This is a genomic window from Enterobacter sp. DVT3837 (genome assembly GCF_056238685.1).
This window is the reverse complement of sequence record NZ_JBWDLA010000005.1, coordinates 52,421-102,140: the sequence shown is the minus strand read 5'-3', so window position 1 is coordinate 102,140 and position 49,720 is coordinate 52,421. Positions and strand designations below refer to the sequence as shown.

Genomic DNA, 49,720 nt, shown 5'->3' with positions numbered 1-49,720 from the left:
TTATGTTGCACGGAAGGAGCAAATGGCACAGAAACAGGTATTGAACTTTTCTGAGCATAAAACTATACTCCCTGCATAGAGCAACAGCTTCTATACAGTTTAGGTAAGCCCCGTTAGTCTTCTCTGAGTCGCCAAACCTTGTGAAGATTATCGGGGTTTTGTCTTTTCTGGTCCCGGGTAGACACCTCATCAGAACCAGTTCCCTGCCACCTTACGGCGTGGCCAGCCAAAATTCTTCAAACGATCAGTAATCTAGCACTCAAAATCTTAAGTATCAAGAAAGTGAGTCCATCACGATGCTTTTCGACTAAAAGCTTCCCTTTCAATCAACTTTTCTAACACTTCAGCTTGAGTAACACCATCTTCTTCACAAAGGTTAGAAAGATACTCTTTGATTTCGGGCTTAATAAATACTTTCAGTTCTTTATGCGTAGCCCTTTTTTTAGCCGAAGCAATTTTCTGTCGCTCAGCTTCACTAAGGGGATTACCCTTTCTGTAAGCGCGTTTCGATGAGGAAGTTACTGCATTTCCGACCTGCGACATATTTGCCTCCTCAAGGATCAAGCAAGGATCGTTTCGCAGAGGATACTACAGATATCTGAAATCAGCGACTTAACTTTACGCGTAAGTGTGAGCCATGTTGGCGCATGACTCACCTGGATGGATGTAGATTGCGGATCAAATGACGATGCGACTTAGTATGAAGAATGCCACTCAGTTCCTCCGTCCCAGCGCGACTGCCAGTGCTGAAGGTAGGTTTGTGCCACTTCCGGCACCTCATTAATAACCAGCACATTCTCGCTATTCCGCGATGCAGCAGAGCGAGTGTAGTTAAAGCTACCAGCCTCAACTGTATGATTATCAACAATAATGACTTTGTCATGCATGATGGCGTAGCGACCGTTGGTGCGCAGCGGAATTCCCGCGTTCACCACGACGTTCATCGCCGCCTGGCTGGCTTTGCTCCGGTTGCCCTTTTCATCAAGCACTATCTTCACATCCACACCACGACGTTTTGCCCTGACAAGCGCACTAACCACCTCCGGAGACGTAAATGAGTAGCCCATCAGCCGAATTTCCTGCTGTGCTGACTCAATCGTCTTAAGGACCAGCTGCAACGCGCTGCCTTCAGGTGAAAAGCCGACCTGAACGGAGGATGCCGCTGCTGCGGGCTGAATACAGCTCAGCGAAAGACATACCAGACCGGACACGGCCAGCTGGCGAAAGGTGAACTTACGCATTAAATAACCTCAGAAATACTGTTCGGATGTGTTAACCAGAAACGCCGGAGACGGGGAAAACTTGCTTTTACCCTTCTCCGGGGTTGGACAACTGAGCACGGCGAAGGCGTCAGTCTCTTTTAGCGGTATCAGTTGGCGGACGCCTGATTATTTTTTGGTATCACCGGCAGCATGACTGATGGCCTGCTGCAGGGCCTCCGCGCTGGTGTATCCCGGAATAACCGTCACGTTATCAGCACTGGCGCCGGCTGACGGGAGAACCACCAGGGCCGGGGTACCGCTGAAGCCCAGCTGCTGCGCAAGTGTGTTTATGCCATCCAGGGTCCCCTGAACATCTGGGGCTGTTTTCGCATCGAACTTCACGGCTTTTGCGGCCGCGCTGATATCAGCATCGGTCAGCTTACCCTCGTTGTGGGCGGTAGCGTAAATCGCGTTGTGATAGTGAAGGTAAGCATCGGCCCCCTTCTGCTTCCAGATCTGAAGCCCGGTTTTCGCCGCACTGAGCGACGCCGGCCAGCGCTGGCCAAATATCGGGAATTCCTTGAACACAAAGCGCACGTTCGGGTTTGCTTTTATTACCTTCTCCAGCTCCGGCGCCAGGCGGGCACAGTAGATGCACTGGTAATCGAAAAACTCGACGACAGTGACTTTTGCGTCGGCCGGCCCATATGACGGCGTGCCTTTATCGTTCAGCAGCGCTGCCTGATTCTGAACCACGGCGGCCGTCATCGCCTGCTGCTGCTTCTCCTGCTGTTGGGCCTGCAGCTTCTGGCTGACCTCAACCAGCACTTCCGGATGGGCCAGCAGGTAGTCTTTCGCGATTTCACCAATGCGGGCTTCCTGCTCCGGGGTAAAGGCAGCGGCAGGTTTCTCTGCTGACCCCGCCACGCCGGAGACCAGAAGGCCTGCGGCAAGCATGACTGAAAGGGTTTTATTCATGTTCATCCTGTGTTTTTCTCTTCTCGGTTGTTATCAGTTCGTTTCGTGCACGGGTGGCGACGCTTCTGATCGCCCTGCGTTGTCGTTTAGCGTGCTCCTGAGCCCTGCGCTCCACAGCATACGCCGCCTCCTCTGGACTCACCGCTGCGACCGGTTCACCGGCAAGGTTTTTACGCCACGCGCCCACCGTCATGGCGCCCAGATACGCATCCGAGCGGGTGACGGCGGCAAGGCAGCGTTTCAGCGTCTTCACGGAAACCTCCAGCCCGCGCCGGCGAATGTCATTCACCATCGCCTCCCGGATGTTGACCGCCAGGAGCTGCGGCTGGCCGTCCGTCACCAGGGCCGGCCAACATTGCTCCAGGAGCGCGAGCGCGTCCGCAAGCGGCATGACCTTCCGGTACACCGGTTCCGGGGCAGGTTTGCGCCTGGCCGCCCGCATGGCCTCCCGCTCCTGCGCCTGACGTTCTTCCCACAGCCGGGCTTTCTCTGCTTTTCTGGCGGCCTTCTCGTCCGCCTGCGCCTTTTTCGCGCTCTCATCCACCGCCTGCTTCCTGACCTTCCAGGCAGGCGTCGTGTTCACCACCACGGTCTTTTTACGCGTGATCCGACCCGGTGCCGCACCGTCCGGTTCACTGTTGTTTACGGCACGCTGACCTTCTGGCTCCGCTTTGCGACGCAGCGTCAGCGTGGGGCGCCCCTGCTCTGTCATCCTGCCTCCGGATAAATCTGTTTCACGTGTATTCCCCTGACTGACCTTATTCTGACACGGCAGATATCACATCACCATCAGTCCGATGACGGCCAGGTGCACCGCGTAGAACAGCGGGAAAAATTCGCGCGGCCAGAAGCGCGGCACGCGGCAGCAGGTCCGGCTCAGCACCGTCAGGGTTATTCCGGGTATTACCAGACCCGCGATGGCAAAGGTGGGGCTGTCCGCAGCATTCAGCGCGAGTATCGCCAGCGCCAGACACAGAGCCAGTCCCGTACGCGTGGTGCGCCGGCCCGTCATACAAACACCGCAGGCCAGCATCAGCATGACTACCCCCGCCAGCCCGTAGCTTCCCTCTGAAAACGGCAGCCAGGCCAGAACCAGCATCAGGGAGAGCGGCCACGCGCACGGCCCGTACCGCTGCATCAGCGCCAGCGCCTGTCCGCTGACCGCAAAGGCAAACAGAATATTGCCCAGGTCCGGGCGCAGCCCGGCCAGTATCCAGCCGCCCTGCGCCACCCCGGCCCATATCCAGAGCCGGTTCAGGGCGCGCTGCTGAATCTGCGGATGGCGGGCGAGGTTCATGGCCCAGACCAGGCCAAAGAGCGGAAACGCTCCCCGACCGGCAAGACGCAGCCAGTCATTATCCAGTCCGCACAGCATGCTGATGTGGTCGGCCACCATCAGGAGGAGCGCCACGGTTTTGATAAGGTCGGTCTGGCCCGGCGTCCACACAAGCAGACGCTGCAGCCAGCAGTCGGCCACCACCACAAGGGGGAAGAGCGGATGGTTTTCAGCGCGCATATCAGTCGCCTCCCAGGGTCTTTTCACGCTCAAGGTCTCGCACCGTTTCGCGCTCCATCTGCTGCAGGCGATCCCGCTGCACGTTCTCACGCACCACCTGAGACACCGCCTCATCCCGGCGGCGTTCTTCCGGCGTATCCGGCAGCGTGAGGGGAGATGCCGGCGTTTCTTTTGTCCGATCCATATCCCGTACCACATCCCGGACGGCGACGTCAGATCCTCCGGCCGGCCTGTCGCCACTGCGGGCCATCTCGCGGACCGCCTCTTCAGCACGCTTATCCAGCTCCCGCTGCACCTCAGCCTCCCGGGCCTGCTGTGCCAGCACCTCCGGCGGCACCGTTTCTGCGGGCTGCGTACCGGTGCCATCGGGCAGGCCGTCGGCCCAGACCCGACCGCCGGTAATGGCGCCGGGGTTCCACGGTCGCACCTCGCCTTCGAGCCGCACCACCACGCCGCTCTGCGGATTCTCCCTCGCGAGCCGCACGCCCTCTTCCATATCCCGCGCCAGCAGCGACTCGCCGTTACGGCTGGCCTGCAGACCCGCAAACGCCGCGTCCCCGCTGCCCATCACCCGGCCTTCACCAGCGAGCCCCTTAAGCTGCCCGTCTCCGGACGTCAGGGCGCTCAGCCAGACGCCCGCCTGCCTGCCGTTGCGGTCGAAGGCCGGGAGCGCCACGTGCGGCTGCGGATATTTACGCCCCGGCGAGATAAATTTCGCCATTGAGCCCTCAGGCTGCAGCCCGGCCTGGCGCAGCGCGGCGCGACCGGCAGGCACCTCACCCAGCGCTTTTGCCGTCGCCGTCAGGCGGACGGCATTCGCGACGGCGCGGTCGCCGCGCGGCTCCAGAATGTCATGCGCCGTACTTTTCGCCTGCGATTTTTCCATCGCGGCCACCCACTTGTCCCGGTTGTCGGTATAGACCTGCGCGTGCTGCTTCATGCGGCTCAGCGCCACGTAGGCAGACTCGAAGCTCACCATCCGCTTACGTCCGCCGTCCGTGCCCTGCAGGGAGATGGAGAAGGGTTCGCTCGCTCCCTGTGAGCCTTCAACGGTGACGGCATAGGCCAGGTCGATGTGCTGCTCTGCCTGCTCGGCTGACGGCGTGAGCGTACGGGTCTGTTTCCCGTCCGACAGCGTGACACTGTCACCTTTTATCTCACTGACCGACCAGACGCTGTTGGCCACGAAGCCCCGCTCGTTGTCGCTTTTCGAAAAGCGCATCCGGTCGCCTTCCGACACGGTAATGGTGTCCTGACGGTAGAGCGTGACGCCCTCTGTCGCCGCCTGCGCGGGCGACAGGCTGCGGGTGTTGCCCTGCGCATCCTTCAGCATCACCAGGTGCGCCTCCCCGTCCAGCGCCTCAATGCTGTAATAGGTGCTGTCCAGCAGAACCAGGCTGTCGCGGGATGCCTCCCACGTTGCCATGCGCCGCAGCTCCCCGTCGCGGATATTGGCAGGCGTGAGAACCGGCAGCGTGACCTCTTTTTCGCCCACCTCGCCGGCACCCTGGCGGGCGTCATGAATCATGGCGTTCACCTGGCGGCGGTCGGCGTTCAGGGCGGTGATAACGATGGTCTGCGCCTGCGCCTCTGACGTGCGCCCCGTGTAGTCCTTCACGATGGCCTCCAGCAGCGTCGCGGGCTGCCCGCCGGGCATCAGGTCGCCGGCCGCCACGGCTTTCGCAATGGCCTCCTCCCGTTCGCGGCTGAACTCCATGACGGAGCTGTCCGGCTGCCAGGCATCCGCCCTGCGCGGCACCTGTGCCGGCGCCACGCTCTCAATGGTCGTCAGGGCGCTGCCTATATCGCGGCTAATCAGGCTGTAGACGGCAGGTTTTAGTTCCGGCGTCTGGCGGACAATCTCCTGCATCACCGCCACGTCAATGGCGCTGCGCTTCTGCAGCAGGCGGAAGGGCTGGCCCGGGGCAATGGACTGCAGCTGGTCGGTATCCCCGCTGGAGACCGCGCGCCCCCCGCCCCCGGCAATCAGGCTGTACGCCTTCGCCATGTCGGCGTTACCGACCATCGAGCTTTCATCCACGAGAAACAGGACGTTGCTGAAGTCCGGTCGTTCGCCGCCGCGCAGCTGCTGCTGCGTGTCGTGAATAAAGGCCGCCAGCGTCTGCGTTTCGGGCACGCCCGCATCGCGCATCTCGCTCACCGCCCGGTGGGTGGGGGCCACGCCGATAACCCGCGGCTGCTCCCGTTCCGGCAGCGTGCCGATGGCCGACATGACCGCCCGGAACTGAGTGGTCTTACCCACGCCCGCGTAGCCCTGCACCAGGGTAAAGCGGTCGGGGGATTCAAGTATCATGCGCGTGGCGTTCCGCTGCCCGTCGGTCAGGCCCGCCAGCTGCGCGTCCGGAACCTTATCCATCAGCGGGGTGACGGCCTCCTTTCCCTCAAGGACGTGACGGATAATGCTTTTTTCAGCGTTGTACGACTGGCGTGAGACCAGCAGCAGCAGGCCGTTTCCCGGCGATACCGGCACCGACAGCAGGGCGCCGCTGCGCACCTGCCGGTCCGCCTCCTTTTCGATAGCCTGCAGGCTGAGGCTGTCCTGCTCAAATTCTTTCGCGGCGGCCATCAGCTGCGGCTTCGTGAACGCCAGGCCGTTCCCCTCCAGCACCGGAATGGCCAGATGGATAGCCTGCTGCTCCGGCGTGTGCAGCCCGGCCTTCTGGTGCGCCAGGGCATCATCGAGCCTGTCATGCCCCGCCGCATCCTTAATCTGTTCAGACACGACGCTCCAGGCAGACTGACGCGACAGCTTCTCCGTCGTTTTCTGCGCCGTCTGCGCGGAATAGAGCTGCACCGCCCTGCCGCTGAGCGCCAGTTTGTTCAGCGTGGTGTTATCCAGCTCGCGCTGCGACAGCGAGGCAAAGACCGTGGCGCTGTCGCTCACCGATCGGCCCGGCGACTCCACCCAGCCCTGACCCACCTTCGCGGCGGTAAACGGGCTGTCGCCGGCGGGCAGGACCACGTCCGCCTTACGCCCCGGCAGGCTGACGACGAGCCCCGCCTCCCCGAGCGCCTTAACGGTCACCGTATCGCCTCCCTTGAGCCGCGTCCCCTGCGCCTGACCCAGCACCGCCAGACGGTCGCCTTCGGCCACCTGCAGCGTGCCGGTGCGGTACAGCGACCAGCTGCTGTTGAGTTCAGACAGGCGGGTCACCCGCGTCTCACCCTGGGCGTTGCGCAGCGTCAGGCTGTTGTTGCGGCCCGTCACGCGGTCAATGACAAAGCGTTCCCGGCTGCGTGCTTCGGCATTCCAGCGCTCCATGACCATCCCCTCCCGGTAGTGGTCGCGCACCTGCTGATGGCGGCTGTCGAGCCAGACCGGCTCCAGCGTGGTGATACTGACCTCCCGCTCGCCCAGCACCTTTTCCGCCTTAAGCGCCTCGCGGACTACGCCTGCGAGCACCGCCTGCTCGCGCGGACCGGTGACCTGCGCCACGCTGTGTTCACCTGCGCGGACGCTTCGGGCAAAGTCAGCGGCCAGGCGGTCATACCGCTGCCGCCGGTCAGGCTCGCTGATAACCGAGACCCGCGTCTTCTCACCGCCCTGCCACGCGAGCGTGCTCACTCCCGCTTCCTTCATGACGGTGAGGGCGCTGCCGGTCCCGGTGCGCTGGCCGCTGTCGGCTATCAGCAGCTGGACGTTATGGCGCAGCGCACCGTCGAGCAGCGTGAGCGTTTCTTTCAGGGTCAGCTTCTCCCCCTGGTCCACAATCAGCGTGCTGCCGGGCGTAAAGGCCATGCCCTCCGTCAGCCCCCGCCTGTCGGTGATATGCTCGCCGCTGAGGCGCTCATCCTGCATAAGGGCGCTGCGCGAACGCCTGTCGGCGGCGATAATCTGCACGTCACGCCCCTGCTCGCGCGCCATCATCGTCAGTTCCGCCACGCGCTCACGCTGACCGGCCGCCCCGCCCTGACCCGAAATGATCGCCACGGGCGGACGGTCCTGGGCCAGAACGCTCACGGCATCGCTGTATGACCGGCTGCGGGGCACGCTTTTATCCGGAAAAATATCAGCCTGCCCCGTCCGCTGTAAATCGCGGGTCATCGCCGACACCGACAGCTCGTCCAGCACGTGGATGTTCGAGGTAAACAGCCCCTTCTCTTTATCCAGCGGGATGAGCTGCTCATTTTTTATCGCCGCATCGATGCCGTCACGCGCCATCTCCACCATGCCCGACCGCGCGGGCAGCTGCCCGAGGGTGGTGGCCAGCAGTTCGGAATACGTGAACCGCGCCCGCCGGTCGCTCAGCATCGCGATGGCCTGCCCGACGCTGCTGTTAATATCAATGGCTTCAGGCGTCGTTGCGGGAATATTCCCCTGCACAACCCGCAGGTCTGCCGCCTCACGGTAGGCTTTAATGTCAAACCCCGTCTCTTTCAGGGTCTGCATCCACTCGGCCATGCGCTGTTCGGGGTCAACCTTCTGCTTCGACTGGCGGGTATCGAGCGCCGCCACGTCGCGGGACTTCAGGGACGCGTCATCCCCGACCGCCTCGCTGATGGTCCTGCTGCGGCTGGAATACGGCTCCGTCGGTACGCCCTTCAGCTCCCACATGCCGTGTTTGCCAACCGTCTCAGTCTCATAGCCCATCGCCGCGACGTCATCCTTCAGCGCGGCACGATACAGGCGGCCAAAGGCAATCTGGTTGGCGTAGATATTCTCAATAAACCCGGTTTTACCCACTTTGTCGCTGCTGAGCGTTCGCCACTCATCGCCATGCTGAGTGGCATTGGCCACCACCGCGTGGGTGTGCAGCTGCGGCTCCTGGTCGCGGCTGGTATCGTGGTTAAACAGCGCCATCACCAGGTTGCCGGTCAGCTGCGTCTCGCTCCTGCCCTCCGTCATAACCCGCGTGGAGGCCATTGCCTCTATCTGCTTAATGGCGGTCTCCACCGCGCGGTTGTGTGCCTCAATAAGACGCTTGTCGCCTCCCAGCATGGCCATCACGGAGACACTTTTGGGCGCAGAGAAGGTGAAGTCGTAGCCCGGACGGTGTTTGTTCGCCCCGTCCTGAGTCCGGCTGAGGTCGCTGCCGTCCGGCAGGCGTCCCTCCAGAACCTTCGTAAAGACCTTCTGGTCCACCCCGCCGCTGAGCCCCAGCGCTTCAGCCCCTTTTCCGGCCCAGCGCTCGCCCATACTGCCGATAACGTAGTAGTTGTCCTTGTCGGTGTAATAATTGCCCGCACTGCCGGCGGATTTTACCGATCCGATGCTCATCATCAGATGTATCCTCCCGGCTCAAGATCTTTTTCAGGCGCCCGGTGAACGTTGATGTTCACTTCTTCACGACGCTGCCTCTCCTGAGGAGACAGTTCGTCCTGCTCCGCCTGCCACGCCTCCCATGCCGCCATATCCACTACTTCACCGCTTTCATCGATGCCGGGCGGCAGCTGCTCTGCCTCTTCCGCCTTTGTCTTCAGCTCAGGCTCCACACCGCCGGCGCCTGCCGCACCTGCTACGGATGCCGCGTCTGCAGCGCGGGGCGCGGGCGTCAGTTGCTGTGGCTGCTGTGGCTGCTGTGGCTGCTGTGGCTGACCAGCATTCTCCGCACCGCCCTCTGGCGCGACAACATCGGCATCCGGTTCAAAGAGCATGGCGATGCTGCGGGATTCATGTTCACGTGCAGCCAGCGCGGCATTCAGGCGTTCCTCCGCTTTCCCGTCGATGGTGCGCGGAATGAATTCCGGTGCCACCTTTGGACGCTGCTGATACTTCAGCGCCATTTTCACGGCAGGATAAGGTCCGGGAAGCGTGACGTAGCAGGAGAGATCCGGCAACGTCTGGACGTCGGAGTAACTCACCAGGGTGACGCGCTCCATGTCCTTGCCGACCGAGGTACCGTCGCGTACCGGGTCCACACCGTAGGAATACTGCTCGGACGCCTTGAGGATTTCTTTTTCACCGATTTCGCCAGCGGCGAACTCGGCGATATTGCGCGACGGAGAGCGGAAGAAGGCACGGGTGTTCAGCACGTCGAACAGCGTTTCCGCCGGCTTCTGCCCGTAAATATCTTCCAGCTGGGCGTAGGACTGAATGCCAATGACGTAGCAGCCGCCAAACTTACGCGCCTCCGGCAGGATCTCAACCAGGTCCGGCAGCTTGTGCAGGGTCGGCAGCTCGTCGGCGAAGATCCACACGCGGCGGTTACGGTTTTCACCCATCGCCAGCAGCCCGCGAATGGCGATGGACAACCACATGGAGATAACCGGCTTGAGGGAAGCGTGGGTGTCAGCATTGGAGGAGATAAAGAGCCAGCCGTTTTTACCATCCTCACGAACGCCGCGCATCCAGTCGCGTATGGTGAATGACTCGCCGTTATTTTCGATGCCCTGCAGGTAGCGGATGGCCTTGACGTAGTTGGTCAGCACGGCGCGGATGGAGATGGCCGTTTTCTCGATTTTCTCTTCCACCAGGTTCGCCGCCGGGGAGTTTTTCAGGTACGAGCGCAGCTTCTCAATCTTGATGGAAAGCAGCGTGTCGACCAGCTTGCTGTAGCTGCGGTCCTTGTCGTTGCGCATCAGATAAGCGGCTTCGGCAAAGATGGTACGTCCCGACCCCTGCCAGAAGGGGTCTTCCTTCGTGCCCATAGGAATAAGCGTGTTGGAAACGTTGTCGAAGTCAGGCTGCGTCAGGCACTCCCGCCACAGGTCCCATGCAGCGCAGCGCGCATCCAGCGGGTTAAGGATTTTATCTGTGGCCGGATCATAGTAGCTTTTGACGAACTCACAGGAGCGGTCATACACGATGACCATATCGCCACGCTGGCGGGCGTAGTTCATCAGACGGCGGATAACTTCTGATTTACCGGCCCCGACGGTACCGTGCAGACAGAAGTTCTGGATCTCCGAGTCCTTAATAAGCGGCAGCTCACCGATTTTGATGTCGGATGCGAGACCGTCGCGCCTGAGCATTTTCGCCACCGCTCTCGGGTCATCAGTCAGCTGGCGCCCTCCCGTTATCTCGTCCTCACTCTGATGCTTACCCTGATGGCCCAGAATCCAGGTGGTGACAAAGAAGGTAATAACGCACACCACGGCCGCGATGATGGCGGCAAGAATAAAGGCCGTCCAGACCTGGTCGGCGCACCACTGGATATATTTGTCCTGCAGTATTTGCTGCGCGTTGTACTTCAGCTCATGGCCGTAATAACGGATGGTATAGACAGGCTGGGATTTGAAAATATCGCGCATGGGGGCCAGCGTCTGACACCAGTAATAAACCATGCCGTTCACGAACGTCTGCCAGGTCAGTTTAACCGACAGCGTAATCGCGACAATTATGCCGAAGAGAATGACGAGACAGTACACGATGATATTGGCGATCTGACTGAACATACGGATGCGCATGCTCGCGATCTGACCGCCCTGGGTCATATCCTTTGCATTAAAACTCATGATGTATGGGTCCGGTATAAATGGGGTTTAGACGGTTATGATAAGGCTACATTCAGGAACGGCTACTTACTGGCCTGGCAAATAAGATGTCACTTACGAAAAAATATCCACAGCAGTATTAACAGAACTGAAAATGGAACAGCAAATAAAGCATTCGGATAATCACTTTCGATACTCACTACTAATGCAAATACTGACATATTAATTTCTTTATTCACCAGCCCTGCCGGCAACCCTTCCCGGCAGCACAAAGGATTTGCGCCACCGCTCAGCGTTTTTCTTATATCAACAGAGAATGAGGAGAACAGATGCTATTCGGACTGAGTGATCCAGAGAAAAGGGCGGAAGAAACCGCCCCTGGTATTAATTAAAGAATGTTCGCGATAGATTTAGCCAGCTGATCTTCAAGCACAGGCTGGGCTTCGGGGAATTTCAGATTAACCTTGTTCGCATTTGATACCACACGGGTCTGATATTTATGCTGGTTCCCCTGCTCGGTGCTGGTCTGAATTTTGGCGCCGGAGGTTCCCTGGCGAAGGGCGGCGATGTTGTCCGTGGTCACGGTCGCTTTGGTACGCTCGGCAATCTGCACATCCGTGATCATGGTGTAGTTGATGTCTTCGACCATCGCATCAGCGGCCATGCCAACAAGGCCGGCAGCAAGTCCTACGCCCAGAGTGGCTCCGGCAGAGCTGGAATTATAGGCGGTAATACCGGCACCCAGCGCGGCCCCTGCCGCTGCACCTTCGTAGCCACGGCTGAGCCAGCTTTGTGACTCACGAAGGTCCATTTTGTCGGCCTTAAGTACGTTCGCCTGAATCCAGTAGTAGGCTTTATCCGGCGAGGTCACGACCTGGTAGCCTTTGGCTTTAACAGCTTCGGTAATTTTAGACTGGAGACCGCTCATGTCTTTATCAGACGTGTTTTTGATCTGCAGGAAAACGGTACGCTCGCTTGATGGTTCAAGCCAGACCGTTTCGCTCATCTGCGTTTTGACCTCGAGGTTACGTTTCTTAATTGCTGTGCTCATCGCACCACACCCTGAAAGGGCCAGCGTGGAACTGACCAGAGCCACCATCATCATCTTTTTCATTAACGTTATTTCCTTTGTTTATTATATCCATTCATAGCTTGGCGATTGCCCATAATCTAAAATAATTAAGGGTATCTAACTGTCCGAGCGTCTGTATGATTCAGATGAACACCCATAAAAATTACCAGAAGTATCAACTAGCCCGCACATTGGCAATCCTGTAGCTGGATTCAATCCAGCTCCCGCAGAATCGTGTAGTCCTGATTCATAAGGAAATGGATCACTTTGAAACGCACGGTCAAAATAAAACTGATCTTTTAGAGATTCATCTCCAACAGTTACACCACTTATTACACAGACCCTGTAGATCGAGAGCCCGAAAAATATAAATAGGGCCAACACAGGGAAGCTGATCGCGGGGACAGAAAGAACCATGTACATTACTGGCGATACATCTTTCTGACTATACAAACACTTCTGCTTGCGAACTCGATAATTAATATATGCAAATATACCCTGCCACATAATCAACAACGCAAGTATCAGGAGCATGACGGATGTTGCCCACCCTGCAAGCGAGCAGGCGATATACTGTATAAGCAGAACCCACATAATTCGCATCAGCTCTTTCATATCCGATAATCTCCCTGATCATTTCTTGTGATTATTCTCCAGTTTCTTTGCTTTTTCCAGAAGTTCTTCAGGACTGTCAGCTCCCGGAATAGCGTTTTGTGATGCTTTCTCGTGATTGTACTTAGCACCCTGATTATTCGCTTCGGACTGGTGATGGCGCTCCAGTGCTGAATACTGATTATCGACGGACGCTGAAGCTCCCTTTATTTCACTTTGTGTTCCTGAGATATTATTTCGCGTCTCAGTCATCATACCGTCTACCGAGCCTTTCACATTCCCTTTAATACCTGCGTCTGACGTTGCACTTTCAATGGAAGCCTTATGCGCCGCATGGTCAGATAACACCTCCTGACGCCCGCCTCCCGCAGACACATTGTCCATACTTTGACCAAGCCCATCTTTCGCATCCGAATACGCATTATCCACCGAAGGCTGAACCTGACTTTGTACAAATGACCAGGCCAGTTCTCTTCGTTTCGCTGCAACCTCTGGTGAACCGGTATCCGTTAGCAAAGAATCGGCATCATGCGGTGCCTGTTTACGAACGTATTGGGCAAACTGCTGGTTGAGATCTTCGTTAACCTGCCCGCTCATGGTTTCGGTTCGGGATGCCATTTCAGCATATTCCTTGCTGCGTGCCTGACTGGTCGAGTACTGTTCAAGGCTTTGTTTTGCAGAACTCAGTGATGCAGACAACTGGTCCGCACGTGATGCGGCGTTGTTATCCGTATGACTGCCTGATTCATTTATCTTGCGGCTGGTAAAGTAATCGCTGGCCTCCTTGAAGTCTTTGGTGGATTTTGCATCAATATCATGACGCGCATCCTGGCTCGCTCGCGTGCTGCTGCTTGCCTGATGAGAGTCTAAATCATCAAAGTCGACGCCGGCTTTAGCACCTGCCCTGAAACTAACACCACCGCCTGTACCGAAAGCTTTAATCCCTATACCACCATGTGCACTTGCATCGCCATAAAGACCAGCGGAAGCACGAGAACTTCGTGAAGCCAGTTCCTGAGTCGCCTGATCATTACTGATATTATGCGCCTTCGCGTAGCTCTCCACCGCAGTGCGCATCTTGCTGGCCATCATGGAGTCCTGCGCACTCATCGTGCTGTCGGCACCTTGCGTCATCGAATCGCTGCTCCCCCGGTTGGTGCCAAACTGGCTGAGGGTCTGCCACGTGCTTGACATACTGCTACTAAAGCTCTGCATCGCGCTCTGGGACTGCGTCTGGGCCTCGCGCGCCATCTCCTGCTGCGCTGAGGCCAGTTGACGGGCAAAATTAATACTCACGGGCAGCTTACTCGCGGCCTGAGTGGAGTCTGTCACCGTACTGCCGTCACGCATCTGTGTGGACGTCGCACCATTGCCCAGTTGCTGACTCATCTGTCCGAACATGGTCGAACTGTTGGTGTTCCAGCTGTTGCCGCTCACGTTCTCGGTCTGCATGTTGGCGTAGGAGTAGTTACCATCAACAGCACCAGAGGCAGCAGTGGCTGCAGGGCTGATAGCGGAAGAGGCCAGATGGCTGTAGAGATTTGAGAACCCCGCCCCCAGTCCCTTCAGCATTCCCCATGCAAGCGGGGGGATTAGCATGGACAGATAGCCAGCCGTGGTAGCGAGGTCTGAGTATTTTATCTGCACCTGCGACAACTCCGAGAGAACCACTGGTGAACCGTTAGCCTTCGCATAGAAGGTCATGCAGCTGTTGAGGATGGCGTAAAGCAGCGGCCAGCTCTGCACCCACATGATAGCCAGCACGTACCCCTTCAGCACATTAAGGGTAACGGCGTTAAACATCCCGCCCAGCACCATCAGGGGAAATATTCCGATGGTCAGACCGACAATCAACGTCTGAGACATAGGTAGTGAGCGTAATGCCACCTGACCGACCGTCGCATGCGCCAGCCGCTGCTTCTCCATCGATGACGTAGTGGCGATATTCAGCAGGCTTGAGGTGTCACCGTTGCGGGCTGCATAGCTCATGATGCCATTTCGCAAAGCGTTCATCGTCACATTCTGACGGACAATCGACGCGGCGCTCTGACCGGCACCATAGAAATAGTTATAGCTGTCCCCGATCATCTGGCTGAACAAGATGTCAGGATTCGGACGTCCGCCAAAAAGCTGACGCACGTAGTAACTCCATGTTTTTCCTCCGGTCTGAGTATCCAGGGCAAGCTTTGGCTTAATTACCGCAGCGGCTTCTTCACAGGTTAAAAACTGATTATTGTTGTTGAATACCCCCCTCAGCGGACTCGGCTTTGAGAAAATCAGCGTATACGGGTCTGCGCTGTTCATTAGATCTTCCATGGTATATTTTCCGTTCAGGAAAATATCGCCCATCACGCAGTTCTGCACATAGTCCGTGAATATCGTCGTTATCTCTGGGTTCTGTGATAAAAAGTCCGTACTGCGTGAAACCAGATTCGCCCCAAATATCATGCCGGTTTTGCTGTAGGTGATGCTGTCGGGCTGTGAAAAGACCATTTCATACCCCTGAACAAGGGCATATCCAATTTTGGTGGTCAGCGATGCAGGCAGTGCCAGCCCGACGGGCACGTTATCGACTTTATAGACCTTTGTCTGATTACTGATATCGATTATTTGTACGGAGGTGCGAACACTGACCAGCAGCGACATCAGCACAATGACGCCTGCCCAGCCCAGCATATCCATGATGTTGTGCCGTCGTATCCACGAAATGGCTACAACCAGCACAGAGAAAGCCGTCGCAATACGCCGAATAACAACCCAGTTCTCCGTCGACATGAACGTGACGATGGCATTCAGCGTCTGCGTCAGCCAGTCGCCGCCCGCGATGACATAGATTTCCTGCATCAGCGCGCCCCCCCGAAGTGATAGTTGTTCTGGTAGCGCTGCAGCATGCGTGCCGAGACCTGCTGGCGCATATAGCTCATCTGGCGGTCAACAACCAAAAGCGCATCCTGCTGTACCTGCACCTGTGCCTGGAAGGAGGCTATCTGCCGCGTGGCTTCGTTGAGGTTATTATTGATGCTGTCGATAACCGCCTGGTCATAGTTTCCCGTTGCCACCATTGCACGGGCCTGCTGGACCAGCTCCTGGATGTACTGGAGAAGAATGTCGTAGCCGATGTAATCGGTTAGCTGATAAACGAGGCTGTTAGAAACCCCCAGCATCTGGGGATCAACCAGGTACTTGAAGACCGGGATGGTAGTACTTGTGATAAATCCCTTCTCTTTCTCGGTTAACTTTAGATCGGCAACGGCTTTATTCTGAATGCTGGAAAGGATGTCTTTTATCTGATTTTTCAGTGCATTTTTCTGGCTGATCGTGACATTAGCATCGGCAACCACCTTCAGACATTTATCGCTGTCATTACAGTGATACACCCGTGCAGTCCCCCCCTCCATCATGGCCCGAATAAGGTCGCGATCGGTCGTTCTTGCCGGAAGCGGGGTTATATTACCCTTCTCATCAAAGACCATTGTTCCGGTCAGGGTCATGATGAACTCCTTAAGCTCTTTATTCCCGTCAAACATGCGGTTCTTTCCGAGCGCATTCCAGATGACATTGATATTCTTCGTTATGCGCTCTTTATCCTTATCACTGGCCTTATCACGGACCTTATCCATGCTTCCCCCCACCGTGCAGCCCTGACGGGATGCCGCCCAGTCGGCAAACATGTTGCTCTCACCGGCAATGTCCTGGCAGACCTTCTGCTGGGAGACCTGAGTGCGCGGAAACAGACCGCCGACAATCCCCTGCGCCGCCTGGCAGGAGCTGAGGTTCATGCTGTTAATGTCGCTGGCCATCTTCTGCAGGAAGTCTTTAGCAGTCTTGATTTCCGGTACCGTAGTCTGCAGCGCCAGATCGAAGAAGTATCCGGCCGCATTGGACATAATCTGCTTGGCGAAACGCTGCAGCTGATCGCTGTTAATAAAGCTGAAGGAGCCCAGATAGGCATCGATACCGCCGCAGCCGGCGTTGATGTCGGGCAGCGTCATGGAGATAAGCTGGACGGTTTTCACCTGCGTACGGGCATATAGTGAGCCACCCGTGGCGTAGCCAGCGGCCTGCCCCTGCCAGACCTGTGGCTGGCTGGTATTGGAGTCAAAGCCCAGCTTATTAAAGAAGGTGTTCATGTCGCTGTTCACGTCCGCACTAACGGTTGTTGAACAGACGAGAAGCATGCAGCCCAGAAGACTGCGGTGTCTGAACAGGTTTATCATCATTTCACTCCGCGCATCTGAAGGACCGTATCCATTCGGGCCATAAAGCCCTGTTCGTCGGTCGCGCCCTGCAGCAGGGGCAGGGCTTCAAGGGTGTTTACGTTGACGAGAAAGGTGGTTGGCGTGGCCACGGGCAGGTTAGGGAAAAAGGTTTTCATTACCTCCGGCGGCGCGGGCAGCGCATCGGGAAAGGACGCATCCCCCTGACCGTCGATGGTGTAGGCCATCACCCCAAACCCCACCCGTGCCGACAGCGACTTCAGGACCGGATCAAACTGGTGGCAGTACGGGCAGTGTCCCTGCATAAACAGCACGACCTTCCAGTCGGCCAGATTGACCTGGCGCCCGTTGCTTAGGCGGTACCAGACCGGCTGCTTCGCCGGAAGTGGCTTAGCTTCAGGGTCTTCCGGGGATGTAGGCAGAGATCCCGACGCTCGCGCCCCCTGTGGATGCCATAACGATTTGATCTCGTCCATCGTGGAAGCCTGTGTGGCCAGACTGAGGGTCATGAGCGCCACGGTAAACACGGTATGTCTAAGGTTCATGTCGGCATCCTCCGGCATCACGGGCCTTTTCGGCCTCACGGGCGGCATCTATCCAGCGGTTGATGATGCGGTATCCCCCCCAGAGCGCCATCGAGACGCCGATTATCTGCGCCAGAAGAATGGCCATCTCCGGCTCGCGCCGGACCAGGCGGGAAACAATGTGAAACCATATCCCGAGGCTCAGCACCCATAATCCGGGCACGTCGAACTCAGGCAGGCGAAAACGGAATTTGCGCATGCGAACTCTCCCTGTATTAAAAGTTGGGGGCAAAATCTGTGGAAACGTTGAGGAACTGCTTCGCCAGGTCATCCTGGCTGATAAAGCCATACGAGACGGGTTTGACCGTCCCGCTTTTAGGATCGGCCAGCATCAGCGCCGGGAAGTAACGAATACCCAGCCGGCTGGCCTGTCCACCGTCCATTCGGGTATCCGGCAGGAGTGGATTCACGATACCGTCCACGGAGACCGGAATGACGCTGAGGTGATACGTCTCGCGGAAGTTTTTAATGACCTGAACCAGCTGGCCGTCGATCGGGTCCTGTCCGCGGTAGAAGAACATCACGCCATAGTGCTGAGCCAGCGTTTCAATGGCGCGGCGCTGGTCGGCAAAGTCCGCCGCCAGCTGGTTGCGCACGGTACCGTTGTAGTGGCTGTGCTGCAGGTTGTAGTCCAGTTCGGGGTGCTCGAGCATGGCTTTTTTGGCGCTCATCGAGAACAGCCCGGCCTGCTGCGTCCAGTAGTTCTGCAGGCGGAAGTAGCGGGTAAAGTTCTCCACGCCCGGATACAGAATGGCCTCGTACATGGCGCGCTTCGTGGCCTGCTGAAGCGTGGCAAGCTTCTCCATGATGTCCGGCGAGGCCTGCTGAGGCTGTGCTGAAGAGGATTTGTCGTCCTCCGGCATTCTGTGCGATTCGTTGTACCACTGCCAGCCGGCATCTTTTCCTGTGGCGGAAAAAACGCTGCCAAGAAGCAGCAGCGCTAACGCTGTCTTTCTCATTTTCACTGGAACCTTCCTTATCCCGAAGCAGGTCGGTTATCGTTTGAAAAGCGGGTTTAACAGCCACGCCAGCAGAACTCCCGCCACGAAAAGCGCAACCATCAGCGCCATAAAAAACACATCGATGCGCGATGTTTCATCAACGATATTCCCGCACCAGTAAAGCACCGGTGAGGCGACAATCAGGCTGATGATAAGGCGTCCAGTAAATCCTTTAATTTTCATGATGGAGAGTCCTGAGTGAGTAATGAGTGGCTTACTGTTTGTTCTTCAGCTGCGCGGCGATTTCCTCGCGGACGCGCTTCGTCAGGGTGTCGTTATCCGGGATTTTCTTGTTCTTTTGCAGATCGTCGAAAAAGTTCGAGAAGTCGAGCGCTTCAAAATTAATTTGCTGCAGCTCGGTCTGGGTGATGCCGCGACAGTCCGGGCTGCTGGCCTTGCCAAAGCCGATGTGAAGCTGACCGTTACGTCCCTGCTGCTGCACTATCTGAGCCAGCTTAGAGTCAAACTGACAGTAGCTGCGCTTTTTCTCGAGACAGACGCCGAGCACTTTTTTTGAACAGAACTCACCGATACTGACCGTGAGCTTATTCTCTTTGGCCTTGCCCAGCGCTTTCTCCTCGCTGCTGCACCTGGCAAGCCCGACGTCCTGGCCCCAGCCGCCGTCTTTACAGCAGTTGCTGAATCCTGCCGCAAACTTCTTGCAGAACTTCGCGCTGCCGGTAAAGGCGCGCACGTTAACGCTGTTAATGGCGGCCACGTCCTTGCCCGCAGCGGCCAGCGCGGCGAGTGCCGAAACGACAGGTGCAAAATCGTTGTTTTTACCGTTCTGCGCCCGCTCACAGTCACCATCAAGACAGAAGGTGTCGCCGCCGCATATCATCACCTGACCGGAAGTACGCGTTTCACAGGAGTACGTCGCGTATTCATGCAGGCAGCCGCTGCCGTCTTCTGCCGTGAAGGCGCAGGTGCGTGAGGCAAGCGTACAGGCCGGATTGTCCATGTAGGTTTTGCAGGTGCCATTGTCAGCAGCCTGGGTCATATACGTGTCTTTGTACTTCCAGCAAGCCTGCGTGACCGGGTATGACACCCCGTCAACCACCACCGTTTTTGTGCTCCCCGGCTCAATACATTCGGTCTTTTTGAGCGTACCTTCGCTCTTGCTGAACGGGCAGGATTCGTTCCAGACCACGTCCGGCACCCATTTTTTGTCCGTCACCTGCATGGTCAGGGTGGCGGTCATCCAGGCCTGCGTACCGCCCTGCATCCAGGACAGCGTCTTCTGAGCATATTCCCGACAGCGGGATTGTTTACCGCTCAGGCAGTTTTTGTTGAGCATTGCCCCCTGTGGAGAGTACTGTCCTGCGGTCAGCGCAGCCCCCGCGGCACCGGGCAGCGCCCATCCGTTATCCCTTTTAGCCACAGAATCCGCATTTACGCCCCACCACGAGAAGCCGTAGTACATATTTTTGTCATTAAAATGGACGGCAACCGACGCGCTCAGCACGGTACCGGTTGCAGGCGCACGGAAGCTGAAGTTCACCGTCTTGTTGCCGTCGTATGTATAGGTAAAGTCGCTGTTGGGCACCGTGTAGGTGCGCGTCACCGTGGTGTTTTCGTAGTGGCCGGTAATGCTGGCCGTGCGCGTACAGGCCTGCTCAACCAGCAGGTCGCGCTCACAGGTATAGTTGGTGAACTCGCTGCGGCTGATGTTCTGCGCTTCGCACTGCGTCTGCCCCGTTTTGCCGATGATGGTATCGGCGCGGGACTGGACATCCTGGCTGGCCTTAATAAACGGCGCGTCGGGTGAAATGGGCTCCTTCGGGTTGTTAACAAACGAGTCGGTGACGGCCTTTGTGGCCTCATTAGTAGTCCAGCCCGTGGTACCGTCCGCTTTCAGCGCACCATCACCGGTCGCCGTCACGCCGCCATAGTACTTCTTCTCACCGGGCGAGGCGGTATAGTTGGGGATAGACGCTGAGGGGTTAAAGTTTTTCAGGCTGCTCTCCCCCTGCCCCTGTACCTGACGGGCAAAATCAGCCCCCGCTCTGTACTGCGCGTCAGCATCGGCAAATGCATTTACGCCCGCCATCGTGGTGGCAATGGCCAGCACCGGCATCAGTATTGCTCTTTTCATCGGGCCTCTCCTTTACTAAGCAGCTGTTGCGCCTCATCCCTGCACTCGCCCTTCTCCACCACCTTTTCCAGCGCCTGCTTCAGATGAAGATTGCCGCGAATCACGTCGTGGCCCGCCTCGCAGTACACCACCAGGGACGGCACGCTGGTGATCCCGTACTCACGAAAGCGGGTGGGATCGATGGCAACACCGCTGGCTGAACCGTCCTGAACAAGCGCCATCACGGCGGTTGCCGTCGTTTTCATGTCGTTGTTGACCATGCCCCGCAGGGTGGCGGGAATGTCGTAGCGGCGCGCCTCGCCCAGCATGCGCTTAAGCCCCGCCTGCGGGATGGCAAAGGAGACGAAATAGAGAGCGCCGTGCGTCGGTTTATCCTGCAGGTTCTCGCGCTGGCGCTGTTTCAGCTCCCCAATAAATCGCGCGTCGTCTGCTGAAAGAGGGTTCTGGCGCACCTGCTGCTCCAGAATCTGGCGCAGCGGCGCGTTGTCCTGCCCCCTCAGCTGCTGGCTGAAAGACTCCTGCTGACGAATAAACTCGCGGTTCGCCTCATCAGCCCCTGACGCCAGCGCAGTGCAACAGTATGCTGACAGCAGCAGCGCCGCCGTCAGACCGGACAGAGTTTTCATGGAAGTTTCCTTTTTCTCAGAGGAAGACGCAGTTGCGCTTGCGCCAGAGCAGATAGCCGTAGTTTTTCTTCGTATTCGGCGGGTTACGCCCCGTTTCCCAGCGCATGACCGTTCGGCCGAAGGGATGGCACTGCGCCACGTCCGGATACATATTCACCATCTGATAGCGCCAGCGCGTTTTGGGAATAATGGGTGACGGATACTCGAAGCAGACCTTTTTATCCTCCCCGATGCTCTCCATTATCTGCCCCTGACGGTGCAGCTTGAACGCCATGCGCTCGCTGACCAGAACGGAAGACTGCAGGGGGCTGGACTCATTGCTCACCCAGCCGTTAAAGGGATACATTGACCCCTGCGATCCGGCGCACCAGAACAGCGCGTCAACCGACGTTTTTGCTGCACTGGCCACCGCGTCGGCCGCACATGCGCCCTGCGCGATGGGGTTGGCAAAAATGACCGCCTCCGGATTCAGAATGGAGGTCAGGGCGCTGTCCCCCCATGTCGGGTCGATTTCAGACAGGTATCCGATATCCAGATCGCCGCCCTGCAGGCACCCGAGGGAGGTGATGATGTTGAGCCAGTACGTCAGCGGATATTTGTACCAGTGGACGTGGTAGAACGCGCCGTTCACCTGTTTTTCATCCTTTTTTGCGGTGCCCATCCCCATTTTCCCCAGGTTAATGGTGAATCCACCGAGGTTCACCATGCAGCCTGGAGAACGCGCCACATCGGTCATGGCCATGGGCTCCCAGTACCCTATTGCCAGGCCGATGCGCTGAAATACCGGGGGCGGCATTGGACAAAACTGTATCGGGCTCCCGGGATTGGACGTGTCCGGTAAATCTCCGCCCGTGACTTTTGTGCTGCCGAGCGACAGAGGAAACATGCAGCGCCAGCAGATATCGGTGATCGGATTGACGAAACGCCCTTCGCAGGCGGCGTCCGCCGAAGCCACGGGGCTGTTGCCCAACAGAAGCAGCCCGAACAGACACGCAGTCAGCATTTTCACCGGGCACCTCCTGCGTCATACTGCTCCATATCGGGCGGAATAATTTCCACCTGAAGGCGCTTCCCGCTGGGTGCCGCCGTTACCCGCGCCGGCACCTGGCTTATGCCGAACCGGGCGGTCAGCACCCCGTTCTGGTCGAAGAAAATGCGGCTGTCGAGCTTCTCCGACGTCTGCGGAATGTTGCCCTGAACCAGAATGATGCGGGTGATCAGGGTGTCAGGCTTCTGTCGCTGTACCCACGCGAGCTGCTCCGCATCGTCGCCGTTGATAAACAGCAGGGTTTCGTTAAACGGCACCACATCAAGCGGATTAAAGACCTGCCCGGCCTGAGCAAACACGTTGCCCCTGTCGTCGGCAAGCGCCTTGTCCACCCGCACGCTCGGGTCAAACCAGCGCCGCTCGTAGCGCACCGCGCGGGTTATTCCCTCAACGGCAGGCGGGCGCTGGCTGTTGCGCACCACGCGTGCCTTAAACTCCGCCATCTTTTTGTCCATCTCGCCGGACTGCGCCAGCGTCTGCAGCCGGCTTTCGATAACGGTCAGCATATCCGGCTCCGCCACCGGCCAGAGGTCGCCCCACGTCCCGAGGTCAGCGGCCGTCACGCTGCCGGTCAGCAGCGTCAGGCCCAGGGCAAGGGCGCGCATCACGCCCCCTCCTTCATCCGGCGGGCCACGTCAGACTGGATTTCACGCGTGATATCCGGCGCCCCCTGCACCACGGCAGGTGCGACAAGGATGAGGGCACGATGGCGGATCTGCCAGTCCCGGAGGCTGGCCTCCAGTGACGCGTTAAAGCGGTCTGAGAGTGCTTTTGTCTGCGCCTCGTCCAGCGAACGGCGACCGGCGCTGTCAAAGAAGGCATCCACCGTGGATTTCATGTTGAAGGCCACAACCACAGGACGGTTAAGCTGGCAGACCAGCCAGCTGACGCCTGCGCTCGCAGCCAGCATGCCGGCAATCAGCGCGGCGTTAATGAGTACGTGTTTTTTCATGAGATGGTCTTCCCTTCATGCTCGTGAAGCCAGCGCTCCAGCGCGGCCATTTCCGGCCCGGATTTTTTCCACGCCAGCTCCCAGACGGCTTCGTGAATACTCAGCCCCTCCCGGCGTCGCTGCTGCAGAAACTCAAAGTCCGGACCGTCCGAGGAGTACATTGCCCGGCTGAGCGGATCGACGAACAGGCGGTGCCAGGACGTCAGGTGCTCAACCGACAGCATAAAGCTGCTGAACCAGTTGTCCTTCGCGCTGCCAAAACCCTTAATCATGTCGCGCTGCAGCTGCGAATACTGGTCCGGGTACAGCTGGTTGTACTTGGCGAACTCTTTAGCCGACTGCTTGAGGATAATTTTGTAGGACGAGTTACCCCATGCCGCGCGGGCGGCGCTGGAGGCCGTTTCCGAGTCAAAATCGACGATGTTCTGCGTAATGGTGATGTACGAACCTGTATGGCGGCGGGCGGTACGGTAGCCCTTCTCGATAAACGCCCCGACCTTGTTGTTCTTGAAGTCCAGCAGGCGCCAGCCTTCGTCTATCACGTTGAGCTTCTTCAGGCTGCGCGGCGTGCGGTACATGCGGTTCTCAATGTAGAGAATGAGCGAGAACATCACCGCCACCAGGAGGGACGGCCTGTCCTCCAGTCCGCCAAGCTCAAGCACCACCATCCGGGCTTCGTCCTTCAGGGACGGTTCGTCGGAGTTGAAGTAGCTGCCGTACACCCCGTCGCGGGTGTACTGGGTCAGCAGCACCACCATCTCATCGAGGCGGCTGCGGATGGTCGGGGAGCCTGCATACTCCTCGCTGTCGCGGGCCATGACCAGGTAGTCGACCACGTCGTCGATGCGCGCCTGGTTTTTCTTCGTAAGCCACGTGGCCTTGACCGCCTTGAGCAGCAGGCCCTCGTGCACCTCATCCAGATTGCCGTTGGGGCTGGCCATCACCGACAGCTGGTCGCGCAGGCGCTCGGCCATCTCGTCGATGTTGTCGTCCGTAATGTTGGCAAACGGGTTGAACTTCAGCGTTTCGCCGTCGAGGTAGACACCGCCCATGTTCTCGCACAGGGACTTGTAGCCGTCGCCCATGTCGAACACCACGGCGAAGCCGCCGGAGTCGATAACGCTGCGTATCAGGGGCTGGATAAGCCCGGTTTTCCCCGCGCCGGAGGTGCCACACACCGCCATATTGAAGTTGGTGTTACCCATGCCGCGGCTGAACAGGTCGATAAACGCCAGCTGGTTGCGGTAGGTCGGTGCCAGCAGGCCGGAAGTGGCCAGCGGGCTGTCCGCCACCACCGGCATCAGATTGGCGACATTAAAGCTTTCGGCGCGCTGCAGCACGCCGGACTCGCGCAGCTGCTTAAAGAGGCCGCCGCCCGCCATAAACGGCAGGTTCACGAGAAAATTGCGCATATGGTTAAAGCGCGGGGAAATCAGCTCGAAGCCATTTTTACGGAAGCTGTTCAGTACGTCCTGCTCGACCTTCAGCGCAGTTTCCTGGTCATCGCGGCAGAAGAGGGTCACGTTCAGAAAATAGCTCACCAGCGAGGACTGCCCGGACGACAGGCGCTGGCGCAGATCGCCCCACTCTTTTGCCTCCTGCGCCACGCCCGGGAAGAACTTGGCGTAGCTGGTCTTGGACTTCTTCTCAAGATCCATGAACTTCAGGTTGGCCTCGTTCTGCGCCTTTACCTGGTCTTCCACGCTAAGGACCAGCGTCAGGATAAACGGGCACGAAACGGACAGTTCCGGGTTGAGAAGGTTGCTGTAGTTGTCGGCCATATTCCAGAGGAAGGCCAGCTCCGGATTTTTGGTCAGCTGGAAGTTCATGATGCGCGCGGTGCTGTTGCGACCGTTACCGCGCAGCCCCAGCGTCATGTAGTCGGCCTTCACCTTCAGGTCAAAGGTATCGTCCACGCACTGGTAGTTCAGATCCTTGAGCGGGTCCAGTTCCCGTTCGGTGGGATACAGCGCATCCGGGTTGTGGTTAATCATTTCGCCCGCAATGCGGATGAAGGCATCCGCGTCCACGCTGCGGGTGGCTATCTGCGCCCCCTGCAGCGAGGCGCGGATGATTTTCACCTGATTCTCCATCTCCATCACGCTGGCCTTACTTCCGCGCTTGCGGGGGACGCAGCAGGAGATGTACACCCGGTAGTTACGCAGGGTCAGCGGCAGGTTGAGGTGATCGGGCAGCGGGAACCCTTCTTCTGCGGCCCTGAGATAGTAGGCGCGGGTGATGGCGTTGAACGTATCGGCCTTTTCCCCCGTCCATGAGAGCTCGCGCAGGCCATACTCGATATCCTGCCCCACCAGATGGCTGGACACCAGGTGAACGGCCACCGGCACCTCGCGGGGCAGCTTGGTGCGCATCAGGTTTTCCAGCGACGACACGATAGTTTCGTTGGCGCCGTTGATGGGCTGCGCCTCGAGCATAAAGCCCATCGTCTTCTCGTTCATGAAGAGGCCGGTTTCCGCATCGTAGTCGCGGTACGGCAGCACACGGCTGAACTGCGGGAAGCGCATCTGCCCGAGGACATCGTTCGCCTCAGAGGACGCATCGGGCATCTTCAGCGCCGTCAGCAGCGAGTTGACCGTGCGGGTGACGGTATCCAGTGGATTACTCACGGTCATCCTCCTTTTTATTGTCGGCCGTTTTTACCGTTTCCGTCGCAGGGGCCGGGCGGCTGGCAGGGATACCGTAGCGAAAACGAGCTGAGCGCATCTGACCGTACAGGCAGAAATACGGACGGCATCCCATAAGCAGCGCCGCCCCTGAAAACACAATGGCCATCACAATCCACAGCAACTTAAGCGGACTCAGCGCCCCGTCAACATGAGCGGCATATCCTTTAGCATCGATGATGTCGCTGCCTCTGTCCTGGCAAACGGCAGAAGGACCACCTGCAAAAATCTGCACAGGCTTGTCCGGCGGGGTAGCCGGTATAACGGGTTGTAAAGGTTCATCGCGGCAGGCTGCAATACGGAACTCACCACTGCTGACGTTATGCGTGACGGACATAATCTCCTGCGCCATCGCCTCTCCGGGTGTGGTGTTCTCCATCCACAAAAGCATGGCAACCAGCAGCATCAGCGTGGCGGCAGGCCAGATAATCAGATAATGAAAAGCCCAGGCAAGCCATCGAAGGCAATACAGCAGGACGGACAGAAGCTTAAGCATCATTCCCGTTACCCCCGGGATTCAGCGGAAACCAGACGCTGCAGTTGTCTCTGATAGCCGCCGCCAGCCTCTCCCCGTCCTCTCCGCTGTACAGCGCCTTAATCCGGCTGACGTCAGATTTCGCCAGGAAAATCCGGGCCATATGCTGTTTTGTTACGCTCATACCTGAGCCGGCTTTACCCAGGAACAGACAGTGCCCACGCTGCCGTTGCATTATGTGTTGAGAAATCCCAGCCTTCCCGTCAAGGACGGGAGCGCTCTGCTGAGACGCTGAAAGCCAGAAGTCGCGCTCTGCAGCATTAACACAGATGACACGCATCCCCATCGCCTCGCAGCAGGCCGCTATATCGTTAAGGTGACGGGTTTTTCCCGGACCACCGTTATCCCTGGTTGTCATGATGTTCGTCTCCTGGTTTTTTGCCATCGTTCTGAATGTCTTTGCGCAATTCACGCCAGTCGCGGAGTTGTCGTTCTGATAAAAAGGTCCGCATAACATCAACGCTGATGGCTGTCTTACCGCTACCGGTTTTCCCCACGACCATCACATTGGTTTTTCTTCCTTCCATCGGTCACCTCAGATACTGTTTTTGTCGTATTTCCAGAACCCGCTGGCATTCCGTACAGGTACGTACGCCCGGGATGGCCTGCTGCCGCCTGAGGGGGATGCGATTGCCACAGCATTCGCACCGGTTGCAGCTTTTGCCCTCCAGGCAGGACCGCTGCCTCGCGGCCTGTATATGAAGCTGGTTCAGCAATTCGTCCTGCTCCTGCAGGAGATCGAGTTCGTCTGCCATCAACGCTCCCTGCTCACACTGTCCGGACACGCTACCGCCCATCCCTTTTCACGTTTCAGGGCACGCGTGATAACGTCGGATTGTTAAAATGGGTGCCACACGCGGTGGCGGTTCAGGATTCAGTTAACGCGCGGGGTTCCCCACGCTGAGGGGTTCACAACAAAAAACACCCGCGTCGGCTGGTGATAAACGTCCTGCGTATCGATATAGGGCGCGATCCACAGCCCGGCCGTCTTTTCACCGACGCGAAGCGGCCTCGGGTCCACGATGGACTCGCGCCCTGGCGGCGGCGCAATAACCGGCGTGACCGTGGAGAGCGGCGCCCGTGAGGCTGAGTGCGGCTGCGGGCGGGGGAGAGTTGGCGCGCCCGTCAGCGGTGTATTTCTGGATGCGATGGCATGCACCGGTTCAGCCGCCAGCGTGAGGGGCTGCACGGACCGGGTCCGGAAATTACCCTCAGCCAGGCGTGGCAGCGATGTCGCACCCGGCTTTACCGTGCTGGCCTCCTCCAGTCGTTTGGCTTTCTCATTGGCCTGCTCGATGGTCATGCAGGTGTCGGATGTCGTCGCGTTACACTCAAAATCGCTCGTTGTACCGGCACATCCCGACAGCGTCAGGAAACTGGCCAGCGTGAGCGCAACAGGCACTGTCTTGTTCATTTGCGGTTCCTTTACGTGGGGTTATTGTGAGTCGGCCTTCGGCATAAACTGGCTCTGGTTAAGCCTGCCCAGCTGGTTGAGCATCTGGTCGGTACTGAACCCGTTCATGCCGCCCTGCGGGACTGACGGCGGCGGAACCGGACTGCGGTCGCTGCCCTCCGCTTTGCTTCTGTCATTCTCGTGCGCCAGCTCTTCAATGGTTTTCAGCTGAAAACCGTCCTGAAAGACAACGGTCACTTCGTTACCCGCCCCAATAGGGATGACGGGGTGATACTGCTCTGCGCGTTTGATGTAGTAGTCGCTGAGGGTCTGGGCGGCTTTGGAGGCGCCTCCGCCAATCCCCATCTTCATCACGTCACCCGCGCCGAGGGATGCAGTGGCGCCAAGTCCGACCGAAGGCTGGGACGCGGTCTGCACGCCCTGACCGATGCCGTCAACAAAACCCGCACCCCATGCCCAGCCGAGGATTTTGCCGTTTCGCATCACCACTTCGCCCTTGATGCCGTTTTTACCCCGGAAGCTCACGTGTCCGGCAATGGGCTGGTCGATGGTGACGCCGTGCTTCAGGCAACTGATGTTGCGGGTGCGTACGATGGCGCGTTCGCTGGACACGTCGCCCCAGGCCTCAAGCCCGATGAAGCAGCCGGTCAGGTCGTAGCTTTTGCTGTTGGGCATTTCCACCCTACCCGTAATGCGCAGCTGCATCGGCACCGTGGACTCGTTACCGGTTACGGAGGCGTTGGCATCAGCCCCCTCAATCAGCATCGATTTGGCGAAGCTGCCCGACGGGATGTACGGCAGGGACGGACCTTTGCTCTCGTCGCTGCGGGCAAAAGACTGACGGCGCAGCTGATTGGGTACGGGGATGGGCTGGTACTGAACCTGCGCCGGCGGCGTGACGCCGTTACCCGGATAGAACGCGGTCGGCGGCGGGACGGCCCCCGTCTGCGGCGGGAAACCGGTTGGCTGCGGCTCACCTTCAGGCCCCGGCGCAGGCGCTGGCGGCTGCGGGGCCGGCTCGCCCGATGCGGTGACGGGTTTCGCCCCCAGCGCGCTGACCTGAGCGGAAAGCGCCGCATTATCCTGGCTGAGTTTGTCAATCTGGTGCTGGTAGCCTGCCTGTCCCTTGCTGAGCAGCTCAAGCTCGCGGCGCATTTCGGCATACTGCTTCTGCATTTCGGAGGCGGTAGCCTGCATCTCGGTCGTGGCATGCTGCTGTACCTTCTGGTCAAAGGTGCTGTCCACCACGCCGGTCATATCGGGCGCAGGCTCACCGGCGGCTGCCGCATCGCTGCTGCCTTCGTAGCGAGCATCCGCCAGATACCAGCCGCCGCCGCCCACCACGCCCACGGTCGCCAGCACGATACCCAGCCAGATAAACTGCTTGCGCTTCACCACTGAATTAATGCTGGCCATCAGCCGCACCTCCGCTGCTGATAATGAAGACCTGCAGGGCGCCGCCCGCCATCAGCTGACGCGAGGCTTCACCAAACAGCACGCCGCGAATGCCGCTCTGCCAGAAGTCGCTTTCCGCGATGTTGCGGGCCATCCCGGTATTGTTGGTGACGCGATAGCGCACCACCTTAAGGTGATTACCCACCCAGACGCGCTCGGGGACTGCAGAAAGTCCGGCGGGAGCGTTGAGGGCTTCATGCGTAACGGGGATAGCCTGCCAGCCGGACGGAAGCTGCCCGCCCAGCAGATGCTGGCTCAGGGAAACCAGCGTGGCCTCGTAGGGGGAAGACTCTTCCCAGGTGCGCGCCGCTTCGCCCGTGCCGGACAGCTCGCTGACCAGCTGGATGCTTCGCCCCGCGCCCGCTCGCGGCACGGCCTGTACCGAGAAGTTGAGGCCGCGTTCGGTTTCCAGAATGAACGTGAAGGGCTTTTTGTTGAGGGTGCTGACAATCACACCGCCGCTTGCCGTCTGCTCCTGTCGCGTCAGCTCACCGTCGAGGCTGGTCAGGGCCGTCACGCGGTCACCTGCGACCGTAAAAAGGTTCGGGTCGGTGTTGCTGACCGCGATACTGGCCTGTCCGCCGTTCGTCAACGGGACAATCGTGGCAGAAAGCGCAGCGGGTGCGGCGACCGTCTGACCGGACGCGAGCATCAGCAACGCCAGCAGCGCACAGCGACTATTTTTGTTCATCGGTGATTTCTCCGAAGTGACTGAGCCAGCTGATGCCGTCCTCACGCTCGAACTTGAGAACGTACTGTTTCAGCTCGGGATACGGTTTCGAGTCGCCTATCCAGGTCTTCAGCTGGCCCCGCACGTCCACGCGGCTGCTTGCCGGATAAACCTTCACGCTGGTCATATAGAAAGACGAGTTAACGTTGTTGTCCTTAATGCGCTTCGCATCCTCAGCAAGCCGGATTTTCAGCTCGTTCTGCGCTGCGGGTTTGACATAGGCCAGCAGCTGCTCATGAGAGGCATCAACGGTCTCCGGGGTGACATTCAGGCGAAGGGCGATAAGCGACAGGGCCATCTGCTGCAGGTAGGAGGCATCTGCCTGGTTCTGCGACACGGCAAACGGCGCGTTGAAAAGCATTGGCGTGACGATAGACTTCTGCTCATTCTGAAGGCGGTAGTTGTTGACGGCCTGAATAACATTGGTGGTGATGCTTCCCAGAATAACCACTCCCATGGCAATAAAGCCGATGGCAATAACCCGCTGTGTACTTAATCGTGCTCCGTGTTCCATCTGATTATTCCTGTCTATTTAATCCACTGGCGGTAGCATGAGTCGGGAACATCGTGAAATATTCCCCTGAGAAGAACGGTCGGCATATACCAGTAGACCAGGTCCCGCAGCCATGAACTGCCCCGCCCTTTCTTGAGCTTTTTGATTCCGAGATAGGCCAGTACGGCAGCGATAATTCCGGGAATATAATGCTGGGTCCAGAATCCCCACCCCAGGCAGATAATGGCCGGAATAAGTTCATCCACAGGAAGGCCAAACCAGCGGCTCTGATTCGTCAGGGTTTCGGGAAAGCGATATTTTTTGAGAGATTCATCTGCCATATATGTTCCGTCTCCGGTACAGCTGGCAGTATGGAAATACCTGCCAGCCGGATTACAGGCAAAGCCCTCCCGTGAATGCTCGTGAAGGGCATTCAGAATTAAACCGGAATTTAATAGTCGGAAGTGGCTCTGAACGGCTGTCGCTGGATATCAGTATCCTGCGACAGACATACCTACGGCGATGAATACGGACAGGATCGCAAAGCCCGCCAGGAACTTGAGGTTCTTGGTCGTCATATACATCACCGCCCCCACCAGAACTTCGGCAAGAATAACCCACTTAACCACACTGGAATCTTTACCAAATGTTCCTTTAACGGTTGCATCGCCGCTGGACATCAGATCTTTACCCGCAGTCGAGGCAAGAACCGTATCAGGGAAAAACGCAGCAAGGGCTGCGACAGGCAGGGCAAACTTCAGCGCTTTGAGTAACGCGACTTTGCTGAATTTTTTCTTTGCAGGGGTCGCGGGTACAGCGTTAATAACAGACACATCAGTCATATTCATTAATCCTTTAATTACACCGGATAGATTTGTTGAAATAAAAATCCTAAGAAACTAATTTTGTGACTTGGGTTCAAGATTGTTTGGGATCACCTCCGCCATTTCAGAGTTATAGAAATCAGGGAATTTTTCCAGGTGGTCACGTAACCGAATCAGCGCTTCAGCTGATTTAGAACGACCACTTCTGTCCTTCGCCTTCAAAATAAGAAGATCGGTTTGTGGGTCAAGGTAGATCGACATAGTTACCGTTGGGCCACGAAGCCTGTGACGTCTAATCATGTTTTCCCTCTCAACATATTCCTGCGTCAGGATAGTGACACATTGAATACAATTTATTCAATACGCGAAAAATTCCACTATATTTTTTACATAAATTTAACATTCAAAACCTTAAGAACAACCATTCTCACCTTTCTGTATACGTCCATTCTCATGCAGTAGAATCTGAAGTCATCGTAATCAATAAAATATTTCGCAAGCTCACTCTTCACACTAGAAAGTCTGCTTGAAATTGCTTTTTCAGAGACACCTAAATATTGCGCCATCGTATGAAGTTGAAAACCAAGAATTGAAAAACATAACGTAATCATCTTTTTATTCGTCAACCCTGATATAAAAATATCAAAATCAAACTCATCATTTTTTATCCTATTCGAGGTATTGAATAAAGCTTGATAATCCGGGAAGTAATTAATAAACCATAAAGCATATAATTCTTTATTTACCATACGAATTTCAACACGTAACTGATAAAACTCACCATTCAAATTAAAAGTTCTACAAATAGCTGTATCAGGCCCCATAACAAAGGCCTCCAACTCAATTGTCGACAAATCAAGCTCAACTTCATCAGGATCAAAACTGACACCTGAAAAACACTTTGATAATGGGTGAAAGAAATCTAAATATGCATCATTTTTATATATGGGGTTTCTGGATTGATTCCGAATGCAAAAAGGCAAAGGTGAGTACTTATAGAGCGCATCAAAACGCTTCACAATATCATCTAATGATTGACTTGATTGGGAGAGATCTCTAGGATCGCGCGGGTGCATTGAAGCCTCCTCTGAAGGTTTCTGTGTATAGTCGGTACACCCGGGGGTCTAGCCCGGTGTACCGGCGACCCGCCAAACTGAATGGCGAGCATCAAATTTTACTTATGTCTGCATAAAATATATCAATTACTGACGCCAAAGTCACTCAAAAACAGCAGATCTAAATCCTATTTATCAAACATTTTCAGCTAATTATCTTGAGACTCTTCCTCCTGGGGGAAGAATTTTTCAACAATCTGTTGCACATCTTCACGTATACACGTAACCATATCCCTGAAATCAAATTTTTCATTTCCTGCGAGATGCGGACTCAGCGACTCCATCGCCAGGAGCTTGCTGACTATAAATTGAGTTTTCATTACATTTTCAAGAATAGTTTTATTATAGAGCGCCTGATTAAAGGAAGACTCTTTTCTTTCCATTTGCGCTTCATAGACCCGAAGACCAAGTTCGACCAGCATTGATGCAATGCTCGAAAAACTTACATCTTTATCTCTCGCTCCTTCAGCGCGACGTTTTTCAGCGATTACTCTTATTTTCTCTGACACTTCATCGCTTACATAGACCTGAACTCTGGCCATAATTTTCTCCTTATTTATAGTTCCAAAACTTCTGTACCTCAGAATATTTTGAAAAGCTAAAAATGCACGACTCGGCACAAACTCCCTGCCAGAAAACAGACGACTTGCATGCCGACACACACTGTAAAAATTCACGACTCGAATATAGACTCGCCGTAGTCATAACTCAATGGATTTATTAAAAATAGTCACAAATGACTCTGAGTAGAGTTTTTAACGAGTCGAATAAAACTCACTACCGAGTTGTTTACACACATTAAAATAAATTATTTCACATTACTTTTTCTCTAACTGCATGATTTAAAGAGCCAATCAGCAAAATTTTAATTTTGCGTGGGGTGTGGTGCTTTTGGTGGTGAGGAGTGCATATTAGTTGAGTCTGGGCATGGGATGGGTTAACGTATTTCCGGCATGGTGCCCGGAGGGAAGAAATGAAACGGATTGCTCTTACGTTTTTAATGTTGGCTTTTTCTGGAATGTTGAACGCTGCTGATTGTTTTGATCTGGCAGGAAGGGATTATCATATAGATCCGGATCTGCTTCGGGCAATCTCCTGGAATGAATCGAACTTCCGCACATACGTAAAAGGCTACAATCCTGTTTCGGGTTTTGGCTCCGGACTTATGCAGGTGGACTCCCAGCACTTTAACGAACTGGCTCGTTATGGAATAAAACCGGAGCACCTTCTTTCCGATCCGTGTATGAATATCTACACCGGGGCTTACTATCTTGCAATTGCATTCAAAAAGTGGGGAGTCAGCTGGCAGGCCGTGGGCGCTTATAATGCAGGTTTCAGGAAAACAGAAGAACAGGCGCAGAGAAGATATGTCTATGCCAGAAAAATTGAGGCAACATATCGGGCTATAAAGAATAATAAAAATGCAGCGCAGACTCTTGCAAAACAGTAAAAAGACCTCAACAGGAGGTCTTTTTATTCATCCAGTATTTATGTCGTCAATCAATAGCCCGATAAATTAAATCTGCTTCAGGGTGTTTTATGATACTGATGTAGTCTTTCAGTGCATCCTGACGAGCGACGAGGTGTTTACAGACTTTCGAATATTCAGGCCCCATATCTGCAACCTGCCAGGACAACCAGTTCATGATCATCAGGGTCGCAATAATTCCGGCAGCATCGGCACTGACCTCTGCTTCAAAGTAATTACCGGGAATAACCATGTTATAGCGCTGTTCACCTTCCGGTGCGATATATCCGGTTTGCGTCGTGGTGAATCTGACACAGTTCGGAGCAATGTTTCCTCCGGTGCCCTGCGGAATAATCCAGTAATTCCAGAAACCGCCATCATAATCTGAATGCTGACGTAACCAGCTGGCAATCATGTTATCAGCAGAAGGCGTAAAAAAGAGCGCAGGAATAAAATCCAGACGTTCATCACCATCTGTAACAGAGTAGCGCTGGCGTTCATCGATCTTAAATTGTTCGGCTGATTCACGAGTGGCGGTTTTGACGTTTAATGTGTGCATTCTGGTTTTCTCCTCATTGGGTTATTACATCGTTCGACTTCATCACTGAGCGGCGAAGGGCAATGAGCAGCTGACAGTAAGGAAATAAAGGGGCGCGCAGCGTTTATATACCCCTTTATTTCCTTACTGGCTGATGCTAAAAGCAGCCCTCCGCGAACTGATGAAATCGGGCGATAGTCACACCAGGAGAATGCACACATCCCGTAACGGAAAATCGGCGTAAGACGAATTACCGTTACGGGCTTCAGAGTGGGGGTAATTTATTACCGCCACGGTGAAAGCGGCGCATCCATTCGGGATGCAGCAAGCGTGAATTTGAATTTACGTCAGGATGGACGCCCGAAGGGCGGAGACGGTTTACCGGCTCCGTTCACGACAGCCGTGTCCCTTCAGGGACGACGCCCGGAAAAGAAAGGATAATATCCATATCCGCGGCAGAATAATAAAGACCATCGCCAGCAGGAGAATGAGGAATATTAACCACCTGACCAAAAGACAGGAACTTCAGACTACCACGCGCCGGAATAATGCAGGCAGCGCGTCAGCGCAGCCTGCTTATTCTGCGCCGCAGGCGCGCGGCCTTTGATGCCACGAAAGGCAGGACACTCCCCTGCCCTTCTGGATAGCTATGCAGCGTCATTTATACAGCGCAAAAATTCGCGCATGGCACTGATACGGCGCTGATCGTCCAGCCGCTTACCAAAGTTGTTGATGTAGTACACAGGCGTATACCGCACCCTGTTTAACTTCATCGTCAGCGTATTGCCCGTGACCACCTCGGCAGGAATACCCAGCAGGGAAAGCTGAATAAACGCCATATCGGCCGCAACAGAATCAATATCGATGCAGCTTCCGAACATATGTTCAGACGGGTTATAGCCCGCCTCCAGCAGATATTCCGCATACGCCACAATCATTCCCGCCGCACCCATCCACCCGTAACATTCATCACTGGTGACAATGGCTTTAGGCCTGAATTTCTCTGCATTGTAGGCGATTTCCACTTTGTCCATAGATTACCAATATAAGTGGTGACATTTCTGTAATTTTGTCACCACCTTGTTATCCAGCACGTCATCACTATTGTTGACTCCAGAATGAGACGTTGCCATTAGTTTCCAAGCTGCTTCACCTCATTGTACAAGGTATAAAGACGATGAGCAGACATATCAAGGATTGGCTCATACATAAATGAGTTCAAATGTATGTTTTCTGGTGTCATCAGATTTACTTGGTCCAGTAAGCGTATGATGTCTGTGTGACCTGGAAGCATTTCAACGTACTTATCAAACAGCTCTCTGGTTTGATTTGACTCAATACCATCGACAAATGCCTGATCATTAATTTGTGCAATCATGAACTGCTCCGCTTTTAAACGGATGGCCATTGCAATGATAACTTTGGACTCAAGCTCTGGCGACTCATGTGCAGCGGTTGATAATTCGTCAGCTTTGATAAAAAGCCTATCAATCACACGTGATGCGCTGTGAGGTAAATTCAGGGCTGGCTTATCTACAAATACGGTACGGTATATCCCCTGTAAATCAAGCACAGTGATATTTTGGCTATCTTGTTTTAGATGAAGCAATGATGTCAAAGTGGAATAATGTGCTTCATGTCCGCAATATTCAGCAAGATTTCTCACGAATGGAATGCAGGCAAGCATGTAAGACTCAGTCTGATGCATTCCGGCTTTCCATGCAGTGAAAACATCATTCTGGTACTTTTCAGGGTTAAGTTTGATATCCGTCGATGTTTTAGTAGCCAGCATTCGCCTATTGCGCGCAACGCGATTTCTGCTTCCAATTATTCGACCACCTACAATTCTATGAAAATCGAAGTTATGCGTAAGAATCAAAAGGTAGAAATGTGTAACCTGAGCAATATCACGAAGGTACTCAACGATTGCATACTTATTTTTGTAATCAAAGGAGTCGGCAATATCGTCTATGACGATCAATATCGGTGCGCCTGCGTTCTTTTTAGCTTCAATTTCAAAAAGAACATTCAGGATGTAAAGTGCACGTTTCTCGCCTTGGCTTAGAGTATCAAGCAAGGTTTCATGTTTAACCTGCTGCTGACCACCGCGACCATCATCAAAGTCAAACTCGATAGATGGGGCAGCGTTATTAAGAATGACATCATCCTGATTGTCCACCCTAAGCTTGAACGGAACGGAAAATCGCTTGTTGAATATATCGACAACGCCCTTCCAAATCGTTTCCTGCCGCTTCGCTTGATCAATAATGTATTTAACTTTTTCCTGATTCGACTTGTAGGTTGAGACAAGGTCATCCCAAACTGATTGGTGTGATTGAAGATAACCTACAATCAGCTTCTTCTTGAAGCCCTTTACGTCCTTATATTCCGGCAATAGCTCTTGGTGTTCTGAAATAAAATCTCGAAAGGCATGAGTCTCTTTTGTGGTTAGCTTTTTATCGACCTTGCTAAATTTTTCTTTCAGTTCGGGATTCTGAAAAACCTTATTCTGCTCTTCCTGCAGAATTTCATTTAAACGGTCTTTGGAAGTTACTTCTTGCTTTTGGCCATTGATTGAAAGATTGACGCTATGAGATGCATCAAAGAAGCCTGTATCAGAGAGGCTTTTTGAAACAGTCCCCGCTTTCTGGTGATTGAAATTCCTCGACAGAACCGCTGATTCGCTTATGAGTTTTTCATAGGTTACCACATAATCAGTCAACTCTTGATCGAAACTTTCTGTAGCAGCGAGATCCAGAACCTTTGGATTAAAAAGATCTCCATACTTAAAATCGGCAAGACTAGAATAATCTTGCGCAGTCTGAAGCTTCAATTCAGCCAACAGATCAAGAAACTCCTTTTCCGGCCGATCAAATGCTTCACAGATCAACTCCGGAATCGCTTTGTTCTGCTTTCCTGATGACTTTGCCAACTCTTTTATTAGCAGGGCTCTTTTATCATCGACTTCTTTTAAGGCTTCGTCATAGTCACGCTTTAGGGCCTCATTAACCAATAGCGTGGAAACTTGCTTGGAGCTATAACTTTCGTCGTAGGAATTAATGACCATTATCTGGCCAGCATCAATAGGCTGGCCATCTAAAGTAACAAGTCGTTTCGTTGCTCGCTCAGGAAAGATAATGTCCTTTGACTGCCTATCTTCTTCAATGTCCTTTAGTGTCTTGGCCAGAGAGGTTTTCAATGTCCCATTGGGCGCATACAAAGAGCACACGCCGTCAACGTCATCAATTCTGGTAAAGTCTAACTCCTGCACCAGTTTGTTGATGCCATAACAGTTCTCCAGATCCAACCCAAGTCTCATTCTGACTTCCTTTTCAAGCCATTCATTTCAAAAAACTGTGAATTAACACTGCTCACGCATACCTGCTTGAAAACTCATCCATCGAATTAGATACCGTAAATTTCACGTCATCACCCAGTGCTTCAAAGTGTGCATAACCACATTTGATTTTGGCATTTTCCTCCGGTCGACGTTCCACCGAGAAAAGCGTGCTCTTTGTCTCGACAACGAAATAGAGCCTGTCTTTGCCATCTTGTTCAATTAGCACTGCCCAGTCAGGGTTGTAGCCACCTAACGGAGTATCTATTTTGAACCAACCCGGCAGTTTGGCGTAGAGCTTGATATCCTCGTTTCGCTCGAACGCCGAGGCGAATTCCAGTTCGATATCGGAGTCATAAACCACGTGGTCGAAGACGGACTTCTCGGCCTTAACCATGTTGTCTTTCAGATAACCAAACAATTCGTTCTGTTGAAATAATTCCTGAGCATAGAACTGATCATCACCGATTTTGTGGTACTTGATACCGTCAACGATGAACAGGCGCATCTGGCTTTTGATGATGCTGGCGGCCTGCTCGATAAATTTCTGCGGATTGTTCTTGAATGATTCCAGGCGACCGCTTTTGTTGATAATGGTAACAATGGTGCGGCGTGTCAGGTTGGTTTCGTTCTGTAAATAAGTAATCAAATCGGGCAAATCGAACGCGCGCGATTCGTACAGGCTGCTTGTTTCCTGAACTTGTTGTGTATGCACCCCACCACGGTCTATTTCAGTCTTAGCCTTACGATAGGTGAAGCGAGCCTTGCCGACCTGAAGGTTAATTTTGATCTCTTCAGCGCACTTTTCAATCAATGCGTTGGTATCAAAGTCCACGCGGAACGTGGTTTTGTATTTAATACGATCCCACAGCGCCTGAAACTCGGGGCTCAGATACACCGCTTTGTTCAGGGAAACCTTGGCTTTGTCATCGCGGTTCTTGATGTTCAGGTTGCCGGATACTTTTTTCAGTACCGTGGCAATCTGCACTGCATGAGGCTGGAATACCTCAGGCAGCGCCAGATTCCCGTTCTTTAACGATACCTTGAGGCTGTCCTGAACTTTACCTTTACTATCAATGTGGCCTTCGCTCTGCAAGTGTTCCCACAACTGCTTCGACGCCTCGGTACCTAAGTATTCGTGATTGTGATCGTCAACCGGCACCACGATATTGGCAAACAGGTGTTTTTCGACCACACCAAACTTGATGCCTTCTTCGTTTTCGATTTCCTTCTGCAATTGCTCGGCAAATTGCTCGTAGGATTCATTGGCCATCACGGTGAGTGTATTCACCGCAAAACCGTGTACCCGCTCACCATCCTGATTGACACAGATACGCAAGCCCCGGCCAATTTCCTGACGTTTTTTAATGACAGATGTGGTTTCGTTCAGGGTACAGATCTGGAATACGTTCGGGTTATCCCAGCCTTCCTTGAGAGCTGAATGGGAAAAAATAAATTTAAGTTTGCAACCAAAACTCAACAACCATTCTTTGTCTTTCATAATGGTGTTGTAAGCGCTGCCATCAGATTCGCTGCTTGCCGCCTTGCCATCTTTTCCAATTTTAGATTCTTTGAGCATTTCCTTGCCTGACGAATCTTTTTTCTTATCGATAGCAAAATAACCATCATGCACGCCTTTCGCAGCCGTATCCAGATCGGCACCTTCGAATAGCTGGCTGTACTTGGGTTTGCGAATGGCCCGATCGTATTCTTCTTCAAACATCAGGGCGAACTTACCCTTTTGCGGGTTGCCGTCTTCGTCGTACCAGCGGTAGTTGGCGACCTTGTCGATAAAAAACAGGCTCAGCACCTTAATGCCCTGTGGGCGCAGGCGCATTTCTTTATCGAGATGTTCTTCAATGGTTTTGCGGATCTGCAGGCGTTTAAATTCATCGGGATCAACTTCGCCCAGCGCCTGACCCAGCTTCAGAATATCGGACTTACTGGTAAAGCTGATGTATTCATTGCCCTGTTCGCAGTAGATATCCTCAATGATGTAGCCGTCATATACATCGCGGCCACCGCTGTACTTGGTATCCAGCAAATCCGCTCCGCTGGTTACCGTGACTTCCTTGCGCTTAATGCTGCCATTCTTCAAGCGAGCATCAATCTCGATCTTGGCACTGATTGGGCTTTTTTTATTGTTCACACTGAGCAGCTTGATATAAGCCTTGTTGTGGCCATCCTTAACCTCAATGCCTGCTACTTCAATCTGCTTAACCAGTTTTTGCTCGTAGGCATCGACTGAATCAAGCTTGTAGAGCATATGGTGCTTTTCGACGTGCGTTGCCGAATAACGCAGAGTGCACATGGGGTTAAGCGATGCTATGGCCTCTTTACTCTTATCGGTGGTGTCAACGCTCTGGGGCTCGTCGACAATCACAATCGGGTTGGTTTGCTGGATAAATTCGATCGGTTTGGCCCCGGTCATGCGGTCGTGTGCCCGGTGAATGATGTTGGCTTTGTTCTCCTGCTCCGGATCGGTAAAGCTTCTCCGGAACGCATCGATATTGATCACCATGATCTGAATGTCAGGACTGGTCGCAAAATTGCGCACATCGGACAGCTTACTGGAATCGTAAGTGAAATAGTCAAAGGCAACGTTTTCGTACAGCTCTTTAAAATGAGTCGCCGTAATTTCCAGTGACTTCTGCACACCTTCTTTAATGGCAATGGACGGCACCACGATAATGAACTTGGTAAAGCCATAGAGCCGGTTCATTTCGAAAACTGTACGCAAGTAAACGTAAGTTTTACCCGTACCGGTTTCCATTTCCACCGTCAGATGAATTCCGTCCTTAGAGTCAAACGACTCCGAAGGTGCGAGGCCATTTTTCAACTGAATTTTGCGAATATTGGCATGAATATCCTCATCCAGAAGGCGCAGGCGGTTACCGATACCCAGGCTGTCTTCCTGAGTACCATAAAACAGCGTCCCTTCCTCCCAGGATTGCAAAGGCGCCACAGTAAAGTTGGTCTGGCAGATTTCCTGGCCGGCGAATACGCCCGTTACCGACTCAATGGCATCACGCTGATAATCCAGATTGGCATCGAACTGAATCTTCATGCTCATCTTACAGGCTCCTTACGTCTTCAATACCGGCCTGCTTGAGAATCTGTACCGCGTTAGTTTTTACCACGTCATCGGCAAAGCCAGCGTCTTTGAAGACCACGCGCATAATTTCCGGCTTCAGTTCGTCTTTGAGCGTGGCGATACCTTCGACCACGTCGAGAGTAATGTCGTCCGACAGACAGATCATCAGAGCCCCCATGCCGATATCAAATACTTTTTTGCCAGCCACGCTATGCTCAGTAATCGGTAAGGTCAGATCCAGGCCATATTTGAGCAGCACTTCGTAAAGCACATCCACATCTTCACGGCCATGTTTGATGTTGGAAATCTGATCTTCCAGATCCTGCTCCGACAGATCAAAGTCCAGCTCCCAGGGCTTGATATTGGTGGAATCGAGTTTGAATACCTTAAAACCTAGATCTCCTTTGTATTCCCTGTCGGCGTCCTTGATTTGTGCTGCGGACCTACGGATACGTTCCTTAGTTATTTCCGAAATTGAACTTGGCTTTCCGTTTTCAGCGCAAAATTCCAAAGCCTGCCTGTTCTCTTTGTCTGAAGTAATTTTTTCAGGCAACTGCACTCCAATAAACGAACGGCATACACCCTCTTCAAAATTCAGATCATAAATAGCTTGAGCAATCCCGCCTGATCCCATAAAAAAATCAAGTACGATGTCGCCGTCATTAATTGCCGCTATTTTGATCAATGATTTCAAAAGTTTTAAGGGTTTAGGATTGTCAAAAACACCTTCTTTTTTGAGCAATGTCTGCAGCTCAGATGAACCGTCCTGATTACTTCCAAACCTATCATGGGTGAAAAAATTAATAGCTGCCTGACCATTTCGAATCGCCTCGTCTACATAAATCTTAATGCGTGGATATCCATCGCCACCATCTGTCCAATGAACACGATTATCTCTTATGTGCGCTTCGAAAGTTTCTTTGTTTCCGTACCAAGTTTCTTGGTAGGTTTTTCCTGTAGGAGTTGTAAGAGTATATTCACTACCTCCTCTACCCACCGCAGCCTTCCAGGGATTAGAAGTCCAAGGTCCTTTGGGATCATTGTCCGTATTTGTGTATTCTGCGATCCTCTCAGGAGTCAAGGGCAAGCCACCATAGTTGGCTGTCTTCTTGAGTTGAACGGAGCTCCTTGTATAAACCAATATGTACTCTGCTACCTTAGCAATCATTTTCGACTTGTCATTTGGCTGATTGTGCCGGCGGCGCCAAGTAACAAGAGCCTCAAAGTTCTCTTCACCGAAAACTTCATCACACATCTTTCGAAGATTGGAAACTTCGTTATCATCAATACTGATAAAAATAACCCCGTCATCCTTAAGAAGATTCCTAGCAAGCTTTAAGCGGGGATACATCATGTTTAACCAGTCTGTATGATAGCGCCCACTGGTTTCAGGATTACTAGAAAGATTTCGCCCCTCCGCATCTACCTGCCCAGTAATCTCTTTGTAGTTTTTGATATTGTCTTTAAAGTTATCTCTGTAAACGAAGTCCTTGCCCGTGTTATAGGGAGGATCGATATAGATCATTTTGATTTTTTTGTGATAGCTCTTTTGCAAAAGCTTGAGGACTTCAAGGTTATCGCCTTCAATAAACAGGTTCTGGGTGTTATCCCAATCGACCGACTCTTCTTTGCAGGGGCGTAAGGTGCCGGTGCTGGGGGTTTGTGCCAGCATGCGGGCTTTGCTTTTTCCATTCCAGGTGAAGCTGTAGCGCTCTTCACGACCATCAATATAATTACCCAGCACTTCTTTCAGTACGTCGAAATCGACTTTTCCTTCGGTAAAGGCTTCGGGGAACAACTCTTTCAATTTACTGATGTTGTCGGCGACTATGTCCATGCTTTTTGAGTCCACTTCTGGAATAACGTTTTTCACTGGGTTTCCTCTCAATTCTTTTGTTTTCGGCTTATTTCAGCTTTTACTATTTCAATTCGATTACAGGGTTTCAGCGATCTGCTTGAGCCGCTGTTCCTGCTGTTTAATCTGGGTATTCAACACAACCTGCTGGCTGAACTCAGCCTGCTTGATCTGGGCACGTAGTTTTTTAATATCGTTCTCGATACTGCGGTAACGGTTAAGCTGGTCAGCTTGTTGTTGTGTGACTTCACTGCTAACCAGATGAAAGCGCCCGCTGATTTCAGCACAGTGAAGGGCTTGTACACGGGCCATGATGGCTTGATAAAACAGCCAGAAGTTGCTGTGTGGCAAGCCGGTAAAGGTCAAGCTGTTTACAAATTCCTGCTCGCTTTCAGTCTTGCTGCTCAACCCCAGCCAAGGCGATAACTGCAACGCTGCAATGACCCACTTTTCTTTATCGGCCTTGTTTATGCGTTTATCGGCGACACAGATAGCTAGTTGTTCGTTGGTGTGTTCTTTTTGGCGCTCTTCTATATCAGGTTCGTCATTTGGTTCTGTGTCTTCTCCTATGATTTTGCTTTCAGAGAGCACGAAGAAAATGACCGTCGGGTAAGGTATCGCCCGGTTAATCAGTTGGCCGAGTCGTTCCGCATTTTTAGCGCTACTGAGTTCCACGACTAGAAAAGCCAACTCGCCATAATCGCGCAGGTCATCACTGTAGGACGCGATATTGATGGTCCTGGGCTTTAAAGTGTATAGCCAGCGAATCTTATCAACATCGTCTTTCAGAGCCTTTTTGTCTTTAGCATCTAGGTTGGCGTGCTGCTGAAACATCTTTTTAAACAGGGGCTTATTGAGCACGCAGCTACTGGGCACGTTCAAGCCTTCCAGAAAGGCTTCGAATTCTGGCAAGCCTAAACCCATATCAGACATCACGCTCTCCTTGTGCTCTGTTCCTTTTAGACTCATCAGCCTCGTTAGGGGCTGTCAATATCAGGTAGGACACCACCATAAAGTCTTCAATGCCCTGACTGGAGGTGGCGGTCAGTACGGTACCGCCTTTGGCAAACAGGCTTTCAATGCCTTTTTCTTCGCTCTTCCCGGCAATGCTATCTACGGCGTCAGCTAATAGGTGCTGAAAGTAGCTCATATCACGCCCGTGGCGTGTCATGCGGTTAACTTCTGTGATGGCGGGCTGATCGGGCGCTTTGTGCTTAAAGGCTTCACGCTTGAGCAGATCGAGTATCTTTTTACTTTGGGTGAAGTTCAGCTCAACCACCGTGCTGCCTTCGGCATCAGCGGTCACGTAGATCAGGAAGTACGGGGCCAGCGGGTAGTTGTCATCTACCTGAACCGCTTCTTTACCACTGCGGATATTCTTCAGGCAGAAGATAACGCCCGGTTTGATGCCATCGGCGGCCAGATCTTGGTCAATAGTGACGGCAGCGTAAAGCCCTAGCGGTGCTTGCTCCAGCGTTGCGAGTTGGGCCTTGTCGTTCATATAGCCTGACAGATCCATGCGGAAGTCATTGAGGGTAAGGTCGGTAATGGATACACCGCCACTCATGTCCTCCAGATCGACTACCGCGTCTTTGAGTTGCTGTAGTTGTCTGCGCCGGTATTCAAGGTCATTCATGTCTTTGGCGCTTTCATCAATGACGTTTTCTTCGCCCGTCGCGGATATATCCAATAACACCATGCGCCCGGAGACACGCGCTTCAAGGTTGATGTATTCATCCAGTTCCATATTGGGCCAGAAGTTAATCAGCTGGATTTGCGTGTTTTTACTGCCAAGACGGTCGATACGGCCAAAACGCTGAATGATGCGTACCGGGTTCCAGTGAATGTCGTAGTTGATGAGCGTATCGCAATCCTGCAGGTTCTGACCCTCACTGATGCAGTCGGTGGCGATCAGTAAATCCAGTTCCGTCGTGGCGGTTGGGTCTACTTTGTTGCGTTCTTTGGATACCGGCGAGAAGGCGGTCAGAATATTATTGAGGTCAGAACCTAAGCCCGTCATGGTGGTTTTATTCGTACCGCCGCCCATCACCAATGCACTGTGAATGCCTAATTCGGAATGCGCCCATTGCGCCAGATGGGCATACAGGTATTGAGCCGTGTCGGCGAACGCAGTAAACACGATCACCTTCTTATTGCCAGGATTTAGCGGGTTAGCCACCTTGCTGGCAATGGTCTGTTTAAGCTGCTCCAGCTTTGCATCACGACCTGCGTTCACACTTTGTGCGGTGTTAGCAATGTAAGTGAGGAATTCGCGATCGGCTTCCAGCTCCTGCCTAAAGCGGATGAGATCCATATCCTGGAGCAACACTTTGGTTTTGTTGCCCACCATGTAAGTTTCCAGCTCGGTGGACTCCAGTTCAAAGTCGTGAATATTCTCGATATTCAGCTCGGTCAGTTCTTCTGATTTGTGGGCATCAATTTTGGTCAGCAGCCGGTCGACCTGCTGAGCGAGCTTGGTGGCCGTCAGCGTGAACGAGTGAATTGAGCTTTCCATGCGCTTGAGCAAATTGACGCGCATAAGGTGAATCAGGCTTTCTTCACGGTCAACCTGTTTGAATACCCCTTTGCCTGCGCCCACGGCTTTATCGTAACGACGGGCGTATTCGGCTTTTTTGGCTTCGCGCACGAATTTCAGCGGAGAATAACCAGCCAGGGATAGCCGCCGGATGGTTTTGTTGACGTCTTTTAAGGGAGGAAACTCGCCGGAGGCGTCGATGTCGGCATAGATGTTTTTAGGTGCCAAGCGAGTCGGGAAGCGGCCAATATCTTCGGTGCCGTAGTACTTTTCTATGTGTTTGCGAGAGCGGGCAATGGTAACGATATCGAGCAGTTTGAAGTAGTCAAAGCTCATAATGTCGAGTAAGGCTGCGGTGGTGCGCTTTTCGACCGGCTCACTGACCCACTGGTTAAATTGCTTCTGGGCAAGCCGCAGAGTGGTTTCAATATTTTTGATACCCTGTTCGGCAAAGGCATCATCCCGACCTTCGGTAATAAAGGCGACCTGATTTTTCAGATCGTTCATGCGGTTGTTGACCGGCGTTGCCGACAACATCAGCACCTTGGTTTTCACTCCTGAGCGGATAATGTCGTTCATCAGGCGCTCATAGCGGCTTTTACCTTCCGCCTTGCTCGGTGTGTTACGGAAGTTGTGGGATTCGTCGATGACCACCAGATCGTAATTAGCCCAGTTCAGTGTCTCCAGATTGATTTCGCCCGAGTAGCCTTTCGGTCGAGTCAGATCGGTATGGTTCAGTACGTCGTAATTAAAGCGGTCAGCTGCGAGCAGGTTGCGCTTGTCGTTGACCGTGTACATGGTCCAGTTGTCACGAAGCTTTTTCGGGCATAGAACAAGCACCCGATCGTTACGCAGTTCGTAGTATTTGATCACAGCCAGGGCTTCAAAGGTTTTACCCAAACCCACGCTGTCGGCAATGATGCAGCCGTTGTGCTTTTCAAGCTTGTCTATTGCACCCAGCACACCGTCTTTCTGGAATTTGTAGAGTTTGTTCCAGACCAGGGTATCTTTAAAGCCGGTTTTACTACGGATGATGTTGTCTTCGTCGATGTCTTCGAGGAAGTCTTTGAACAAATGAAATAGCGTGAGGAAATAGATAAAGCTGGCCGGTTGATCGGCGGCGATGGTATCCAATCTGGCGATGAGGTCATTCTTAATATCACGAAGACTCTGTGCATCAGCCCAGACATTATCAAACCACGTCAGAAGCTGCCGGGTGCTCTCTGGATCAGACAAGCCCATGTTCATCTGCAGGGAGTCGGAGCGCACGTCGCCGAGCCCGGTTGGGCTGAGCGTGGCACTGCCGCTGATGGCAAAACTTTGCTCGGGTGAGCCTGTTTGTTCGGGTACGCCCAGGTGAATAATGTTCTGCCCCGGCTGAGGCCGCACACTGGCTTTCACTTCAGCCTTGTTTGCCAGCCATTGCGAGAACTCGCTGGCAATGCGTTTTTGTTGTAGTTGGTTCAGTAAGCGAACGTCAGACTCAGACCCGACCAGGTTCTGTAGATTGAGTGATTCCCATTCACTGAAGATGATCCTTGCTGACTCCAGCTGCTTCAGCTCGTGCTTCAGCGAGGCAAAACCGTATAGGGTAAACAGGCTCGACAGAACAGAGAGCCTGGAGCCAGAAAAGGTGTGTTTTTTCAGTTCGATACCAACGTGGCCGCTGGTTTTGTTATCCAGTAACACCCCGAAATTCCCTATTATTGTCTGTCATTCTTTTGTTCTTCTATCCACTTTTCGATGTCTTCACGTTTGAAGCGCCAGGATGTGCCCACTTTGAAGGCGGGTATTTTCGCTGACGTTGCCATACGGTAAACAGTTCGCTCGTTGAGCTTGAGGTACGACGCGACATCCTTGACGGTCATTATTTGCTCACTCATTTGCGTTATCCGCACTCTGTTGAGGGTAATGTTTTAGTGTCGAAATAGTACAAGGTTGTTATCAGGTGATCAACATTATTACCCGTTGTCAAGCAAATAGAAGGCGTCCTGAGCAGGGGTCAATGAATAGGAATTACTATTCAGGGGTAGCGTAGGTCTACACCCATCGAATTAGCTCCCGGACAGGGACATCGTAAAAACCTTGAGTAATACGATTCTGGATACTGTCATCGTCCAGGTACTTCGCCAGCTTGTTAACGACGCTCACCGGGTGCCGTTTCAGTTCAGCGGCGATCTGCCGGACAGTGCAGGCATGGTCGATCATATCGTAAAGAACTTCTTCGTCTGCCTTGCTCCAGGTTTTCCCGAAGTTCTCCGGGAATTGAAGCTCACCAGTCAGGTATCGGTGATAGAAGTCTGACAGCTCCCCCATAAACACCTCTGAGACGCCACCATCCTGGGTCAGGTGCTGATATCGCCCAGATCGGGGCCACAAGTACCATCGCCGCCCTTTGAATTGCAGTAGATATTTGTATTTGCTTAGTTTTTTGCAGCTTACTCCGGGGTGATTTCGTATCGCCTCCCAGTATTTTTGCTTCTTGTCGTTCCACATATGCTTGTCCATAGCCCGGTCGATTGGGTTAAGACTACCGCAGAACAGCAAAAAATGAGCGATATATCCCGTGGTGATATATCCAACATTTGGTGATGGTTCTGTCTTTTGGGCAGAGCAAATATGAAAGATCCAAGACTGATCGCTTTTGGCGATAAGGTACGCCAGATACGGAAGGAAAAAGGCCTCTCGCAGGAAGCGCTAGCGGATCTTGCTGGGATAGACCGGAGCTATATGGGACATATCGAGCGCGGCGACCAGAACATCACCCTGACGAAGATCTATCAAATCGCTGACGCCCTGGAGGTTCCGGTCATAAATCTCATTTCTTAGCAGATTTAGGCCCACGCCCTGTGCCAGCTGTTCACGAGGGCTTCTTCGAATTCGAAATGAAGTGAACATTACTGGCCGGTAGCTGAGCTTGTAGTCGCTGGTTCTCAAGTGTCAGTTCGAGTATCCGGGATTGGGCATCCAGTAACTGCCCCAGGGCTTTATCCCGCTGTTCTTCCAACGCCTTAACCTTTTCCTGGAGATCCCGGTTCCTCGATCTTTGCGCAAGCATCATTTGTCTGGGAGATTTTTGCGGTGCTTCATCCTTATGGCTTTCTATCCAGGCTTGAATATCCGCAACCAGCTCGGGGAACCGTGCTCTGCGAAGGGCGGAAGGATCTACCCCTGCTTCTTTGGCAACATTGTTCTGACTGAGTGGCGTCCCTTTCGGCAGAATATCTGGTTTGCCCACCTTGAGGCGTTCGAAAGCCTCCCTGAATTTCAGTTCGGCCTTGCTGACTTTTCTTGGTTCAATTGCTTTCGATGACATGGATTGCTCGCTCTGCGGATTCTAATTGCGCTTGCAATGACTCATACAAAGGGGAGTCCGGCGCTGCGTCACTGATCTGAATGGCAATAACGTTTTTAAGCTGTTTGATCATGGGTAGTTTGGCTTTATCCAACAATGCCGATGCGCACGGGGTGTTACCACCAAATCCCATGCAGGAACTGATATTGCTGATCCCTCCAAGCGGGCAAGGCGGGCCTGAATTGGCGCAACCACCAAGGAATGTTTGACGGTAACTGACCCGTCCTGCTTTTGCGGCCTTGAGCAACTGCTCATGGTCTTTCTCCGATATTTCAGAGAGGATCTGCTGTTTGCGCTTCTCGCCATGTGGAGAAACATACTGATCAGATTGAAGCGCTTTAAACTCCCGCACCATTGATTGATACATCTCACGCAAGTAATAGGCACGTGCTTCGTCATTCAATGGTTCTTTGAGTCGGTAGTAGTTTTTTCCGTAGTATTGGCTCATGGCGCGTGAGGCGTGTTTCAGCTGGTACTGAAGAGACGCTTCGGTCACCAATCCACTGGCAAGCATATTGACAGCACCGGTGCGTCGTAATTGATGCCAGGCAAGGGGCCAGACTTTGCCTACGGCAAACTTCTCTGGATCAAGGCCAAATGTCATTCTGTTGGCCATTTCCAGGTCGGCTTCGGTAATCGTCAGTTCCTTATCATCAAAGAGTTTTGGCCACAGGTTTTTTGAGATGTCACCGTATGACCGAATCTTTTTGTACTTTTTGGTTGATTGAGATTTAGGCGCTTTGGTGATGTAGCCCCCTGAAACACCGGACAGTAGCTGTATCTCCAGATAAGAGATAGGCTTGAATATATGTCTAACACTAACGCCAATTTTGAGATGACCGGGATCCTGTTAGGGCAAGAAGTCCGTAAACGTAAAACTCCTCAGGAGAAGATCGCCATTATCCAGCAGACGATGGAGCCGGGTATGAATGTCTCCCATGTCGCCCGCCTGCATGGTATCCAGCCCAGCCTGCTGTTTAAGTGGAAGA

General features: G+C 53.8%; 48 protein-coding genes and 1 pseudogene (1 of these 49 only partly in view). 3 read left to right on the top strand and 46 right to left on the bottom strand.

The features are described 5' to 3' along the window. From tap to traM, 35 genes are all read right to left on the bottom strand, one after another. On the bottom strand, positions 1-58 hold a 58-nt coding region (tap, locus tag AC0XWG_RS25780; protein ID WP_354626027.1), incomplete at its 3' end, for a RepA leader peptide Tap. 233 nt (positions 59-291) lie between these two features. Continuing rightward, positions 292-543 (bottom strand): replication regulatory protein RepA, encoded by a 252-nt coding sequence (locus AC0XWG_RS25775; protein WP_032635028.1) that lies wholly within the window; start codon positions 541-543, stop codon positions 292-294. Positions 544-695: 152 nt separating this feature from the next. Beyond that, positions 696-1,241: a phospholipase D family nuclease gene (locus AC0XWG_RS25770; RefSeq protein WP_060446842.1), complete on the bottom strand. Its 546-nt coding sequence runs from the start codon at positions 1,239-1,241 to the stop codon at positions 696-698. 147 nt (positions 1,242-1,388) lie between these two features. Continuing rightward, positions 1,389-2,180 carry a DsbA family protein gene (locus AC0XWG_RS25765; RefSeq protein ID WP_072271148.1) on the bottom strand — a complete coding sequence of 264 codons (792 nt, stop codon included), beginning with the start codon at positions 2,178-2,180 and terminating at the stop codon, positions 1,389-1,391. Then, on the bottom strand, positions 2,173-2,892 hold the full coding sequence (locus AC0XWG_RS25760) for a fertility inhibition protein FinO (RefSeq protein WP_475681177.1): 720 nt from the start codon (positions 2,890-2,892) through the stop codon (positions 2,173-2,175). The genes AC0XWG_RS25765 and AC0XWG_RS25760 overlap by 8 nt, the downstream gene beginning before the upstream one ends. Before the next feature lie 66 nt (positions 2,893-2,958). Next, entirely contained in the window at positions 2,959-3,696 is a 738-nt protein-coding gene (gene traX, locus AC0XWG_RS25755) for a type-F conjugative transfer system pilin acetylase TraX (RefSeq protein WP_166479516.1), read from the bottom strand. A gap of 1 nt (position 3,697) precedes the next feature. Continuing rightward, positions 3,698-8,938 (bottom strand): conjugative transfer relaxase/helicase TraI, encoded by a 5,241-nt coding sequence (gene traI, locus AC0XWG_RS25750; protein WP_060446838.1) that lies wholly within the window; start codon positions 8,936-8,938, stop codon positions 3,698-3,700. Beyond that, positions 8,938-11,112: a type IV conjugative transfer system coupling protein TraD gene (gene traD / locus AC0XWG_RS25745; RefSeq protein ID WP_475681176.1), complete on the bottom strand. Its 2,175-nt coding sequence runs from the start codon at positions 11,110-11,112 to the stop codon at positions 8,938-8,940. Before traD ends, traI begins: the two co-directional genes overlap by 1 nt. 367 nt (positions 11,113-11,479) lie before the next feature. Further along, on the bottom strand, positions 11,480-12,205 hold the full coding sequence (gene traT / locus AC0XWG_RS25740) for a conjugal transfer complement resistance protein TraT (protein ID WP_060446836.1): 726 nt from the start codon (positions 12,203-12,205) through the stop codon (positions 11,480-11,482). Positions 12,206-12,280: 75 nt separating this feature from the next. Continuing rightward, positions 12,281-12,778 carry a hypothetical protein gene (locus AC0XWG_RS25735; protein ID WP_063132060.1) on the bottom strand — a complete coding sequence of 166 codons (498 nt, stop codon included), beginning with the start codon at positions 12,776-12,778 and terminating at the stop codon, positions 12,281-12,283. A gap of 18 nt (positions 12,779-12,796) precedes the next feature. Next, positions 12,797-15,619 carry a conjugal transfer mating-pair stabilization protein TraG gene (gene traG / locus AC0XWG_RS25730; protein ID WP_060446835.1) on the bottom strand — a complete coding sequence of 941 codons (2,823 nt, stop codon included), beginning with the start codon at positions 15,617-15,619 and terminating at the stop codon, positions 12,797-12,799. Further along, positions 15,619-16,992, bottom strand: coding sequence for a conjugal transfer pilus assembly protein TraH (gene traH / locus AC0XWG_RS25725; protein WP_045379406.1), 1,374 nt, complete (start codon positions 16,990-16,992; stop codon positions 15,619-15,621). Before traH ends, traG begins: the two co-directional genes overlap by 1 nt. Beyond that, complete coding sequence (gene trbB, locus AC0XWG_RS25720; RefSeq protein WP_060446834.1) at positions 16,992-17,537, bottom strand: type-F conjugative transfer system pilin assembly thiol-disulfide isomerase TrbB; 546 nt, start codon at positions 17,535-17,537, stop codon at positions 16,992-16,994. Before trbB ends, traH begins: the two co-directional genes overlap by 1 nt. Next, positions 17,527-17,775, bottom strand: a complete 249-nt coding sequence (traQ, locus tag AC0XWG_RS25715; protein WP_008324126.1) for a type-F conjugative transfer system pilin chaperone TraQ — start codon at positions 17,773-17,775, stop codon at positions 17,527-17,529. The genes trbB and traQ overlap by 11 nt, the downstream gene beginning before the upstream one ends. A 16-nt stretch (positions 17,776-17,791) precedes the next feature. Next, a complete protein-coding gene (gene traF / locus AC0XWG_RS25710; protein ID WP_060446849.1) occupies positions 17,792-18,535 on the bottom strand; it encodes a type-F conjugative transfer system pilin assembly protein TraF in 744 nt (247 codons plus the stop codon). A gap of 36 nt (positions 18,536-18,571) precedes the next feature. After that, positions 18,572-18,760, bottom strand: a complete 189-nt coding sequence (gene trbE, locus AC0XWG_RS25705; protein WP_025759809.1) for a conjugal transfer protein TrbE — start codon at positions 18,758-18,760, stop codon at positions 18,572-18,574. A gap of 31 nt (positions 18,761-18,791) precedes the next feature. Continuing rightward, entirely contained in the window at positions 18,792-20,672 is a 1,881-nt protein-coding gene (gene traN / locus AC0XWG_RS25700; RefSeq protein WP_060446833.1) for a type-F conjugative transfer system mating-pair stabilization protein TraN, read from the bottom strand. Then, positions 20,669-21,298, bottom strand: a complete 630-nt coding sequence (gene trbC / locus AC0XWG_RS25695; protein WP_060446832.1) for a type-F conjugative transfer system pilin assembly protein TrbC — start codon at positions 21,296-21,298, stop codon at positions 20,669-20,671. Before trbC ends, traN begins: the two co-directional genes overlap by 4 nt. A 16-nt stretch (positions 21,299-21,314) precedes the next feature. Further along, positions 21,315-22,301, bottom strand: coding sequence for a conjugal transfer pilus assembly protein TraU (gene traU, locus AC0XWG_RS25690; RefSeq protein WP_060446848.1), 987 nt, complete (start codon positions 22,299-22,301; stop codon positions 21,315-21,317). A 2-nt stretch (positions 22,302-22,303) separates the two neighbouring features. Beyond that, a complete protein-coding gene (gene traW / locus AC0XWG_RS25685) occupies positions 22,304-22,951 on the bottom strand; it encodes a type-F conjugative transfer system protein TraW (protein ID WP_060446831.1) in 648 nt (215 codons plus the stop codon). Continuing rightward, a complete protein-coding gene (gene trbI / locus AC0XWG_RS25680) occupies positions 22,951-23,298 on the bottom strand; it encodes a type-F conjugative transfer system protein TrbI (RefSeq protein WP_060446830.1) in 348 nt (115 codons plus the stop codon). The genes traW and trbI overlap by 1 nt, the downstream gene beginning before the upstream one ends. Beyond that, positions 23,295-25,931, bottom strand: a complete 2,637-nt coding sequence (traC, locus tag AC0XWG_RS25675; protein WP_230201910.1) for a type IV secretion system protein TraC — start codon at positions 25,929-25,931, stop codon at positions 23,295-23,297. The genes trbI and traC overlap by 4 nt, the downstream gene beginning before the upstream one ends. After that, on the bottom strand, positions 25,918-26,481 hold the full coding sequence (gene traP / locus AC0XWG_RS25670; RefSeq protein WP_060446829.1) for a conjugal transfer pilus-stabilizing protein TraP: 564 nt from the start codon (positions 26,479-26,481) through the stop codon (positions 25,918-25,920). The genes traC and traP overlap by 14 nt, the downstream gene beginning before the upstream one ends. After that, positions 26,471-26,875: a hypothetical protein gene (locus AC0XWG_RS25665; protein ID WP_060446847.1), complete on the bottom strand. Its 405-nt coding sequence runs from the start codon at positions 26,873-26,875 to the stop codon at positions 26,471-26,473. The genes traP and AC0XWG_RS25665 overlap by 11 nt, the downstream gene beginning before the upstream one ends. Beyond that, positions 26,859-27,044, bottom strand: coding sequence for a hypothetical protein (locus tag AC0XWG_RS25660; protein ID WP_072271147.1), 186 nt, complete (start codon positions 27,042-27,044; stop codon positions 26,859-26,861). The genes AC0XWG_RS25665 and AC0XWG_RS25660 overlap by 17 nt, the downstream gene beginning before the upstream one ends. A 3-nt stretch (positions 27,045-27,047) precedes the next feature. Further along, positions 27,048-27,272: a TraR/DksA C4-type zinc finger protein gene (locus AC0XWG_RS25655; protein WP_060446845.1), complete on the bottom strand. Its 225-nt coding sequence runs from the start codon at positions 27,270-27,272 to the stop codon at positions 27,048-27,050. 119 nt (positions 27,273-27,391) lie between these two features. After that, complete coding sequence (gene traV, locus AC0XWG_RS25650) at positions 27,392-27,931, bottom strand: type IV conjugative transfer system lipoprotein TraV (protein ID WP_060446828.1); 540 nt, start codon at positions 27,929-27,931, stop codon at positions 27,392-27,394. A gap of 21 nt (positions 27,932-27,952) precedes the next feature. Then, positions 27,953-29,347: an F-type conjugal transfer pilus assembly protein TraB gene (traB, locus tag AC0XWG_RS25645; protein WP_060446827.1), complete on the bottom strand. Its 1,395-nt coding sequence runs from the start codon at positions 29,345-29,347 to the stop codon at positions 27,953-27,955. Beyond that, a complete protein-coding gene (gene traK, locus AC0XWG_RS25640; protein ID WP_060446826.1) occupies positions 29,334-30,077 on the bottom strand; it encodes a type-F conjugative transfer system secretin TraK in 744 nt (247 codons plus the stop codon). The genes traB and traK overlap by 14 nt, the downstream gene beginning before the upstream one ends. Then, complete coding sequence (traE, locus tag AC0XWG_RS25635) at positions 30,064-30,630, bottom strand: type IV conjugative transfer system protein TraE (protein WP_025759824.1); 567 nt, start codon at positions 30,628-30,630, stop codon at positions 30,064-30,066. The genes traK and traE overlap by 14 nt, the downstream gene beginning before the upstream one ends. Before the next feature lie 14 nt (positions 30,631-30,644). Continuing rightward, a complete protein-coding gene (gene traL, locus AC0XWG_RS25630; RefSeq protein WP_060446825.1) occupies positions 30,645-30,950 on the bottom strand; it encodes a type IV conjugative transfer system protein TraL in 306 nt (101 codons plus the stop codon). A 150-nt stretch (positions 30,951-31,100) separates the two neighbouring features. Next, a complete protein-coding gene (gene traA, locus AC0XWG_RS25625) occupies positions 31,101-31,451 on the bottom strand; it encodes a type IV conjugative transfer system pilin TraA (protein WP_060446824.1) in 351 nt (116 codons plus the stop codon). Positions 31,452-31,508: 57 nt separating this feature from the next. Then, entirely contained in the window at positions 31,509-31,733 is a 225-nt protein-coding gene (locus tag AC0XWG_RS25620) for a TraY domain-containing protein (RefSeq protein WP_008324165.1), read from the bottom strand. Between the two features lie 86 nt (positions 31,734-31,819). Continuing rightward, a complete protein-coding gene (locus AC0XWG_RS25615) occupies positions 31,820-32,509 on the bottom strand; it encodes a hypothetical protein (protein ID WP_008324166.1) in 690 nt (229 codons plus the stop codon). A gap of 188 nt (positions 32,510-32,697) precedes the next feature. Continuing rightward, on the bottom strand, positions 32,698-33,090 hold the full coding sequence (gene traM / locus AC0XWG_RS25610) for a conjugal transfer relaxosome DNA-binding protein TraM (RefSeq protein WP_008324167.1): 393 nt from the start codon (positions 33,088-33,090) through the stop codon (positions 32,698-32,700). Between the two features lie 431 nt (positions 33,091-33,521). On the opposite strand from traM, the gene AC0XWG_RS25605 reads away from it, so the two are divergent. Further along, on the top strand, positions 33,522-33,998 hold the full coding sequence (locus AC0XWG_RS25605; protein WP_008324168.1) for a transglycosylase SLT domain-containing protein: 477 nt from the start codon (positions 33,522-33,524) through the stop codon (positions 33,996-33,998). A gap of 46 nt (positions 33,999-34,044) precedes the next feature. Here AC0XWG_RS25605 and AC0XWG_RS25600 read toward each other — a convergent pair whose 3' ends face one another. From AC0XWG_RS25600 to AC0XWG_RS25560, 9 genes and pseudogenes are all read right to left on the bottom strand, one after another. Continuing rightward, positions 34,045-34,575, bottom strand: a complete 531-nt coding sequence (locus AC0XWG_RS25600) for an antirestriction protein (protein WP_008324170.1) — start codon at positions 34,573-34,575, stop codon at positions 34,045-34,047. 626 nt (positions 34,576-35,201) lie between these two features. Continuing rightward, positions 35,202-35,504: pseudogene (locus AC0XWG_RS25595) on the bottom strand (N-6 DNA methylase); the annotation flags it as partial. A gap of 182 nt (positions 35,505-35,686) precedes the next feature. Next, positions 35,687-37,873, bottom strand: coding sequence for a hypothetical protein (locus AC0XWG_RS25590; RefSeq protein WP_208165716.1), 2,187 nt, complete (start codon positions 37,871-37,873; stop codon positions 35,687-35,689). Between the two features lie 52 nt (positions 37,874-37,925). After that, entirely contained in the window at positions 37,926-40,964 is a 3,039-nt protein-coding gene (locus tag AC0XWG_RS25585; protein WP_273886272.1) for a type III restriction-modification system endonuclease, read from the bottom strand. A 1-nt stretch (position 40,965) separates the two neighbouring features. Continuing rightward, positions 40,966-42,858, bottom strand: coding sequence for a site-specific DNA-methyltransferase (locus AC0XWG_RS25580; RefSeq protein ID WP_273886271.1), 1,893 nt, complete (start codon positions 42,856-42,858; stop codon positions 40,966-40,968). A 60-nt stretch (positions 42,859-42,918) separates the two neighbouring features. Beyond that, entirely contained in the window at positions 42,919-43,773 is an 855-nt protein-coding gene (locus AC0XWG_RS25575) for a DUF4391 domain-containing protein (protein WP_273886270.1), read from the bottom strand. Further along, positions 43,766-47,065, bottom strand: coding sequence for a helicase-related protein (locus tag AC0XWG_RS25570; protein ID WP_144134373.1), 3,300 nt, complete (start codon positions 47,063-47,065; stop codon positions 43,766-43,768). The genes AC0XWG_RS25575 and AC0XWG_RS25570 overlap by 8 nt, the downstream gene beginning before the upstream one ends. A gap of 14 nt (positions 47,066-47,079) precedes the next feature. Next, positions 47,080-47,259, bottom strand: coding sequence for a methylation-associated defense system helix-turn-helix domain-containing protein MAD1 (gene mads1 / locus AC0XWG_RS25565; protein ID WP_039532421.1), 180 nt, complete (start codon positions 47,257-47,259; stop codon positions 47,080-47,082). Positions 47,260-47,416: 157 nt separating this feature from the next. Then, positions 47,417-47,692, bottom strand: coding sequence for a hypothetical protein (locus tag AC0XWG_RS25560; RefSeq protein ID WP_144134371.1), 276 nt, complete (start codon positions 47,690-47,692; stop codon positions 47,417-47,419). 303 nt (positions 47,693-47,995) lie between these two features. On the opposite strand from AC0XWG_RS25560, the gene AC0XWG_RS25555 reads away from it, so the two are divergent. Continuing rightward, positions 47,996-48,205, top strand: coding sequence for a helix-turn-helix domain-containing protein (locus AC0XWG_RS25555; protein WP_208165720.1), 210 nt, complete (start codon positions 47,996-47,998; stop codon positions 48,203-48,205). Between the two features lie 31 nt (positions 48,206-48,236). Here AC0XWG_RS25555 and AC0XWG_RS25550 read toward each other — a convergent pair whose 3' ends face one another. Then, positions 48,237-48,692, bottom strand: coding sequence for a hypothetical protein (locus AC0XWG_RS25550; RefSeq protein WP_208165721.1), 456 nt, complete (start codon positions 48,690-48,692; stop codon positions 48,237-48,239). Beyond that, positions 48,673-49,347: a hypothetical protein gene (locus AC0XWG_RS25545; protein WP_475681175.1), complete on the bottom strand. Its 675-nt coding sequence runs from the start codon at positions 49,345-49,347 to the stop codon at positions 48,673-48,675. The genes AC0XWG_RS25550 and AC0XWG_RS25545 overlap by 20 nt, the downstream gene beginning before the upstream one ends. A 219-nt stretch (positions 49,348-49,566) precedes the next feature. On the opposite strand from AC0XWG_RS25545, the gene AC0XWG_RS25540 reads away from it, so the two are divergent. After that, positions 49,567-49,720 (top strand): IS3 family transposase gene (locus AC0XWG_RS25540; RefSeq protein ID WP_089617520.1); it runs 1,054 nt beyond the window's last position. Within the gene, positions 49,567-49,720 belong to an annotated coding region that runs on past the window's edge; the region does not span the whole gene.

Excerpts from the sequence above, each read along its gene's own strand:
- AC0XWG_RS25775 (WP_032635028.1), bottom strand. The coding sequence starts at position 543 with ATGTCGCAGGTCGGAAATGCAGTAACTTCCTCATCGAAACGCGCTTAC.
- AC0XWG_RS25770 (WP_060446842.1), bottom strand. The coding sequence starts at position 1,241 with ATGCGTAAGTTCACCTTTCGCCAGCTGGCCGTGTCCGGTCTGGTATGT.
- AC0XWG_RS25765 (WP_072271148.1), bottom strand. The coding sequence starts at position 2,180 with ATGAATAAAACCCTTTCAGTCATGCTTGCCGCAGGCCTTCTGGTCTCC.
- AC0XWG_RS25760 (WP_475681177.1), bottom strand. The coding sequence starts at position 2,892 with ATGACAGAGCAGGGGCGCCCCACGCTGACGCTGCGTCGCAAAGCGGAG.
- traX (WP_166479516.1), bottom strand. The coding sequence starts at position 3,696 with ATGCGCGCTGAAAACCATCCGCTCTTCCCCCTTGTGGTGGTGGCCGAC.
- traI (WP_060446838.1), bottom strand. The coding sequence starts at position 8,938 with ATGATGAGCATCGGATCGGTAAAATCCGCCGGCAGTGCGGGCAATTAT.
- traD (WP_475681176.1), bottom strand. The coding sequence starts at position 11,112 with ATGAGTTTTAATGCAAAGGATATGACCCAGGGCGGTCAGATCGCGAGC.
- traT (WP_060446836.1), bottom strand. The coding sequence starts at position 12,205 with ATGAAAAAGATGATGATGGTGGCTCTGGTCAGTTCCACGCTGGCCCTT.
- AC0XWG_RS25735 (WP_063132060.1), bottom strand. The coding sequence starts at position 12,778 with ATGAAAGAGCTGATGCGAATTATGTGGGTTCTGCTTATACAGTATATC.
- traG (WP_060446835.1), bottom strand. The coding sequence starts at position 15,619 with ATGCAGGAAATCTATGTCATCGCGGGCGGCGACTGGCTGACGCAGACG.
- traH (WP_045379406.1), bottom strand. The coding sequence starts at position 16,992 with ATGATAAACCTGTTCAGACACCGCAGTCTTCTGGGCTGCATGCTTCTC.
- trbB (WP_060446834.1), bottom strand. The coding sequence starts at position 17,537 with ATGAACCTTAGACATACCGTGTTTACCGTGGCGCTCATGACCCTCAGT.
- traQ (WP_008324126.1), bottom strand. The coding sequence starts at position 17,775 with ATGCGCAAATTCCGTTTTCGCCTGCCTGAGTTCGACGTGCCCGGATTA.
- traF (WP_060446849.1), bottom strand. The coding sequence starts at position 18,535 with ATGAGAAAGACAGCGTTAGCGCTGCTGCTTCTTGGCAGCGTTTTTTCC.
- trbE (WP_025759809.1), bottom strand. The coding sequence starts at position 18,760 with ATGAAAATTAAAGGATTTACTGGACGCCTTATCATCAGCCTGATTGTC.
- traN (WP_060446833.1), bottom strand. The coding sequence starts at position 20,672 with ATGAAAAGAGCAATACTGATGCCGGTGCTGGCCATTGCCACCACGATG.
- trbC (WP_060446832.1), bottom strand. The coding sequence starts at position 21,298 with ATGAAAACTCTGTCCGGTCTGACGGCGGCGCTGCTGCTGTCAGCATAC.
- traU (WP_060446848.1), bottom strand. The coding sequence starts at position 22,301 with ATGCTGACTGCGTGTCTGTTCGGGCTGCTTCTGTTGGGCAACAGCCCC.
- traW (WP_060446831.1), bottom strand. The coding sequence starts at position 22,951 with ATGCGCGCCCTTGCCCTGGGCCTGACGCTGCTGACCGGCAGCGTGACG.
- trbI (WP_060446830.1), bottom strand. The coding sequence starts at position 23,298 with ATGAAAAAACACGTACTCATTAACGCCGCGCTGATTGCCGGCATGCTG.
- traC (WP_230201910.1), bottom strand. The coding sequence starts at position 25,931 with ATGACCGTGAGTAATCCACTGGATACCGTCACCCGCACGGTCAACTCG.
- traP (WP_060446829.1), bottom strand. The coding sequence starts at position 26,481 with ATGATGCTTAAGCTTCTGTCCGTCCTGCTGTATTGCCTTCGATGGCTT.
- AC0XWG_RS25665 (WP_060446847.1), bottom strand. The coding sequence starts at position 26,875 with ATGACAACCAGGGATAACGGTGGTCCGGGAAAAACCCGTCACCTTAAC.
- AC0XWG_RS25660 (WP_072271147.1), bottom strand. The coding sequence starts at position 27,044 with ATGGAAGGAAGAAAAACCAATGTGATGGTCGTGGGGAAAACCGGTAGC.
- AC0XWG_RS25655 (WP_060446845.1), bottom strand. The coding sequence starts at position 27,272 with ATGGCAGACGAACTCGATCTCCTGCAGGAGCAGGACGAATTGCTGAAC.
- traV (WP_060446828.1), bottom strand. The coding sequence starts at position 27,931 with ATGAACAAGACAGTGCCTGTTGCGCTCACGCTGGCCAGTTTCCTGACG.
- traB (WP_060446827.1), bottom strand. The coding sequence starts at position 29,347 with ATGGCCAGCATTAATTCAGTGGTGAAGCGCAAGCAGTTTATCTGGCTG.
- traK (WP_060446826.1), bottom strand. The coding sequence starts at position 30,077 with ATGAACAAAAATAGTCGCTGTGCGCTGCTGGCGTTGCTGATGCTCGCG.
- traE (WP_025759824.1), bottom strand. The coding sequence starts at position 30,630 with ATGGAACACGGAGCACGATTAAGTACACAGCGGGTTATTGCCATCGGC.
- traL (WP_060446825.1), bottom strand. The coding sequence starts at position 30,950 with ATGGCAGATGAATCTCTCAAAAAATATCGCTTTCCCGAAACCCTGACG.
- traA (WP_060446824.1), bottom strand. The coding sequence starts at position 31,451 with ATGACTGATGTGTCTGTTATTAACGCTGTACCCGCGACCCCTGCAAAG.
- AC0XWG_RS25620 (WP_008324165.1), bottom strand. The coding sequence starts at position 31,733 with ATGATTAGACGTCACAGGCTTCGTGGCCCAACGGTAACTATGTCGATC.
- AC0XWG_RS25615 (WP_008324166.1), bottom strand. The coding sequence starts at position 32,509 with ATGCACCCGCGCGATCCTAGAGATCTCTCCCAATCAAGTCAATCATTA.
- traM (WP_008324167.1), bottom strand. The coding sequence starts at position 33,090 with ATGGCCAGAGTTCAGGTCTATGTAAGCGATGAAGTGTCAGAGAAAATA.
- AC0XWG_RS25605 (WP_008324168.1), top strand. The coding sequence starts at position 33,522 with ATGAAACGGATTGCTCTTACGTTTTTAATGTTGGCTTTTTCTGGAATG.
- AC0XWG_RS25600 (WP_008324170.1), bottom strand. The coding sequence starts at position 34,575 with ATGCACACATTAAACGTCAAAACCGCCACTCGTGAATCAGCCGAACAA.
- AC0XWG_RS25590 (WP_208165716.1), bottom strand. The coding sequence starts at position 37,873 with ATGAGACTTGGGTTGGATCTGGAGAACTGTTATGGCATCAACAAACTG.
- AC0XWG_RS25585 (WP_273886272.1), bottom strand. The coding sequence starts at position 40,964 with ATGAGCATGAAGATTCAGTTCGATGCCAATCTGGATTATCAGCGTGAT.
- AC0XWG_RS25575 (WP_273886270.1), bottom strand. The coding sequence starts at position 43,773 with ATGTCTGATATGGGTTTAGGCTTGCCAGAATTCGAAGCCTTTCTGGAA.
- mads1 (WP_039532421.1), bottom strand. The coding sequence starts at position 47,259 with ATGAGTGAGCAAATAATGACCGTCAAGGATGTCGCGTCGTACCTCAAG.
- AC0XWG_RS25560 (WP_144134371.1), bottom strand. The coding sequence starts at position 47,692 with ATGGGGGAGCTGTCAGACTTCTATCACCGATACCTGACTGGTGAGCTT.
- AC0XWG_RS25555 (WP_208165720.1), top strand. The coding sequence starts at position 47,996 with ATGAAAGATCCAAGACTGATCGCTTTTGGCGATAAGGTACGCCAGATA.
- AC0XWG_RS25550 (WP_208165721.1), bottom strand. The coding sequence starts at position 48,692 with ATGTCATCGAAAGCAATTGAACCAAGAAAAGTCAGCAAGGCCGAACTG.
- AC0XWG_RS25545 (WP_475681175.1), bottom strand. The coding sequence starts at position 49,347 with ATGGCCAACAGAATGACATTTGGCCTTGATCCAGAGAAGTTTGCCGTA.